Below are 57,671 nucleotides of genomic sequence, written 5' to 3'. Positions count from 1 at the left end.
CTTGCAAGCACCAGATACGACGTCCATGGCGGCGTTGCACGGTCTCGCCGTACTGGTCGTACTGTCTTCGACCGCGCGCCTTGCCCTGAACGCCGTCTCAGGCGCTTGTGTGGCCGGAAGGCGGGGGCGCCTTTGCGCCGGTATAATGCTTCGATGCAAAATATTACGACAGCAACGCCATTGAAGCGTATCGTCCTCGGCCTGCAGTACGACGGCACGGCCTGGCATGGATACCAGAAACAGGAAGACGGGCAAACGGTGCAGGACCAGCTGGAAAACGCGCTGGAACAGTTTGCCCGCGTGCGCCTGGCCACCACGTGCGCCGGCCGCACGGATACGGGCGTGCATGCGCTCGAGCAAGTCGTGCATTTCGATACGGAATTGAACCGCGACGTGCATTCGTGGGTGCGCGGCGTCAACGCCTTCCTGCCGAAATCCATCGCCGTGCGCTGGGCCAAGGAACTCGAAGGCGATCCGACGGTCAATGACTTCTTCCACGCCCGTTTCAGCGCGCGCGCGCGCACCTATCATTATGTGTTGTACAACAACGCCACCCGTTCGCCGCTGGTGGAAGGGCGCGCCGGTTTCTTTTTCCGTCCGCTGGACGTGGAACTGATGCGGCAAGCCGTGCAGCCGCTGCTGGGCTGGCACGATTTCACGGCCTTCCGTGCCGCGCAATGCCAGGCCAAGTCGCCCGTCAAGCTGATGCACGATATCCGCATCGAGCGGCGCGGCGATTGCGTGATTTTCACCATTACGGCCAATGCCTTCCTGCACCACATGGTGCGCAACCTTGTCGGTTCGCTCGTCTACATCGGCACGGGGCGCGAAAAGCCGGACTGGCTGGGGCATTTGCTTGAAAGTAAAGACCGCCACGCGGCGGCGCCCACCTTCATGCCGGACGGCCTGTACCTGGCGCAGATCGATTACGATCCGAAATGGGCCTTGCCGCAGGACAGTAGTAGCGCATTGCCCTGGTTTTGATCTGCATCAAATCAAGTAAAGGATTGCCATGTCTCGCACACGCATCAAGATCTGCGGCCTGACCCGCGCCGAAGACATCCAGGCCGTCGTGGCCGCGGGCGCCGACGCCATCGGCTTCGTGTTTTATCCGAAAAGCCCCCGTTACGTCACGCCGCAGCAGGCCGCCAGCCTGATCGCCGCCATGCCGCCCTACGTGACGACGGTGGGCCTGTTCGTCAATGCCACGCTGGACGAGGTGCGGGCCACCAGGGCCGTGGCGCCCTTGTCCCTGCTGCAATTTCATGGCGACGAGACGCCCGAACACAGCGCCGCGCTGGCTGGCGCCGTGAATACGCCCTTTACGCAAGTGTTCCGCGTCAAACCCGACACCTCCTTTGAAGATTTGCTAGAATACGAACAGCGCTATCGCGCCGCCAGTCCCTTGTTCTCCAGCCTCTTGCTCGATACCTATGTGGATGCCTACGGCGGTGCAGGAAAGGTATTTGATTGGTCCCTCATTCCAAAAGAACTCGCGCCTCGGGTCGTTTTAAGTGGTGGCTTGAGCGTACAAAACGCGACTGACGCAGTGGTGCGCGTGCGCCCTTACGCCGTCGACATCAGCAGTGGTGTCGAAGCGTCCAAGGGCATCAAGGACGCATCCCGAGTCCGCGCGTTTATCGCCGCGGTGCAGGATGCCGATGCCATCATTGCCAGAGGAAACCACCATGAATGACCACACCACCGCGCCCGGCGCAGCCGCCGCATTGTTTCACGCCACCGATTACCCTTTTCCTGACGTACGCGGCCACTTCGGCCCCTATGGCGGCTCGTTTGTTGCCGAAACGCTGACCCACGCGCTGGCCGAGCTGAAGGACGCTTACGCGCGCTACAGCGTCGACCCGGAATTCCTCGAAGAATTCCGCTATGAGCTGAAACATTTCGTCGGCCGTCCGTCGCCCATCTACCACGCCAAGCGCTGGTCCGAGATGGCTGGCGGCGCGCAAATCTATTTCAAGCGCGAAGACTTGAACCACACGGGCGCGCACAAGATCAATAACGTGATCGGCCAGGCCCTGCTGGCCAAGCGCATGGGCAAGCCGCGCATCATCGCCGAGACGGGCGCCGGCCAGCATGGCGTGGCCACGGCCACCATCTGCGCCCGCTTCGGCCTCGAATGCGTGGTCTACATGGGCAGCGAAGACGTCAAGCGCCAGGCGCAGAACGTCTACCGCATGAAATTGCTGGGCGCGACCGTCGTGCCCGTCGAATCCGGCTCCAAGACCCTCAAGGATGCGCTGAACGAAGCCATGCGCGACTGGGTCACGAATATCGAAAATACCTTTTATATCATCGGCACCGTGGCCGGGCCCCATCCGTATCCGATGATGGTGCGCGACTTCCAGTCCGTGATTGGCGAGGAATGCCTGGTGCAGATGCCGGAAATGACGGGCCGCCAGCCCGACTACGTGCTGGCCTGCATCGGCGGCGGCTCGAATGCCATGGGCATCTTTTACCCGTACATCGACCAGAAGGACGTGAAACTGATCGGCGTGGAAGCGGCCGGCGAAGGACTGGATACGGGCAAGCACTCGGCCTCGCTGACGGCGGGCTTTCCGGGCGTGCTGCACGGCAACCGTACCTACCTGCTGCAGGACGAAAATGGCCAGATCATCGAGACGCACTCCGTCTCGGCCGGCCTCGACTATCCGGGCGTGGGCCCGGAACATGCGTGGCTGAAAGATTCGGGCCGCGCGCAATACGTGTCGATCACGGATGACGAGGCGCTGCAAGCGTTTCACGATTGCTGCCATATCGAAGGCATCATCCCGGCCCTGGAATCGTCGCACGCGCTGGCCTACGCGGCCAAGCTGGCGGCCACCTTGCCGAAAGACCAGATCGTACTGGCCAACCTGTCGGGCCGTGGCGACAAGGACATGCATACCGTGGCGGAGCGCATGGGACTCAATTTCAACTAACAGCGTGTCAACGGGGTCAGACCCGCCGGGGGAGTGCGCGCCAGTGGTGCGCATTCCGATCCCGCAGGGACTGACCCCAGCCTTTGCTTTGGGTTGAAATCATTCCATCTATCCATCATTAAGAAAGCTCATCATGTCCCGTATCGCCACCACTTTTGCCAACTTAAAATCCAACAACAAGACCGCCCTGGTCACTTTCATTACCGCCGGCGACCCCGGCCCTGACGCCACCGTGCCCCTGATGCACGCGCTCGTCGAGGGCGGCGCCGACGTGCTGGAGCTGGGCGTGCCGTTTTCCGACCCCATGGCCGAAGGCCCCGTCATCCAGCGTGCCTGCGAACGGGCCTTGAAATTCAATGTGGGCATCCACGATGTGTTCGGCTATGTGCGCCAGTTCCGCGCAACGAACCAGACGACGCCCGTCGTGCTGATGGGCTATGCCAACCCCATCGAGCGCATCGGCAGCGCCGCGTTTATTGATGCGGCGCAAGCGGCCGGCGCCGATGGCGCCATCGTCGTCGACTATCCGCCGGAAGAGTGCGAGGAATTCGCCGCCGCCATGCGCGAGGCTGGGCTCGACCTGATCTTCCTGCTGGCGCCCACCTCGACCGAAGAGCGCATTGCGCAAGTGGCCAAGGTTGGCGGCGGCTTCAGCTATTATGTGTCGCTGAAAGGCGTCACGGGCGCCGGCAACATTGATACGGAACAGGTGGCAGAGCGCCTCGCGGCCATCCGCCAGCATGTAAAATTACCTATCGGCGTGGGCTTCGGCATCCGCGATGGCGCCACGGCCAAGGCCGTCGCCAAGGTGGCCGATGCCGTCGTGATCGGCAGCCGCATCATCCAGGAGATTGAAAATGCCCCGGAAGGCGGCGCCGTCGACGCCGTGCGCAGCTTTACGGCAGGCATCCGCGCCGCACTGGACGCCTGAGCAAGCTTGCCGTTTACGCAAGATGCGTTGGCGGCAAAGTTCGACAGCCCGGCGATAAACGGCTACACTTCGGCCACTGATTTGCCTGTTATTGTGCAATAGATAAAATTTTTGGTGGCGCCCTGCGGGGCGTCGCCGTTTACCGTCTGCCGGGGGCGTCCACCGACGCTACCCCTACAAGGGCCCAAGGAGAAAATATGAGTTGGTTGGAAAAACTGCTGCCACCGCGCATCCAGCGTTCTGATGCCGCCGCGCGCAAGACCATGCCGGAAGGCCTGTGGGTCAAGTGCCCGTCGTGCGAAGCCGTGCTGTACCGTACGGACCTGGAATCGAATTTGCACGTGTGCCCGAAATGCGATCACCACATGCGCATCCGCGCGCGTGAACGCCTCGACAGCCTGCTCGATGCGGGCGGCCGCTATGAAATCGGCCAGGAAATCCTGCCTGTCGATACCTTGAAGTTCAAGGACAGCAAGAAATACCCGGACCGCCTGAAGTCCGCCATGGAAGCGACGGGCGAGACGGATGCGATGGTCGTCATGGGCGGCGCCATCATGAGCCTGCCGGTTGTCGTGGCGTGCTTCGAATTCGAATTCATGGGCGGCTCCATGGGTTCCGTCGTGGGCGAGCGCTTCGTGCGCGGCGCGCAGATCGCGCTGGAACAGAAAGTGCCGTTCATTTGCATCACCGCCACCGGTGGCGCGCGCATGCAGGAAGGCTTGCTGTCGCTGATGCAGATGGCGAAGACCACGGCCATGCTGACCAAGCTGTCGGAAAAGAAATTGCCATTCATCAGCGTGCTGACCGATCCGACCATGGGCGGCGTGTCCGCTTCGTTCGCCTTCATGGGCGACGTGGTCATCGCTGAACCGAAAGCGCTGATCGGCTTTGCCGGCCCGCGCGTGATTGAAAACACCGTGCGTGAAAAACTGCCGGAAGGCTTCCAGCGCGCCGAGTTCCTCGTCACCAAGGGCGCCGTCGACATGATCGTCGACCGCCGCAAGATGCGCGAAGAAATCGCCCGCCTGCTGGCCTTGTTGCAAAACCAGGCTGTCGAAGTACTTGCGTAATTTGATTTACCCCAAAACCTGAACTGCCGGGGTCGGACCCTCAGGGTCCGACCCCAGTCTTCGGTTTGGGTCTCATGTCTTTTCCGCCTCGCGCACTCTTTTCAAGAAGTCTCCCATGCAAAACCTCCCCACCACCTTGCCGGACTGGCTAGCCCTGCTGGAAACCCGCCATTCGGAAACCCAGATCAACATGGGCCTGGACCGCGTGCAAGCCGTCAAGGCGCGCATGCAGCTGGCGTTTACTTGCCCCGTGATCATGGTGGCAGGCACGAATGGCAAGGGGTCCACCTGCGCCATGCTGGAATCCGTGTTGTTGCGTGCCGGCTACAAAGTGGGGCTCTACATCAAGCCGCACTTTCTTGATTTTAACGAGCGCGCCCGCGTGCTGGGCGAGATGGCCAGCGACGAACAGCTCGTTGCCAGCTTCAACTTTGTTGAAGCCGTGCGCGGCGACACGCCGCTGACGTATTTCGAATTCACCACCCTGGCCATCCTGCACCTGCTGTCGCAGGCCAAGCTGGACGTGGCCATCCTGGAAGTGGGCCTGGGCGGGCGCCTCGACGCCGTCAACGTGATCGACGCCGACGTGGCTATCGTCACCAGCGTCGATATCGACCACACGGATTACCTGGGCGACACGCGCGAAGCGATCGGTTTTGAAAAGGCGGGCATCTTCCGTCCGGGCAAGGCGGCCATTTGCAGCGACCCCGTGCCGCCGCAGTCGCTGATCGACCATGCGGAAGCCATCGGCGCCGACCTGTGGCTGATGGGCCGCGATTTCAATTATTCGGGCGACAAGCAGCAGTGGAACTATGGCGGGCGCGAGCAGCGCCGCAATTCGCTCGCTTACCCGAGCTTGCGCGGCGCCAACCAGATCCTCAATGCGACGGCCGTGCTGGCCGCGCTGGAAGTGCTGAAGCTGAAACTGCCCGTGGGCGCGCAGGAGGTGCGCACGGGCCTCGTGACGGTGGAATTGCCGGGCCGCTTCCAGGTCTTGCCTGGCCGCCCCAGCGTGATCCTCGACGTGGCGCACAACCCCCATGCAGCCTCGGCGCTGAACCAGAACCTGGGCAATATGGGTTTCCACCCGTACACGTATGCCGTGTTCGGCTCCATGCTGGACAAGGATATCGATGGCGTATTGGCCGCGATGAGCGAGCACGTCGACCACTGGTGCCTGACGGGCCTGCCTTCGCCGCGCGCGGCCACGGCCTCCGAACTGGCCGCCAAGGTGCAGATCATGCTCGAAGACAAGCCCGACAGCAGCGAACATACTGTGTCTATTTTCGATGATCCGGCACAAGCTTTTGCAAATGCAATGAGCCGGGCCGGTGAGAATGATAGAATTGTGGTCTTTGGTTCTTTCCTCACCGTTGCCGGCGTGATGAAGGCCCGAAAATCCTCACTTCACTGAAACGCACTCGACTGAAAATCACGCATGGGCTTGTTCTCGAAACTGTTTAAAAACAAGCAAGAATCCTCTGGCGAAGACAGCGGCTTTTATGTCCCTGGCGAAGCACAGTCGCCGACCCGCAAGCGCGCAGCCAACACCTCCGGTGGTGGCGGATCGCGCCGTGGCGGCAAGGAAGCGCCGGATCCGGTCTTGCCTGAAAAGAAGCGCGCACGCCGCCGCCTGGTCGGGGCGATTGCCCTGGCCCTGGGCGTAGCTGTCGGCTTGCCGATGCTGCTCGATTCCGAGCCGAAGGCGCCCTTCAACGATATCGCCATCGACATTCCGTCGAAGGAAAAGGCCGCCGCACCTGCACCGGCGCCCGTGCCGGCCGTTCCGGCCCAGGCCGCAGCGAATGGCCTGGACCAGTCCGAGGAAATCGTCGATGCGCCGCTGCCGCCTGCAGCCAAGCCTACGCCCACACCGGCACCCGTGCTGGCCGCCGTGCAGCCTGCAACGGTCAAGCCGACCTATGTGGAACCGAAACCTGAGCCCAAGCCTGAGCCCAAGCCGGTCAAGGTGGAGCCGAAACCGGAAGCGAAGCACGAACCCAAGCCTGAGCCGAAACACGAGCCCAAGCCCGAGCCCAAGCATGAGGTAAAACCGGAAGCGAAGCCCGAGACTAAGCCTGCCAAGCCGGCGCAATCGGCCGACGATGCCGCGCGCGCGCTGGCTATCCTGGAAGGCAAGCCGCAAGAGAAAGTACAAGACAAGGCGCACGACGCCGGCAGCGGCAAGTTCGTGGTGCAGGTGGCGGCCTTGGCGACGCAGGACAAGGTCGACGAATTGCAGGACAAGCTGCGCGAAGCGGGCATCAAGTCGTATACGCAAAAAGTCTCCAGCCCGGCGGGCGAGCGCATCCGCGTGCGCGTGGGCCCGTTCGGCAGCCGCGAAGACGCCGAAAAGACCCGCGCCAAGCTGCAAAAGTTGGGCCTGGGCGGCAGCCTGGTACCGGCGTGATGTTGCAAGGCTGAGCGCACGTGACGATTTTCGATTACCTGGTGCTGTTCGTGCTGGTGACGTCCGTGCTGATCAGCATGATGCGTGGCCTGGTCAAGGAAATACTGTCATTGGTCAGCTGGATCGTGGCTTTCGTCATTGCCAACGCCTATGGCGCCACGCTGGCGAAATTCCTGCCGGAAGCCGTGCCGGGCGAAGCTGTCCGTTTGTTGCTGGCTTTCGTGGTGCTGTTCATCGGCGTACGCATTTTGATGGGATTGCTGTCCATGACGGTTGACGCGCTCGTCAAGGTGACGGGCCTGAGCCTGGCCGACCGCACCCTGGGCAGCCTGTTCGGCGTGGCGCGGGGCCTTGTGATCGTGCTGACCGCCGTCATCTTGTGTGGCATGACTTCCATACCGCAGCAGCCATTCTGGAAAAACGCGCAGCTCAGCCCGCTCGCGGAGCAGGGCGCGCGCGCCATCAAGCCTTATCTGCCTGCCGCTTACGCGCAGCATGTGAAATTTTGAATTTTTTTAAAATCAGTAGCACAGTTTAGGAGCACACCATGTGTGGCATCGTCGGCGTCGTTTCCCATCAACCTGTCAATCAATTGCTCTATGATGCATTGTTGCTCCTGCAACATCGCGGTCAGGACGCGGCAGGGATTGCGACCAATCACAGCAGTATGTTTTCCATGCACAAAGCCAATGGCCTCGTGCGTGACGTCTTCCGTACGCGCAACATGCGTTCGCTGCAAGGCACGACGGGTATCGGCCATTGCCGCTACCCGACGGCCGGTTCGTCGAGCGAAGAGGAAGCACAACCGTTCTATGTGAATGCGCCGTTCGGCATCACCCTGGCGCACAATGGCAACCTGACCAACTGGGAACAGTTGAAACTGGAAATGTTCAAGAATGACCGCCGCCACATCAATACCGATTCCGATTCGGAAGTGTTGCTCAACGTGCTGGCGCATGAAATCCAGGAAGCGACGACGGGCCTGAACCTGGACCCGGAAGCCATCTTCAAGGCCGTTACCGTGCTGAACCGCCGCGTCAAGGGTGGTTACGCCGCCGTCGCGCAAATCGCCGGCGTGGGCTTGCTGGCCTTCCGCGACCCGCACGGCATCCGCCCGCTGTGCCTGGGCATCAATGAAACGGAGCAAGGTCCGGAATACCTGATCGCTTCCGAATCCGTGGCCCTGGAAGGCATGGGCTTCCGCTTCGTGCGCGACATCGGTCCCGGCGAAGCCGTCTTCATCGATGCTGACAAGCAATTGCACAGCGCCCAATGCGCCGACAATGCCAGCCTGAACCCGTGCGTGTTCGAATTCGTCTACCTGGCCCGTCCCGACTCCGTCATCGACGGTGCCTCCGTGTACGCCACGCGCCTGAAAATGGGCGAGTACCTGGCCGAGAAGATCCGCGCCGAATTGCCAGGCGTGCATATCGACGTGGTCATGCCGATTCCCGATTCCTCGCGTCCGGCCGCCATCCAGCTGGCCATGGCGCTGAACATCGAGTACCGCGAAGGCTTCATCAAGAACCGCTATATCGGCCGTACCTTCATCATGCCGGGCCAGGCGGCGCGCAAGAAATCCGTGCGCCAGAAGCTCAACGCGATCCCGTCCGAATTCAAGGACAAGGTCGTGCTGCTGGTCGACGATTCCATCGTGCGCGGCACCACCAGCCGTGAAATCGTGCAGATGGCGCGCGAAGCGGGCGCGACGAAAGTCATCTTCGCCTCGGCTGCGCCGCCGGTGATCTACCCGAACGTGTACGGCATCGACATGCCGACGCGCGACGAACTGATCGCCTATGGCCGCACGACGGAAGAAGTGTGCCGCGAAATCACGGCCGACTACCTGGTGTACCAGGATATCGGCGCGCTCAAGCAGGCCATCGCCGACGTCAACCCGGCCCTGACCAACTTCGAAGCGTCGTGCTTCGATGGCGTGTACGTGACGGGCGACGTGTCGCAGGAATACCTGGACCGCCTGGAATATGCGCGCCACCATCCGAAGGCGGCAGCGCCCGAAGATACGCCGCGTTCCCAGCTGAACCTGAACCTGGCGACAACAGAAGCGTAATTATCTTGCCCGGCTAGCGCCGGGCTTTTTTTGCTCCGCGATCATGAACGATAAAAAAAACTACGGCTTTACCACCACCATCCTGCATAACGACCGCCGCAAGGGCATCGAGCACGGTTCCCTGCACAAGCCCGTGCATACTTCCGTTGCCTTCGGCTACGGCGATGCGCGCCAGCTCGCTTCCGTATTCCAGGGCAAGGAGCCCGGCTTCCGCTACGGCCGCCAGGGCAATCCGACCGTCTCCGCGCTGGAAGACAAGGTCAACAAGATGGAAGATGGCGTCGCCACGCTGTGCTTCGCCACCGGCATGGGCGCCATCGGCGCCGTGGTGCAGGCGCTCTTGCGCGCTGGCGACCATGTCGTGTCGTCGGCCTTTTTGTTTGGCAACACCAACAGCCTGTGGCAAACGGTGACGGGGCAGGGCGTCGCCGTGTCGTTCGTCGACGCCACGGACGTGGCCAATGTGGCCGCCGCCATCACGCCGGCCACGCGCATCGTCTTTGTGGAAACCATCGCCAATCCGCGCACGCAGATCGCCGACCTGGCGAAGATCGGCGCATTGTGCAAGGAACGCGGCATTTTGTACATCGTCGACAACACCATGACGACGCCCTACCTGTTCCGCCCGAAAGCCGTGGGCGCGGGCCTGGTGGTCAATGCGCTGACAAAATCCATCGGCGGCCACGGCAATGCCCTGGGCGGCAGCTTGACGGACACGGGCGTGTTCGACTGGACGCAGTATCCGAACATTTTCGACAATTACAAGAAGGCGGCGCCGGCGCAGTGGGGCATCGCGCAAATCCGCGCCAAGGCCTTGCGCGATTTCGGCGCCTCCCTGGGTCCGGAGGCGGCGCACCATATCGCCGTCGGCGCGGAAACCATGGCCTTGCGCATGGACCGCACCTGCTCGAACGCCCTGGCGCTGGCCACCATGCTGGCTGCCGACCCGCGGGTAGCTGCCGTGCATTACCCGGGCTTGGCCGCGCATCCGCAGCACGCGCTGGCAACGGATTTGTTCCGCAGCTATGGCTCGCTGTTCAGCTTTGAGCTGAAGGATGGCATCGATTGCTTCGATTTCCTCAATCGTCTCAATCTTGCCATTCCAGCGAGCAATCTCGGCGACACGCGCACCCTGGTCATTCCCGTCGCCCATACGATCTTTTACGAGATGGGCGCCGAGCGCCGCGCCAGCATGGGCATCGCCGAATCCCTGATCCGCGTCTCCGTCGGTATCGAGGATGAGGCGGACTTGCTCGAGGATTTCCGTCAGGCACTCGATGTATAAGTCGCCGGATAAATGAAAAGGGCCGCAACAGTCATGCTGTTGCGGCCCTTTGTTTTTCGCCGTTCAATGGTAATGTCTTCGTGCCTTCAGAAACCGTAGCGAGCAAGCCCAATATCGGGTTGAGTAGCGGAGCTGTACATTGGTACAGCGAGCAACGGATGCCCGAGAGTGGGCTGCGCAGTAGGTTTATGAGGGCGCGCTCAATCAATGCCAGCTGCGCATCAAGCCTACCGCCAAACCTTCCAGGGCGAATTCATCTTCCGGCGATACGGTGATGACCTTGAAGTCGGGGTTTTCCGGTAGCAATTCGATGACGGAACCCGTTTTCTTGTAGCGCTTGACGGTGACTTCGTCGCCGATGCGGGCGACGACGATCTGGCCATTCTTGGCGCTATCGACCTTCTTGACGGCCAGTAAATCGCCATCCATGATGCCGGCGTCGCGCATGGACCAGCCGCGCACCTTCAGCAGGAAGTCGGGCTTGGCCGAGAACAGGGCGGGGTCCACGTTGTAGCTCGCTTCCAGGTTTTCCTGTGCCAGGATGGGCGAGCCTGCCGCTACCCGGCCGATCAGGGGCAGCGACATCAGCAGCGCTGCCGGCACTTTCGATGGCAGGGCTTCAGCGGCCGCGCCGATCAGGCGGATGCCGCGCGAGGTGCCGGGAGAAATCTCGATCGCGCCCTTGCGGGCCAGGGCCTGCAAATGCTCTTCGGCCGCGTTGGCCGATTTGAAACCCAGTTCATTGGCGATTTCGGCACGGGTGGGAGGAAAGCCCGTGTTTTCAATCGCGTCCTTGATCAGGTTCAGGATTTGTTCTTGTCGTGCTGTCAGCTTGATCATGAGCGGTGGGTGCATACTAAAATGCTGTCTATATGAACAGTCTGTATTTTTGTACAGTATCGCCCACTATGCAAGGGGATTTCCGTGTTTTAGGCGAATTTCGCAAGAAATACTTGTCCATGGGCGGAAAGCACGGTGGCGCGCGGGCTTTTCGGGCGCTTGTGGAAGGAATGATTGAAACGTTTGCAAAAGGCGGTTATAATCTTCGGCTGACCTTCCCACACCCGTCTTGACGCCGGGGTGGGCGATTATCAATCCGACCTGAAGGAGTTTGCATGCGTCATTATGAAATAGTCTTTATCGTCCATCCGGACCAAAGCGAGCAAGTGCCCGCGATGATCGAACGCTACAAAGCCAGCGTAACCACCCGCGGCGGTTCGGTTCACCGCGTGGAAGATTGGGGCCGCCGTCAAATGGCTTACTCGATCCAAAAGCTGCCTAAAGCACACTACATCTGCCTGAACATCGAATGCGACAACGAGACCCTGGTCGAGTTGGAAACAGCATTCAAATTCAATGATGCCGTGTTGCGTCACCTGACCGTTAAAATGAAGAAAGCTGAAACAGCTCCTTCGCCGATGATGAAATCGGTACAACGCGAAGACGCGGCCAAAAGCCACCGCACCGAAGCACCAGCAGCCGCTCCAGCCGCAGCAGCAGCTTAATTCTTGACCAGGATCGTGCGCTGAACCAGCTACAAGTAACCGCCATCATTGCCGAGCGCGAAATATTGCGCTATACCCCGGCAGGGCTGCCGATTGTGAATGCAGTATTGCAACACAGTTCGCAGCAGATGGAAGCAGGGATTGCCCGTTTGACCGAGTTTGATGTTGCCGCGCTAGCCGCTGGCGAAATTTCAGGCAGGTTCAGTCAGGCAAGCTTGGGCGGGGTGTATCAGTTCACGGGTTTCCTGGCCAGGAAGAGCCGCAACAGCAAGAGTTTGGTGTTTCACATCATTGATTTTAGTGCAGTCAATTCTGACTAGCGCATTTTAGATACAGGAGCCTGACATGGCATTCGGTAAAAAGTTCGACAAAAATAAGCTCAAGCTTAAAGAAAAACGCAAACAGCAAAACCCGTTGTTCAAACGCAAGAAGTTCTGCCGCTTCACCGCAGCTCACGTTGAGCAAGTCGACTACAAAGACGTCGACACGCTGAAAGACTTCGTCCAAGAAAACGGCAAGATCATGCCAGCACGCCTGACCGGTACCAAAGCGCACTACCAGCGCCAAGTTGACACCGCAATCAAGCGCGCTCGCTTCCTCGCGCTGCTGCCATACACCGATCTGCACCACGCTTAATCGGTCAGATATTCCTGGAGAAGAACTATGCAAATCATTCTGTTAGAAAAAGTTGTTAACGTCGGTAACCTCGGCGAAGTCGTCAAAGTCAAAGACGGTTACGCACGTAACTTCCTGATCCCGCAACGCCTGGCACGTCGTGCTACGGCAACCGCTGTGGCTGAATTCGAAGTCAAGCGCGCCGAACTGGAAAAAGCTGCTGCCGCCAAACTGGCCGCATCGCAAGCCCAAGGCGAAAAACTGAGCGGCCTGACCGTTCAAGTTGCTCAAAAAGCTGGTGTTGATGGCCGTCTGTTCGGTTCCGTCACCAACTTCGACATCGCTGAAGCGCTGACCAAGCAAGGTTTTGCTGTCGAAAAAGCACAAATCCGCATGCCTACCGGCCCGCTGAAGATCGTTGGCGAGCACAACGTTTCGGTTGCTCTGCACACCGACGTGGTCGTGGAAGTTGTTATCGCTGTCGTACCAGACGCGAACGCGTAATCGTCTGCGGGCCTGGCCCGCAAGCGCTGCCGCACTATGAAAAGCCGGGTTCGCCCGGCTTTTTTGTGGCCTTTTTTTCGCTCAATTTCAGCCCTTTATTTTTGCCAGCACGCCGAAGCGGGTATAATTCGCGCCATGAACGCCCCCTCTGATCCGCAACTGGATTCCCTCCGTATTCCGCCGCATTCGATCGAAGCAGAACAATCCGTCATTGGTGGTCTGCTGCGCGACAATGCCGCGTATGACCGCATCGCCGACTTCATGCATGCGGAGGATTTCTATCGCTATGACCATCGCATCATCTTCGAGCAAATCGTCAAGATGGTTAACGCTTCCAAGCCAGCCGATGTCATTACTGTTTTTGAAACCCTGACCCAGCTCGGCAAGGCCGATGATGTGGGCGGACTCGCTTACCTGAACGCCATGGCGCAAAACACGCCATCGGCCGCGAACATCCGGCGCTACGCCGAGATCGTGCGCGACCGCGGCGTGCTGCGCAAGCTCATCACCGTCGCCGACGATATCTCCGGCACGGCCTTCAGCCCGCAAGGCAAGGAAGTCAAGCAGATGCTTGACGAGGCCGAATCGAAGATTTTCGCCATCGCCGAAGAGGGCGCGCGCGGCGCTCAGGGCTGGACCGCCATCCAGCCCCTGCTGACGCAAGTGGTCGAGCGCATCGACGAACTGTACAGCCGCGACAACCAGAGTGAAATCACGGGCGTGCCCACCGGTTTCATCGACCTCGACCGCATGACCTCCGGTCTGCAGCCGGGCGACCTGGTGATCGTGGCGGGCCGTCCGTCGATGGGCAAGACGGCGTTTTCCGTCAACATCGGCGAAAACGTGGCCATCGACAGCGGCTTGCCCGTGGCCGTGTTCTCGATGGAGATGGGCGGCGCCCAGCTGGCCATGCGTATGCTCGGCTCCGTCGGACAGCTCGACCAGCACCGCCTGCGCACGGGCCGCCTGAACGACGAGGACTGGCCGCGCCTGACGAATGCGATCCAGAAGATGAACGACGCGCAGTTGTACATCGATGAAACGCCGGCGCTCAACTCGATCGAATTGCGCGCCCGCTCGCGCCGCCTGTCGCGTCAATGCGGCAAGCTGGGCCTGATCATCGTCGATTACTTGCAGCTGATGTCGGCCAATACGCCGGGCGACAACCGCGCCACGGAGATTTCCGAGATTTCACGGGGCTTGAAAGGCCTGGCGAAAGAACTCGGTTGCCCCGTGATCGCGCTGTCCCAGCTGAACCGCTCGCTGGAGCAACGCCCGAACAAACGTCCTGTCATGTCCGACTTGCGCGAATCGGGCGCTATTGAGCAGGATGCCGACGTGATCCTGTTCATTTACCGCGACGAGGTGTATAACCCCGACTCGCCAGACAAGGGAACGGCCGAAATCATCATCGGTAAACAACGTAACGGTCCAATCGGCAGCATCCGCCTCACCTTCATGGGGCAGTACACCAAATTTGGCAATTACAGTGGTGGCCTGGCGCTTTACCAAGGCGACTAACACAGCAGCACTGATATTCCATTGGCCGCCCCTTCATCAAAAGGGGCGGCTTTCTGTAGTAAATAACACGACTCAATGCTTAACGGAGAATGACATGTTTGGACGCTTGATGCCCACTGAGGGCAAGTTTTTTGAATTGTTTAACCAGCACGCGGAACTGTGCGTCAAGGGCGCCAAAGAGATGCTCGGCCTGATGACCAATTTCGACGACCTGGAAAACCGCGTGCATGCGATCGAAAGCATCGAGAAACAGGCGGACAAAGTCACCTACGCCACCGTGGAAATGCTGCACAAGACCTTCATCACGCCGATCGACCGCGACGACATCCATCAGCTGATCACGCGCCAGGACGACATCCTCGACCTGCTGGAAGATGCGGCGCAAACCGTTTCGCTGTACGACCTGAAAGCCGTCACGCCGGAAGCCAAGCGCCTGGCCGAACTGGTGCTGGCCTGTACCGAAAAAGTGCGCGACGCCGTCGCCATGCTGCACAACATGGACAACTCGCGCAAGATCGTCGCCATCTGCGAAGAGATCGACCGCCTGGAATCGGATGCCGACCACGTGATGCGCGCCGCCATGTCCAAGCTGTTCCGCGATGAGCCGGACGTGCGCAACCTGATCAAGCTGAAAGCGATCTACGAAATTCTGGAAACCGTGACCGACCGTTGCGAAGATGTGTCCAATATTATCGAAGGCATCATCGTCGAAAACGCGTAAGCGTTGGGCCTGTCCTGAACCAGAATCAGAAAAGAAACTACAATGACCATACAAATCAGCATCTACGTGCTAGGCCTGTTGATCGTCCTCGCGCTGCTGTTTGACTTCATGAACGGCTTCCATGATGCCGCCAACGCGATCGCCACGGTGGTCTCGACGGGCGTATTGAAACCGCAGACCGCGGTTGCCATGGCCGCCACGTTCAACTTCGTCGCCATCTTCGTGTTCCACCAGCTGACCGTGGCCGCCACGGTGGGCAAGGGCACCATCGACCCGGCGGTGATCGACCAGTACGTGATCTTCGGCGCGCTGATGGGCGCCATCTTCTGGAATTTGTTTACCTGGTACTACGGCATTCCCTCGTCGTCCTCGCACGCGCTGATCGGCGGCCTGGTGGGCGCCGCTGTCGCCAAATCGGGCACGGGCGCGCTGGTCGCGGCCGGCCTGTGGAAAACCGTGGCTTTCATCGTCATCGCACCCGTGCTGGGCTTTGTGTTCGGTTCGATCATGATGCTGCTCGTGTCGTGGATATTCGTGCGTTCGACGCCGCGCAAGGTCGACAAGTGGTTCCGCCGTTTGCAGCTGGTATCGGCGGCTGCCTACAGCCTGGGCCACGGCGGCAACGATGCGCAAAAAACCATCGGCATCATCTGGATGCTGCTGATCGCCGCCGGCTACTCGAGCGCGGCCGATGCCATGCCGCCGATGTGGGTCATCATCTCGTGCTACACGGCCATCAGCTTCGGTACGCTGTTCGGCGGCTGGCGCATCGTCAAGACCATGGGCCAGAAGATCACCAAGCTCAAACCGGTGGGCGGCTTCTGCGCCGAAACCGGTGGCGCGATCACCCTGTTCGTCTCGACGGCGCTGGGCATTCCCGTGTCGACCACGCACACGATCACGGGCGCCATCGTCGGCGTCGGCTCGTCGCAAAAAATGTCGGCCGTGCGCTGGGGCGTGGCGGGCAATATCGTCTGGGCCTGGATCTTCACGATTCCTGCTTCCGCCTTCGTTGCCGCGGTTGCCTGGTGGATTGGCCACCACATCATGTAAGGCGCCCCTGCAAACCTACTGCGCAGCCCCCTATCGAATCTCCGTTGCTCACTGTACTAAAGTACAGCTCCGCTACTCAATCCGATATCGGGCTTGCTCGCTACGGTTTTCAGAGGGCCTTGGGCCAATTGGGCACATTCAAAAAAAGGAACCGTGAGGTTCCTTTTTTTTATGCGCCGGCCAGTTCCACCGTCAGCCCCTCATAGGCGAGAAACACCTGCAAGCCGTCCAGGCGGCTCGCATAGCGGCCCATCACGTCGGCAAACACGGCTTCGAGCTGCTCGTCGCTGCGGGTCGGTTCGTGGTGGGTGCAGTACAGGCGCCGCGCGCCGCAGCGCAAGGCCAGGTCGAAGGCGGCGTCGAAGGTGCCGTGGCCCCAGCCCTGCTTGCCCGGGTATTCCTCGCGCGTGTACGAGCAATCCATGATCAGCGCATCGACGCCGGCGACCAGTGCGTCGATACCGGCCTGGCGCTGTGCATTGCGCGCCGCGCAGGCCGCATGCTCGGCATGGCCGGGCGGATGCAGGTTGTAGAACGGTTCATGGTCGCCGCTGAAAAACAGCGCGGCGCCGCCACAGTCGATGCGGTAGCCGAGGTTGACGACGGGGTGGTTCATTTCCGCGCCACGCACCTGCGCGCCGCCTACCTCGACGGCCTCGCCGGGCGCCAGCGTGCGGTACTCGATGCAGGCCGCCATGGCCGCTTCGCTGACGGGAAAATAGCTGTTTTGCAGTTGCACCGCCATCACGTGCTCGATGCCGCGTCCGGCGACGGCATCGTGGGCGCCGTACAGGCGCATGCGGTTGCCGGCCACGAACAGGGGCGAAAACATGGGCAGGCCGTGGATGTGGTCCCAGTGGCTGTGCGTGATGAAGACGTGCGCGTCGACAGGCTCGCCTGGCGGCAGTTGCTGCGCCAGCGAGAAGATGCCGCTGCCCGCATCGAGAATGATCAGGCTATCGCTGTCGGTGCGTACTTCGATGCACGTGGTGTTGCCGCCATAGCGCGCCGTGCGCGGGCCGGGAGAGGGGATGGAGCCGCGCACGCCCCTGAACGTGAATTTCATTCAGTACCTTGTTACGGTGTAATTATTGTTGATTCTATTCTAATTAATGAGATTGGCGGCAACATTTATGCGTGTTGCGATACGGAAAGTTATTTCATTTTGTTGTAACTAAGTAATGTACAGTGCGCAGGGTGGCCGTTACACTGGCGCTTGCCGACTTCCCCTTTTTTGCTTGCCCATTACCTGATTGCCGCCAACATGCCTCAGCTGCATCCTGAGAAAATCGCCCACAGACTGGAGCAATTGACCGAACTCAGTGTCGCGCTCGGCCATGGCCTGGGCGGCGAGGGGCACGATATCGGCGCGCTGTTGCAGCGCATCGTGCTGCTGGCAAAAAGCATGAGCGGCGCCGATGGCGCCACCCTGTACCGGCCCATGGCCGAGGGCCGCCAGCTGGCGTTCGACATCAGCGTCAACGACAGCCTGGGCATCGCGCAGGGGGCGGACATGGGCTTGCCTGGCGTGCCCCTGTTCGACGCTGCCGGCCAGCCGAATCTGGCATCGGTGGCCGCGTATGCGGCGAACCTGCGCCGCAGTGTGAATATCGCCGACGTCTACCGCGACGAGGGCTTCAATTTTTCCGGCATGCGCGAGTTCGACCGCCACCACGGCTACCACACGCAATCGATCCTGACGGTGCCCATGAGCGACCACGAGGGCGACTTGATCGGCGTGCTGCAGCTGGTCAATGCCAAGGATGGGGAAACGGGGCAGGTGCGCGCCTTTTCCTCCACCGACCAGCGCTTCATCGAGGCGCTGGCCGCGCAGGCTGGCGTGGCGCTGACGAATCAACTGCTCATCTCGCAGCTGGAAGAGTTGCTTGAATCGCTGGTTACCCTGATCAATATCGGCATCGATGAAAAGTCGCCGTACACGGGGCGCCACTGCCAGTTCGTGCCCGAGCTGACGATGCTGCTGGCGGACGCCGCGCATGCGACGGACACCGGGCCGCTGGCCGATTTCCGGCTCAGCGACAATGAGCGCAAGCAGCTGTGGCTGGCCGGCCTGCTGCACGATTGCGGCAAGATCACCACGCCCGTGCACGTGGTCGACAAGGCGACCAAGCTGGAAACCATTTTTGACCGCATCGCCCTGATCGATACGCGCTACGAAGTGCTGCTGCGCGACGCCGAGATCGCGGCCCTGCGCCAGCAGGCGGCGCAGCCGCAGCAGAAAGATGCCATTGCCCGCGCGCTGGCGCAGGAGCAGGCCGCGCTGCGCGAAGAGCGCGACTTCATCCGCAGGGTGAACGTCGGCGGCGAGAGCATGGCGCAGGCGGACCAGGAGCGCGTGCGGCAGATCGCCAGGCGCCGCTGGCGCGCGGCCGATGGCGAACTGCGCGATTTTCTGGACGCCGACGAGACGGAAAACCTGACCATCCGCGCCGGCACCCTGACGGCGGCCGAGCGGGCCATCGTCAACAACCATATCAGCGTGTCGATCCGCATGCTCGAAGCGCTGCCGTGGCCCAAGCACCTGCAAAAGGTGCCCGAGTATGCGGGCGGCCACCACGAGCGCATGGATGGCAAGGGTTATCCGCGCGGGCTGACGAAAGAGCAGATGTCGGTGCCGGCGCGGCTGATGGCCATCGCCGATATTTTCGAGGCTCTGACGGCGCGCGACCGGCCCTACAAGAAGGGCAAGGCGCTGTCCGAATCCCTGCGCATCCTCGGCAATTTCAGCCTGAACGGGCATATCGACCCGGAGCTGTTCGACGTCTTCATCCGCAGCAAAGTCTATCTGACCTTCGCTGAAAAGCACATGCATCCGAGCCAGATCGATGCCGTCGACGAGGCGGCCATTCCAGGCTATACCCCTTGAAGCCGTCGCTGGCCTTGCGCAAGCATGGGGCGCGCTGCTTGCTGGGCATACTGCTGACGCTGGCGGCGGCCGTGCTGTGCCTGGCCGGCAACGACAACATCGCGCGCCTGGACGCCATGCTGGGCGACTGGCGCATGCGCGCGGAAAAGCCGCAGCTCGACCGCCGCATCGTCATCGTCGACATCGACGAGCAAAGCCTGGCCCGGGTGGGCCGTTTTCCCTGGAGCCGCGATATCCAGGCGCGTCTGGTACGCCAGCTCACCGGCCATTACGGCGTGTCTGCGCTGGGCTTCGATATCGCGTTTCCCGAAGCGGACACCAGTTCCGGCTACACCGTGCTGCAAGGCCTGGCGCATGGCGAACTGGCGGGCGTGGCCGGCTTGCCGGCGCAGCTGGAAAAGCTGCGCCCCGCCATGGATTACGATGGCCTGTTTGCCGAGGCCATGCGCGGCCAGCCCGTGGTGCTCGGCTACAGCGTCTCGGAGCAGCAAAGGAAGGGCGTGCTGCCCAAGCCGGCCTTCACCGTGGCCGATTTGAACGGGCGCAGCGTCACGGCCTACGTGGCGCGCGGCTACGAAGCCAATATCGCGCCCCTGCAGGCGGCCGCGCAAGGCGCGGGCATCTTCACGGCCCTGACCGACGCCGATGGCGTGGTGCGTTCCTCGACCCTGTTGCAGCGCATCGGCGACGGCTATTATCCTTCGCTGTCGCTGGCCACCGTCGCCGTCTACCTGCAGGCGCGCGCCATCGCTCCCCGCTTCACGGGCACGGCCGACACCCTGTCGGCGCGCGAACTGGCCAACGGCGGACTCGAACACCTCATGCTGTTCACCCCGCGCGGCGCGATGGCGATTCCCGTGGGCGAAGCCTTGACCACCACGGTGCAGTACCGCGGCACGGGCGGCCCCGACGGCGGCGCCTTCCGCTACGTCTCGGCGTCCGACGTGCTGGCCGGCACGGTGCCGCCCGCGCTGCTGAAGGGCGCCATCGTGCTGGTGGGCACCACGGCGCCCGGCTTGAACGATATCCGCGCCACGCCCGTGAATGCCGAGTATCCGGGGGTGGAGGTGCACGCCAACCTGATCAAGTCCATGCTCGACGGGCGCTTCAAGGCGCGGCCCGACTATGCGCTGGCATTGGAACTGGTGCAGATCGTGCTGTGTGGCCTGCTGCTGGCGGGCGCCCTGGCAGTGCTGCCGCCGGCCGGCGTGATGCTGGCCACCGTGGGCGCGCTGGCGGTGGCCATCGGCATCAACCTATACCTGTACGCCGCGCACGATCTGGTGCTGGGCGGCGCCGTGCTGCTGCTGCTGATCCTTGCACTGTTCATCGCCAACCTGGCGTGGGGCTATTTTTTCGAGGTGCGCAAGGGACGCGCGCTGGTGGCGCGCTTCGGCGAATATGTGGCGCCCGAGCTGGTGGCCGAGATGGCTGACGATCCGCAGCGCTATACCATGGAGGGCGAGAACCGCGAACTGACGGTGCTGTTTGCCGACGTGCGCGGTTTCACGGCCATTTCCGAGCAGCTGGCGCCGGCCGCGCTGCGCGAATACATCAATGAGTACCTGACTGCCATGTCGGAAGATATCCGCGACAGCCATGGCGGCACCCTGGACAAATACATCGGCGACGCCGTGATGGCGTTCTGGGGCGCGCCCGTCGCCTTCGCCGACCACGCCCGCCGGGCCGTGGCCAGCGCCTTGCTGATGCAGGGCAGCGCGGCGCGGCTGAACCGGCAGTTTTGTGCGCGCGGCTGGCCGGCGCTGCACATCGGCATCGGCATCAATACGGGTTCCATGCATGTGGGCGACATGGGCTCGCGCATCCGCCGCGCCTATACCGTGATGGGCGACAGCGTCAACCTGGCCGCGCGCCTGGAAGGCGCCAGCAAGCTGTATGGCGTGGGCATCGTGGTGGGCGAGGCCACGCGCGCCGCCGCCCCGGATTTCCTGTACCGCGAGCTCGATCGCATACGCGTGCTGGGCAAGCAGGAAGCGGTGGCCATCTTCGAGCCGCGCGGCCTGCTGGCCGACGCCGGCAAAGCGGAGCTGGCGCAGCTGGAACGCTGGCATGCGGTGCTGGCCAGTCTGCGCGCGCGCGACTGGGAGCAGGCTGGTGCGCAGCTGGTCCGCTTGCAGGCGGACTTTCCCGATGACGGCCTGTACCGGCTGTACGCGGCGCGCCTGGAGCAGTACCGCAACGCGCCGCCGCCCGCCGACTGGGATGGCGTGACAGCATTGCATAGCAAATAGCCCGCCATCGCGCCCGAAAATGCAAGCGATGGCGGCATTTTTCATCCTCGCCGGCGCACGGTTTGTTGCGCTGCGATAAAAATCAGGGAGAAATGTTAGAAATTTCTGACTGGAAACTAAAAGCCGTCTAAAATTTGTCTTCAATCCATTGCCGGACATGCTGGCGCCTGCGGGCCGCGCGCTTGTCCTGTTACACAAGAAATCCTTCACATGACATATCGTTTGGTGCACCTGCTTGCGGGTTCCGCGCTGCTGTTCGCCGTCGGCGCCGCCGGCGCTGCCGTTCCCATGGATGAAGTTGCTCCTGCGATGCAGGAAGACGGCGTGCCGCGCTTCGAGATCCGCCGCTTCGATGTCCAGGGCAATACCCTGCTCACGTCCGCGCAGGTGCAAGCCTTGCTGGCACCTTACACGGGCGCGCAGCGCGATTTTTCCGACATCGCCCGCGCCGTCGAGGCGCTGGAAGCGGCCTACCGCGAGCGCGGTTACAGCGCCGTGCAGGTGCAATTGCCCGAGCAGGAACTGGAACGGGGCGTGGTGCGCCTGAGCGTGCTGCAAACGCCGCTGGGCAAGCTCGCCATCAGCGGCAACGCGCATGTCGACGAGGCCAACGTGCGGCGCGCCCTGCCTTCCCTGCGCGAAGGCGAGACGCCGAACGTGCCGGCCCTGTCGCAAAGCCTGAAGCTGGCCAATGAAAACCCGGCGCGCAAGATCGAAGTGCGCCTGCAAGCGGACGAGCCGGCGGGCGCCATCGACGCCATCGTCACGGTGGCCGATGAAAAGCCCTGGAAAGCCATGCTCAACGTCGACAATACGGGCAATGCGCAAACGGGCAAGACGCACGTGGGCGTGGTGCTGCAGCATGCCAACCTGTTCGGCCGCGACCATGTCGCCAGCCTGCAATACACGAGCAGCCTGGAAAAGCCGGACAAGGTGGGCGTGTATGGCGCCGGCTACCACCTGCCGCTGTATGCGCTGGGCGACTCGATGGATTTCTTCGCCAGCTATTCGAACGTCGATTCGGGCAGCGTCTCGGCCGGCATCTTCGACCTGGCCGTCAGCGGCCAGGGCAGCATGGCCGGCATCCGCTACAACCAGAACTTTGCCCGCAGCGGCGACTTCGAACCCAAGCTCGTGTACGGCGTCGATTACAAGGCTTACCGCAACAGCGTGCAGCTGTTCGGCATGGAGCTGGGCGCCGACGTCACCGTGCATCCGCTCAGCGTCAGCTACATCGGCAGCTGGACCTTGCCCACGGGCGAGACCAGCGTGGCGGTTACCTTCGCGCACAATATCCCTGGCGGCAAGCATGGCGCGCAAGCCGATTTCGACCGGGTGCGCGCGCATGCCAAGGCGGCCTACAACACCCTGCGCCTGAGCGCCAGTTCGGGGCGCGTGCTGGCCGGCGACTGGCAATGGCGCGCGCTCGTCAACGCGCAAGTCACGCCCGACGCCTTGGTGCCGGGCGAGCAGTTCGGCGCCGGTGGCGCCGCGTCCGTGCGCGGCTTTGCCGAGCGCGAGGTATCGAATGATTCGGGCGTCAACCTGAACCTGGAACTGTATACGCCGAACTGGTGCGGCCAGGCACTCGGCTACCAATGCCGCGCACTGGCGTTCTATGACACGGCATGGCTGCGCCGCAACCATGGGCTGCCCGGCGAAAGCGCGTCGCAAGGCATCAGCAGCGGCGGCCTCGGCCTGCGTTTACTGCTGAGCCGCTATGCCAATCTGCAACTCGATTACGCTCATGTCGTCAATGGCGGCGACACGGGACAGCGGGGCGCCAACCGCCTGCATTTCCGCCTCGCCTTGGCCTACTAGTATCAGGATGAACACCATGCACAACCATGTCCAGCACGCCTCCGTTTTCATCCTGACGCCATCCTTTTCGTCACCCTTTGCGCTGCCCCTGCGCCGCACGGCGCTGGCGCTGCTGCTGGCCGGCTGTTTCGGCGCGGCGCAGGCCAACCCCGCCTTGCCGCAGGTGGTCAACGGACAGGCGACGTTCAACCAGCAGGGCAACATCTTCTCGATCACGAACACGCCCAACACCATCATCAACTGGCAGAGCTTTTCCATCCATGCGGGCGAAATCACGCGTTTCATCCAGCAGAACGGCAATAGCACCGTACTCAACCGCATCACGGGACAAGACCCCAGCAAGATCCTGGGCGCGCTCGAATCGAACGGCAAGGTCTTCCTGATCAACCCGAACGGCATCGTCTTTGGCCAGGGAGCGAAAGTGGACGTGAACGGGCTGGTGGCGTCCAGCCTGGGCATGACGAACGAGGATTTCCTGGCCGGCAAGCGCCAGTTCACGGCCGGCGGCGTGGCCGGCGGTGTCAGCAATGCGGGCCTGATCCAGGCGGGCAAGGGCGGGCAAGTGCTGCTGATCGCGCCGAACGTGGAAAACACGGGCATCATCACGGCGCCAAATGGCGAAGTGATCCTGGCGGCCGGACGCAGCGTGCAGCTGGCCGAGCCCGGCAATCCGCAATTGCGCGTGCTGGTCTCGGCACCAGCGGATCAGGCCCTGAACCTGGGCCAGATCATCGCCCAGGGCGGCAGCATCGGCATGGCCGGCGCGCTGGTCAGCCAGCGCGGCGTGCTCAACGCCAACAGCGCCGTCGTCGGCGAGAATGGCAGGATCGTGCTCAAGGCCAGCGGCAAGGCGTTGCTCGAGGCGGGCAGCGTCACCAGCGCCACTGGCGCGGTGGGCAAGGGGGGAGACATCCAGGTGCTGGGCGAGCAGGTGGGTTTGCTGGGCAATGCGGCAATCGACGCCAGCGGCGCCACGGGCGGCGGCACGGTCTTGCTGGGCGGCGACTACCAGGGCAAGAACGCGGCCGTGCAGAATGCGCGGCAGGTGCTCGTCGGCAAGGACGCCAGCGTCAATGCCGATGCCGTCCATGGCGGCAACGGCGGCAAGGTCATCGCCTGGGGCAATGAATCTGCCCAGGTACACGGCAGCATTTCCGCGCGCGGCGGCGCGCAGGGCGGCGACGGGGGCTTCGTGGAAACATCCGGCCATTACCTGGCCGTCGATGGCATCCGCGTCAATACGAGCGCGGCGCATGGCAAGCGGGGCAACTGGCTGCTCGATCCTTACGATATCACCGTGGTCGCCGGTTCGGGCGGGCAGTTGAGTTCCTTCGATCAATTCGCCGACTCTCCGGCCACCGGCAACGCCAGCATCGGCGCCGACCTCATTTCCGGCGCCAGCAGCAACGTCACGCTGCAGGCCCTGCACCGCATCAATTTCAACAGCGCCATCAACATCGCGCAGCAAGGCGTGAGCTTGACGGCGCAGGCGGGCGAGATCATCAATGTCAATGCGCCCATCACCACCAATGGCGGCCATATCACGCTGTCGGCCAATGATGCGGCCGCTGGCATGGCCTATGGCGCCGGCTCGAATGTGAATCTGAACGCGGCGCTCGGCAGCGGCAATGGCGATGTACGGTTGTCCGGCGCCGGCGTCACTTTCGGCGTCGGCTCCGTGAATGTCGGCAACGGCAATTTGACCTTGCGCGCGAATGTCGCCGGTGGATCCATCGACCTGACGGGCAGCGGCGATCAGCTGCTGGGCAGTGGCGTCACCGGTCAGACGGTGCTGCTGGAGGCGGACAACATCAGCATCAACAGCGCCATCAATGTGGGCGGCGCCGCCGGCAATGCCGGGGTAACCCTGCAAGCGTTCAGCGCGGGACGGCAGATCGCGCTGGGTGACAAGCCCGGCAGCGGCCTGCGCCTGACAAACGCCGAACTGAACCGCATCGCCGCCGGCAGCGTGCATATCGGCAGCGCTGCAGGAGGCGACCTGACGGTGGAGCAGGCGATCGACCTGGCAACGGTCGCGGCGGGCGGCGGCGTGAAAAACCTGGTGCTCGAAAGCGGCGGCAATGTGCTCGTCTCGAACACGCTGGCGCTGCGCCAGGACGGCAGCAGTCTCACCGCCACGGCCGGCGGCTTGCTGTCGCTCGCCAGTGGCGGCGGCTTGTCCGCCGGCGCGGTCAATCTGGTTGCCGACAATATGAGCCTGGGCGGCGGCGCGCAATCGATAGCGGCCACGGCGGGTGGCACCGTCAGCCTGAACCGCCGTTCCAGCGTGGGCGCCATCACCCTGGGCACGGGCGCGGCGGACAATGCCGGCAGCCTGGGTTTGAGCGAAGCGGAATTGAAGACCATCAGCGCTGGCACCGTGCAGGTGGGCGGCGACAGTTTTGCCGGCGTCGTCAATCTCGTGGGCGCGATGGACCTGGCGTCGCAAGGCGAGTTGAACCAGCTTGTGCTGCGCACGGGCGGCAATATCAACCTGAACGGCCCCCTTAACGTGGCCAAGGGCTTGACCCTGGCTTCCGGCGGCAACATCAGCGCGAGCGGCGCCGTCAGCGTGGGCGGCAACTTCCTGCTCGATGGCGGCCAATGGGTGCAGAACAGCGCCAGCCTGCCCGCGTTTTCCGCGCGCGGTTTCAGCATTGCGCAGGGGAGCTTCCTGCGCGCGGCCGGCGGCGACGGCGGCTCGTCCTCGCCCTATCTGATCGCCGATATCCATGGCTTGCAAGGCATCGGCAGCCTTGGCCTTGGCAACAGCTATCGCCTGGCGGGCAATATCGACGCCAGCGGCACCGCGAACTGGAACGATGGCCAGGGTTTTGTGCCGATTGCCGGCAGCGGCAGCGGTTTTTCCGGCGTGTTCGATGGCGCCGGATTTACTCTCAGTAACTTGAAAATCGACCGCAGCCTGGCGTCCGGTTCGGCGGCAGGCCTGTTTGGCACCGTCCAGGGCGGCACCTTGCGCAACCTGACCCTGAGCGGCGGCAGCGTCACCGGTACGGCCAACGTGGGCGCGCTGGCGGGCGAGGTCGTCAGCGGCAATATCGATGGCGTGAACAGCAGCATGGCCGTCAGCGGCCAGCGCAATGTTGGCGGCCTGGTGGGCAGCAACGGGGGCGCCATCACGCTGTCCGCCAGCAGCGGCGCCGTCACCGGCATCAATGCCGATGGCGGCGGCGCCATCGGCGGCCTGGCGGGATTGAATGCGTCCGGCGCCAGCATCACGACCTCGTATGCCACCGGCGTGGTGACGGGCGCGCGTGAAATGATCGGCGGCCTGGTTGGCAATAACCAGGGCGCGCTGAGCCAGTCTTATGCCACCGGCAATGTTACTGGCGCGCGCAGCATCGGCGGCCTGGTGGGCCTGAACGGCGGCAGCATCGATGATGCGTATGCCAGCGGTGCCGTGGGCCGGGCCGGCGTTGCCGATCCCATCCTCGCCTGGGAAAACATGGGCGGGCTGGTCGGCGAAAGCACGGGCAGCGTCAGCCATGTCTTCAGCAGTGGCGCCGTGACTGGCAGCGGCTATGCGGCAGTGGGCGCGGTAGCCGGCCGCGTGTCTTCCGGTTCCAGTTTCAGCTATGGTTTTTTCAATTATGAAACATCGCTGGTGCTGATGGATGGCGGTGGTTCCAGCGGACGCAGCACGGCGCAGATGAAGCAGCAGGGCATGTTCAACGACTACAATTTCAGCAGCGTGTGGCGCATCTACGATGGCTACACGACGCCGATGCTGAAGGCTTTCCTGAAACCGCTGCAAGTGAACCTTTCTGGCAATGCTGCGGGCAAGGTCTACGATGGCCAGCTGGCTGCCTTCCTCGGTTCGATCGGCTATGTGGGATTGATCGACGGCGACACGGGCGTAAATGGCAGCCTCGGCTACGGCAGCAACGCGCGCAATGTGGGCAGCTATGCAGCGACAGGCCTGTGGTCGACCAAGTACGACATCAGCCTGGGCGGCACGACGACCTTCGCCATCACGCCGCGCGCGCTGACGGTGAGCATCGGCGGCAATGGCAAGATCTATGACGGCACCCTCGGTTACGACGGCGCCAATTTCGTGCTGGGCAATGTGGTGGCGGGCGACAACATCAGCATCAGTGGCAGCGCCGCCTTCCTCGACAAGAATGCGGGCAACGGCAAGGCCGTGCATGCCAGCGGTCTGGCCCTGGGCGGCAATGAACTGGGCAACTACAGCCTGGCCGCGACCACGGCGGACGGCACGGCGGACATCAGCGCGCGCGTGCTGAACTATGGCGTCACGGGCGCGCAAAGCCGCATCTATGACGGCACCTTGCAGGCTGGCCTGAATGGTTACTTCGAAGGCCTGCTGACGGGCGACCAGGTCAGCATGACTGGCTTGCAGGGCAGCTTCCGCGACAAGCACGTCGGCACCGGAAAAGTGGTCGATTATCAGGTGGCGACGGGCCAGTTGACGGGCGCCGATGCGGGCAACTACGTGCTGAATGGAAATGCGGGCAGCACGACGGCCGACATTACGGCACGCGTGCTGAATTATGGCGTCACGGGCGCGCAAAGCCGCGTCTATGACGGCACCTTGCAGGCGGCCCTGAACGGCTACTTTGAGGGCCTTGTGACGGGCGATCAGGTCAGCATGGCCGGCTTGCAGGGCAGTTTCCGCGACAAGCATGTCGGCACCGGAAAAGTGGTCGATTACCAGGTGGCGACGGGCCAGCTGACGGGCAGCGACGCGGGCAACTACGTGCTGAATGGAAATGCGGGCAGCACGACGGCCGACATTACGGCACGCGTGCTGAACTATGGCGTCACGGGTGCGCAAAGCCGCGTCTACGACGGTACCTTGCAGGCTGGCCTGAACGGCTACTTCGAAGGCCTTGTGACGGGCGATCAGGTCAGCATGGCCGGCTTGCAGGGCAGCTTCCGCGACAAGCATGTGGGTACTGGCAAGGTGGTCGATTACCAGGTGGCGACGGGCCAGCTGACGGGCGCCGATGCGGGCAACTACGTGCTGAATGGAAATGCGGGCAGCACCACGGCCGACATCACGGCGCGCACCCTGAACGTGAGCTTCAACGGCATCAACAAGACGTATGACGGCACGACGGGCGCGCAAGTGCACTTTGGCGACGACCGCATCCAGGGCGATGCCTTGACGGTGGCTGGCAATGCCGCGTTTGGCAACAGGAACGCGGGTACCGGCAAGGCCGTCAATGTCACGGATGTGGCGTTGAGCGGCGGTGACGCGGGCAACTATGTGCTGGGCAGCAATGCGGGTAGCACGACGGCCGACATCGCGGCGCGCACCCTGAACGTGAGCTTCAATGGCGTCAACAAGACGTATGACGGCACGACGGGTGCGCAAGTGAATTTCGGCGACGACCGCATCCAGGGCGATGCCTTGACGGTGGCTGGCAATGCCGCGTTTGGCAACAGGAACGCGGGTACCGGCAAGGCCGTCAATGTCACGGATGTGGCGTTGAGTGGCGGCGATGCTGGCAACTATGTGCTGGGCAGCAATGCAGGCAGCACGACGGCCGACATCGCGGCGCGCACCCTGAACGTGAGTTTTAATGGCGTCAACAAGACGTATGACGGCACGACGGGCGCGCAAGTGCACTTTGGCGACGACCGCATCCAGGGCGATGCCTTGACGGTGGCGGGCAATGCCGCGTTTGGCAACAAGAATGCGGGTGCCAGCAAGGCCGTCAATGTCACGGATGTGGCCTTGAGCGGCGGTGACGCGGGCAACTATGTGCTGGACAGCAATGCAGGCAGCACGACGGCCGACATCGCGGCGCGCACCCTGAACGTGAGCTTCAATGGCGTCAACAAGACGTATGACGGCACGACGGGCGCGCAAGTGCACTTTGGCGACGACCGCATCCAGGGCGACGCCTTGAGCGTGAGCGGCAGCGCCGCGTTCGGCAACAGGAATGCCGGTGCCGGCAAGGCCGTCAATGTCACGGATGTGGCGTTGAGTGGCGGCGATGCTGGCAACTACGTGCTAAGCAGCAATGCGGGCAGCACCACGGCCGATATCGCGGCGCGCGCGCTGAACCTGTCCGGCGTGGTGGGCAGCAAGGTCTACGATGGCACGACGGGTGCGCAGCTGAGTCTAGGCGATGACCGTGTCGCCGGTGACAGTTTGACGGCCTCGGCGGTAGCCAGCTTTGCGGACAAGAACGTGGGCGCGGCCAAGGCCGTGCAGCTCAGCGGCGCGGCGCTGACGGGCGCCGATGCAGGCAATTACTTTATCGTCTTGCCGACGGGCTTGCTGGCCAGCATTACACCGGCCAGCCTGACCCTGGCAAGCCTGAGCGCCGCCGGCAAGGTGTATGACGGAACCACTTCCGCGGCGGTCAGCGCATCGGCGAACGGCGTGCTGGGCCAGGATGTGGTCAGCGTGGTGGGCGGCAGCGGCAGCTTTGCCGACAAGAATGCGGGTACAGGCAAGCTGGTGACGGCCAGCGGTTTCCGCCTGGCGGGCGCCGATGCGGGCAACTACACCCTGGAAACGACGGGCGGCACGGCGCAGGCATCAATTGCTCAAAAACAATTGTCCACCTGGGTCGGCAGCGGCAGCGGCTTGTGGAGCGATGCCGCCAACTGGGACGGCGGCGTGGTGCCGGAAGGCGCGAACGTGCTGGCGGTCGACTTCAGCAACAGCAAGGGCATCGTCACCTACAGCGCGGCGGCCGGCAGCACCATCCTGAAAAACCTGAACTCGGCGACGGGTTTGTTGTTGACGGGCGGCAGCCTGACCTTGGGGGAAAGCGCGCTGGACCTCTCCGTGCTGAGCGGCCTGGCCGGCCTGGAAATCAACGGCGGCAGCCTGTTGCTGAACGGCAGCCTGTCGGCGGAGCGCTACGCGCAAGGCGGCGGTATGCTGAGCGGCAAGGGCAACTTACTCGTCGCAAACAGCTTCAGCCAGGCGGCCGGCGCCATCCGGCTGGCCGGCCAGCTGGCCATCACGCAAGCGGCTGGCAACTTGCGTTTCGCCAGCCTGGCGGCGAACGAAGTGAAATTGAGCGCCCTGAACGGCGCCATCGGCCAGGACGGCGCGCTGCTCGCCAGCAGTCTGGCTGCGCAGGCGCGCGATGGCATCGTGCTGGGCAATGCGGGCAACCAGGTGGGTAGTTTTACCGCCAGCAATAGTGCAGGGGGCGGTATTGCGCTGAACAATACCTCGGCGCCGGGTACCTTGACCCTGGGAACGCTCACCACAGGCGCGGGCAATATCGCCATCGACAACACGGGCGGTGTCGCGGCTGGCAATATCAATGCGCATGGCGGCAACGTCAGCGTGACGGCGCACAGCCCCGTCACTGTCAACGGCAAGATTGAGGGCAATGATATCGCCCTCAATGCCAGCACGGACGTGCTGCTGGGCGATGGCGCGCAGTTGGCAGCTGCGCGCAATGTCAGTTTGACGGCGGGTCGCGACATCCATGTCGGCGGCAATGCGCAGATTGTTAGCGGTGGCAATTTTGCCGCCAGCGCGGAAGGCCATGTGCGCTTTGCGGACACGGCAAGCGTCGCTTTGCCGGCAGCGTCCAGCATGAGCATGCTGGCGAAAACGGGCAGCATCACGGGCGACTCGGGCGTGCGCATCAACCGCCAGCGCAGCGGCGTGATTCTGCTGGCGCCGAATGGCACGGTGAGCATGGCGGACGCCATCTTCCTGCCAGCGACGACCATCGACAAGCCCGTGATCGATGCCGCCACGAGCGCGGCCATCGACGATGCCTTGCGTATCATCAAGCAGGCTGACCGTGCCAACGATACGCTCGCGTCCACGCCGCCAGCCAAGCTGGACGACAAGAAGCCGGACAGCAAGGATGTTGCCGATGCCACAGATAAACCCACAGGATACAAATTCGATGACCCTACTAAAAAAATGTACTGCAATTAAGGCCCTGCTGTGGCTGGCCCTGATGTGCATGGGCGCGCACGCCTGGGCCGGCCAGGTGGCCGGTACCGTCATGCAATTGAGTGGTCCGCTGATGGCCAAGAAGGCGGATGGCAAGGTGAAGATCCTGGCCATCAAGTCCGAAGTCGAGCAGGGGGACACCTTGCTGACGGAAAAGGAAACCTATGCCTTGATCAAGCTGATCGACAATAGCGAAATCACCCTGAAGCCGAATACCAGTTTCGTGATCGAACAATTCAGCTACACGGCCGAGCAGCCTGACGGCGACCATGCCATCTTCAGTTTGCTCAAGGGCGGCTTGCGTTCCGTCACGGGATTGCTGGGCAAGCGCAACAAGGAGCGCTTCGAGATGAAGACGCCGGCCGCCACCATCGGCATCCGCGGCACGACGTTTGTTGCCAGTTACGTAGCACCGTCGGCACCGGCGCTGCCAACGGTATCGCCGTCAGTCGGGGCGGCGAGGGCGCCGGGCCTGTATGTGCAGGTGCTCGATGGCTTGATTCATGTCACCAATCCTGCCGGGACGCAAAATTTTGCTGCCGGCCAGTTCGGTTTTACGCCCAGCTTCAAGCAGCCGCCCGTGATGCTGCCCGTCAATCCCGGCATCCCGTTCACGCCGCCACCGGCGTTTTCGACGCCACTGTCCAGCACGGGCGCCGGCGCCAACAGCGGCAAGCCTGCCGCCATCGACTGCGTGGTGCGTTAAGCATCCGCAAACAAGCCCGCACACTTTGCAAATAGGGCTTGACCTTCCCATCGTTGGATAGCAGATCCTGACCCTATTCGTTAATCTTTCGTACAGGATCTGCCATGAACCAGAGTGCACTCGTCCCCGCCGCTTTCCCTCCCGACGCCGCGCATGCGCAGGCGCTGGCCATTGAAGGGATGAGCTGCGCCTCGTGCGTGGGCCGCGTGGAAAAGGCCCTGGCCGCCGTGCCCGGCGTGAGCCAGGCCAGCGTCAACCTGGCCACCGAAGTGGCCAAAGTCACGTCCAGCACGCCGATTCCCCTGGCCACCTTGCAGGCGGCAGTGGAAAAGGCCGGCTACACGGTGGCGCAGCGCGAGATCGACCTGAACATCGCCGGCATGACGTGCGCCTCTTGCGTGGGCAGGGTGGAAAAGGCCTTGCTGAAAGTGCCAGGCGTGCTGGACGCCAGCGTCAACCTGGCCACGGAAAGCGCGCGCATCAAGGTGACGGGCGGCCTGGAAGCTGGCACCCTGATCGCCGCCATCGACAAGGCCGGCTATGCCGCCAAGGTGCCCGCCGCCAGCCAGGCCAGCGCGCCCGCTGCCGCACCGAACCGCGACGGCATGAAAGTGGCGTTCGCGGCCGTGCTGGCTTTCCCCTTGATGCTGCCCATGCTGCTCGAGTGGGCCGGCATCCATTTGATGTTGCCAGGCTGGCTGCAGTTCGCGCTGGCCACGCCCGTGCAGTTTTACTTTGGCGCGCGCTTCTACAAGGCGGGCTGGAAGGCGGCCCGCGCCGGTAGCGGCAACATGGACTTGCTGGTGGCGCTGGGTACGAGCGCCGCGTATGGCTTGTCCGTCTACCAATGGCTGACGGCGGGCGCGATGCTGCCGCACCTGTATTTCGAAGCGTCGGCCGTCGTCATCACCCTGGTGCTGTTGGGCAAATGGCTGGAAAGCCGCGCCAAGCGCCAGACGGCCTCCGCCATCCGCGCGCTGCAAGTCTTGCGTCCGGAATCGGCGCGCGTGCGCCGCGACGGTGTGGAGCTGGACTTGCCCGTGGACCAGGTGAAAGTGGGCGACCTGGTGGTCATCCGTCCCGGCGAGCGGGTAGCCGTCGATGGCGTGGTGGTGGAAGGCGCCAGCCAGATCAACGAATCGCTGATCACGGGCGAAAGCTTGCCGGTCGATAAGCACGTGGGCGACAAGGTCACGGGCGGCGCCATCAATGCGGACGGCTTGCTGCTGGTGCGCACGCAAGCCGTGGGCGGCGAGACGACCCTCTCGCGCATCATCCGCCTGGTGGAAGATGCGCAGGCGGCCAAGGCGCCGATCCAGCATCTGGTCGACAAGGTCAGCGCCATCTTTGTGCCCGTGGTGCTGGTGCTGGCGCTGCTGACCATGCTGGGCTGGTGGCTCGCTACCGGCGAGCTGGAGAACGCCATCATCAATGCCGTGGCCGTGCTGGTCATCGCCTGTCCATGCGCGCTGGGCCTGGCCACGCCGACGGCCATCATGGCCGGCACGGGCGTGGCTGCCCGCTACGGCATCCTGATCAAGGATGCGGAAGCGCTGGAAGTGGCGCACGCCGTCAATACCGTCGTGTTCGACAAGACGGGCACCTTGACGGTGGGAAAACCGGCGCTGGCGGCCCTGCATGCGCACGGCATCGAGGATGCGCGGCTGCTGCAGCTGGCGGCCAGCATCCAGCGCGGTAGCGAGCACAGCCTGGCGACGGCCGTGCTGGATGTGGCTGCCGCCCGCCACATCGCCCCCTTGCCAGCCACGAGCCTGTCGGCCTTGCCGGGCCGCGGCCTGGCGGCCCACGTCGATGGCCTGGAACTGAAGCTGGGCAGCACGCGGCTGATGCAGGAGTTGAACGTGGACATGACGCCGCTGGCCGCGCAGGCGCAGGAACTGGAAGCCACGGGCAACACGATCTCGTGGCTGGCGTCGGGATCGGAACTGCTGGGCCTGTTTGCCTTCAGCGACCAGGTCAAGCCGAACGCGCAGGCGGCCATTGCCCATCTGCACAGCCTGGGCATCCGCACGGTGATGTTGACGGGAGATAACCAGGGCAGCGCCGACGCCGTCGGCAAGCTGCTGGGCATCGACACGGTGGCGGCGAAAATGCTGCCGGCCGATAAAACCGCTAAAATTGTCGCGCTGAAAGGCGAGGGCGCGAAGGTGGCCATGGTGGGCGACGGCATCAACGATGCGCCGGCGCTGGCGGCGGCCGACGTGGGCATCGCCATGTCGACGGGGACCGATGTGGCCATGCATGCGGCCGGCATCACGCTGATGCGCGGCGATCCGGCCCTGGTGGCGGACGCCATCGATATCTCGCGCCGCACCTACAGCAAGATACGGCAGAATCTGTTCTGGGCCTTCATTTATAACCTGATCGGCATTCCGCTGGCCGCCTTCGGCTTGCTCAACCCCATGGTGGCGGGCGCGGCGATGGCCTTCAGTTCCGTCAGCGTGATCAGCAATGCCCTGTTGCTGCGGCGCTGGAAAGCCCGCAGTCATGCAGGTAGTGCGCATACCAAGGAGTCATAGGATGAATATCGGCCAGGCGGCAAGCGAAACGGGCGTATCGGCAAAAATGATACGCTACTACGAGAGTATTGCATTGTTAAAACCCAGCACGCGCAGCGACGCCGGTTACCGCATCTACACGCCGAACGACTTGCACGCCTTGCGCTTCATCAAGCGCGGGCGGGGTCTTGGCTTTTCGCTGGAACAGATCCGCGAGTTGCTGTCGCTGTGGCAAAACGACCAGCGCGCCAGCGCGGACGTGAAAGGCATCGCCCTGGCCCATGTCGCCGATTTAAATCAGCGCATCGCCGAACTGACGGAAATGCGCGATACCCTGGCCCACCTGGCGCAATCGTGCCACGGCGACGACAAGCCCGATTGCCCCATCCTGCAAAGCCTGGGGCTGGCTGGTGACACGGACGCGAAAGCATGTTGCCATTGATGTGAATCAACGGAGGGGCTATGGCGTATGAACTGCATTACTGGCCCACGATACAGGGGCGCGGCGAATTCATCCGGCTGGCGCTGGAAGAGGCGGGCGCCGACTACCGCGATATCGCCCGTTTGCCTGAACGCAAGGGGCAAGGCGTTCCCGCCATGCTGGCCTGCCTCGATGGCGACAGCATGCCACAGGCGGCCTACGCACCGCCCGTGCTGCGCGATGGCGACGTGCTGATCGGCCAGACCACGAATATCCTCTTGTACCTGGGCCGGCGCCTTGGGCTGGCGCCGCGTACGGAAAGCGGCCGTTTGTGGCTGAACCAGCTGCAGCTGACGATGGCCGACTGGCTGACGGAAGTGCACGACACGCATCATCCGCTGTCGATGAATCAATATTACGAAGAGCAACGGCAGGCGGCCATGCTGCGCAGCGCGGATTTCCGCGAAACACGTTTGTCCAAGTTTCTTTCCTATTTCACGCAAGTGTTGTTGAATAATCGCAGCCGTGGCCAGTACCTGGTGGGGGCCAGACTCACGTATGGCGACCTGTCGCTGTTCCAGATGCTGGCCGGCCTGCGCTATGCGTTTCCGCAAGCCATGGCGCGCCTGGCGCCGCAGTATCCAGCCCTGTTTGCGCTGCACGATGCGGTGGCGGCGCGGCCGAACATTGCCCGCTACTTGCAGTCGAAGCGCAGGATACCGTTCAATGAAGACGGCATCTTCCGTCATTACCCCGAGCTGGACGGATAAAAAAACAGCCGGCGCAAGGGCCGGCTGTCCTGGTGCTGCTCTACTGTTATTGTGCGCTGGTGACGGGGTAGCCCGCATCGACGATGGCGGCGCTGATGGCGCCCAGTTCGCTCGATGACTCCACCGTGACGCGCTTGCTGGCCAGGTCGATCTGCACCTGTGCGGCAGGATCGATGCCTTGCACCGCTTTCGTGACCGAGCCGACGCAATGGCCGCAGCTCATGTTTTCAACTTGTAACTGATACATGACAAGCACTCCTTGAATGATTAAGTGCTTCCACTGTAATCCTTGCCCCGGTGGGAAGGTCAAGCGGAAGCGTTGCGGCGTTTTAATGGAGCAGGAAGTCGACGGCTTGCATGGGCGGCGGCACGTTTTCGTCCTGCACGGATTCGCGCAAGCTGATGTCGATGGCGCGGCACATGGCCGATAGCGGCAGATCGTTGGCATCTTCGCCGAACGGCTCCTCGATCTCGTCGCCCAGCGCATCGAGGCCAAAGAAGGTGTAGGCGACGATGGCGACGACGAACGGCGTCATGAAACCGAGCGAATCGACCAGGCCGAAAGGCAGCAGGAAACAGTACAGATAGGCCGTGCGGTGCAGCAGCAGCGAGTACGAGAAGGGAATCGGCGTGCTGCGGATGCGTTCGCACGAGGCGCCTGCCGCTACCATGGCCGAGACCGTGTTATCGATCTGCGTGGCAAGGATGCTGTCGATGCGGCCTTGCCGGACGCAGTCGGCCAGGTCGTGGCCCATCTGCAGCATCAGGTAGTCGGACGGGTTCGCCGCCTTGCAGGCCGCTTCCCATTCGGCCGGGCGCAGCAGCGGCTGCAAGTCGTCCGGTCCGCGCGTGTCGCGCAGCTGGTGGCGCAGTGCATGGCAAAAGGCGATGGTACGGTAAATCATGCGCACGCGCACATCGTCCAGGCCCAGCCTCGCGTGGGCCGGCGTGTCGCTGCGTATCATGGTCTGGCACTGGCGCGAGAAATTCCGGCTGCGCAAGACCAGTTCGCCCCACAGCTTGCGCGCTTCCCAATAGCGGTCGTAGGCGGCCGTGTTGCGAAAGCCCAGGAAGATGGCCAGCGGCAAGCCGATCAGGGTAAACGGGATGGTGGTGAGGATGACCTTGTGGTCGAACAAGGTGCCGTGGCACCAGGTGACGAGGGTGGCGATCAGGGTATTGACAATGAGCGTGGTGCGGATGCGCGGCAGGACGGAACCGCGCACCACGAGGAACAGCCGTAGCGCCGAGGGACGCTCGCGCACGATCATGCTGTACTCCCGGTGTGGAGCTGGGCTGGCGGGGAAACGCGCACCTGGTGATCGGTAAGAGGGGAAAGACAGAGTGGCAATTGCCGGGAACAAAAAGCCCGCGATATATGCGGGCTGAGCAGGGTGTGCATGGGAAGCAAAGTAGGGGAGACGGCATGAGTATAGGCCGCAGGCCCGCTTCCAGCCAATTCACAGTGATAATGGGTATTATTCATTTCATGAATGAATATTTCATTTGTAAGTATTCGTGTGAATTTCAGTTGTCCGGGTTCTGCCCTTGCCTGATCTTCTTGCGATGTGCCGCCTGCTGCTGTTTCAATGCCTTGCTTGTCGTATAGCCATTGCGAAACCAGCTTGTCTGCTTATGCTGACCCGGCCAACTGCAGTTCAGTACATTTGCCACGTCGGCGCAGTCGCAGGCGCAGTCGACCAGGGGCACATCGCAGTCGCAATACCCCGCCTGTGCCTGCCTGCGCGCACTGTGCCGTGCCGGTGGCTGCAGCGCGCCGTGCTGGCGATGGCGTTCGCCGCAGGCGCGCAGGCGGCGTTGCAACAGCGCCAGTCCCGGACGCAAGCCGTGGCGCGCGATGACCTTGTAGCCATAGGCGGAACAGCTGTCGCGGCCTGTCAGCACGCGGTGGGCGCAGGAATAGCCTTTATAGGGCGACAGGTAGCGCTGGTAAGCGCGAATGGCCAACAGGACCAGGCGTTTGCCGCAAGTGTCGAATGAGAAAATGCCAGCTCCTTTTTTCTATGCCATCAAGTCACTGGTGCGAGCATACGTTAGGTATCCCGAAAATAATAGCGTCAGCAGGCACAAACTATCATGGTGATAAATGGAGAGAATTATGCGTGACGCGTCTGCTAGGCTGGGTGGGCAAATTTGAAATATTGTCTAAAAAAATTATCCCATCCCGATAGCCGCCGCCAGGGGCATGGCCAAGCTTGTTTATCCTTCCTGTGAAAGTGATCTGCATGTTTACAGTTTCCAGCATCTGCCTCGCCACGTTGATCCTGTTGCAAGCGCCAGCCGGCTGGGCTGGCCAGCCGGCGCCCCTGAGCCAGCAGCAGCAAGCGCTGGCCGCGCAAATCGACGCCAGTATCGCTCCCTATTACAAGGCCACGGAACCTGGCGCCGTCGTCATCGTCGTCAAGGATGGCCAGCCCCTGTTGCGCAAGGCGTATGGCCTGGCCAGCGTGAAGGATGGCCAGCCGCTGACGCCTGACATGTCGCTGCGCCTGGGTTCCATTTCCAAGCAATTCACGGCCGTCGCCATCCTGCTGCTGGCCGACCAGGGCAAGCTGGCCATCACCGATGACATCACGAAGTTCCTGCCCGACTATCCGACGCACGGCAAGAAAATCACGATCGAACAGCTGCTCGCGCATACGTCCGGCATCCACGACTACACAAGGAAGCCGGAATTTGTGCCCAACAGCACGAAAGAATTGAGCGTGGCGCAGATGATCGATTTCTTCAAGAACGATCCGCCCGACTTTGAACCGGGCACGCAGTGGAGTTACAGCAGTTCCGGCTATTTCCTGCTGGGCGCCATCATTGAAAAGGCATCGGGCCAGCCGTATGCCACGTTTGTGGAACAGCAGATCTTCGTGCCACTGGGCATGAACGATACGGCCTATGAAGGCCACGAGCGCCGGCCGGCCAAGCGCGCGGCCGGGCATATCCGTTCGGGCGAGACCTATGTGCCGAACTTGCCCCTGAGCATGACGCAGCCGTATGCTGCCGGCGCGCTCGTTTCCACGGTGGACGACCTGGCGCGCTGGGACGCGGCCATCTCCGACGGCAAGCTGCTCAAGGCTTCCACCTGGCAGCAGGCGTTCACGCAGGCCAAGCTGAACGATGGCAAGGCGACCCGTTCCGGCTTGGGCTGGAAGGTGGGCACCTGGCAAAACACGCCCGTCATCCACCATAGCGGCGGCATCAATGGTTTTGCCACGTATGCGATGCGTTTGCCGAAGGAAAAAGTCTATGTGGCCGTGCTGGAAAACTCGGACACGGGCCTGGTCAATCCCGACGTGGTGGCGCGCAAGGCGGCTGCTGTCGCCGTGGGCCGGCCATATCCCGAGATCAAGGTCATCACGCTCAAGCCCGCCATCCTCGATGCGTACGCGGGCGTGTACGCCATCAACGACAAGGCCGGCTATACGATCCGCAACTTCGAGGGCAACTTGCTGCTGCAGCGCACGGGGCGTCCCGCCCAGCGCATGCTGGCGTACTCGCCAAATGGTTTCCTGATCGAAAATACGCTCACCACCGCCGAATTCGAGCGGGGACCGAAGGGCGAGGCGCAGCTGATCCTCAATGACGGCGGCGAATCGAAGACGGTGCACGAACGCGCCAGCGCCGCCAAGCCGGCGCGTTCGGTGGTCGCCATGACGACGGCGCAATTCGATGGCTACGTGGGCAAGTATGCGCTGGCGCCCGAGGTCTACCTGGAAGTGACGCGCGAAGGCGATAAATTCTTCGCCCAGGTGACGGGTTTCCGCAAGCTGGCCATGCTGCCGATGAGCGAGACGGCTTTCTTCTCGAATGAAGTCGATGCGGAAGTGCGTTTCAGCAAGGATGCCGATGGCAAGACGCAACAACTGGTGCTGCGCCAGGAGGGGCAGGATATGCCGGCCAAACGCGTGAACTGATCGCCGCAGTACAGCGCATGCCTGCCGGCCAGTCGATACTGCCGGCAGGCATTATTTTTTCGTGTCCAGCCTGACCGATTCGCATTCTCAAGGCACCTGCTAAGTAAGGGAATCATTTCAGCAGTCCATTTGAGAGGCTTTACACCATGTCCGTTCGCCGCAAGCAGCGCTACTATATTTCTACACCGCAAATCCTTCCCATCGCCCGTGCCGTGTCGCTGGCCGTGTGCAGCCTGGCGCTGTACGCCGCCATGCCAGCCCTGGCGCAGGCGCAAGCGGCCAATGCCCAGCAGGCTGGCGCCATGCGCCTGGCCTACGACATCCCTGCCGGTCCGCTGGCGCCCGCGCTGCGCAGCCTGGCCAGCGCGGCGAATGTCTTGCTCAGCTACACGCCAGACCAGGCCAGCGGCAAGAGCACGGCCGGCCTGCAAGGCCAGTACACGCCGCAGGCTGCCCTGGCCGTCTTGCTGGCGGGTACGGGCTTGCAGGCGGTCGAACTGGAGGCGGGCAGCTACGTGCTGCGCGCCGCGCCTGCCGTGGCCAGCACGACGTCCGACGCCGTCATGCCATTGATTTCCGTCATGGCAGCGGCTGACGCGGGCGAGGGCACGGTGTCGCGCGGCTATGTGCCCATCAGCGTGGCCGCCACCAAGATGGGCACGCCATTGCTCGAGACGACGCGCGCCATTTCCGTTGTCACGCGTGAACAGATCAAGACGCAGGCCCCGAAAAGCATCGAACAGGCGCTGGCCTATACGGCGGGCGTGCTGACGGACGTGACGGGTGCCGACGTGCGCATGTCGGGCGCCACCATCCGCGGCTTCAGCGATGGCAGCTCGTACTACCAGGATGGCTTGAAGCTGCTGTCGGCGGGCAGTTATGGTTCGTGGAATAGCGAAATGGAAGACCTCGACAGCGTCGAAGTCATCAAGGGGCCCGCGTCCGTCTTCTACGGCCAGGGCCGCCCGGGCGGCATGATCAATGTCACTTCCAAGCTGCCGGGTGCAGACCACGTCAATAGCGTGGGGTTTTCCGCGGGACGCTATCACCGCTATCAGATCAATGCCGACCTGGGCGGCGCTGTCGCGGGCAATGATGGCCTGCTGTACCGCGTCACGCTGACGGGCCGCGATGCCGACGATCGTCCCATCGAATCGAAGAATAACCGCGTTTCCATCTCGCCCTCGCTGCGCTGGGACATTTCGGCGCGCACCAGCCTGACCGTACTGGGCACATATTCACAAGAGCGGGGCACGCCGAAGCCATGGTGGCCCAGCCTGTTTGTGCATCCGCACATCAAGGACTTGCCCGTCAGCCGCACGGCGGGCGACCCGTCCTTCGACTATTTCGACCGCGATACGCGCGCCCTTGGCTATATGTTCGAGCATGCAACAGGGAATGGATGGAAGCTGACGCAAAACTTGCGCTATGCGACCATCAAGGTTGATTACCAGCATATCTACGCCATGGATTTGCTGCCTGACGGGCGCACGGCCACGCGCGGCAGCCTGGCGGAAAAAGTGGACGGCAAGACCTGGACGGTCGACAGCCGCGCGCAGAAGGACTTTCGCTGGGGCGAGATCGGGCACCGCTTCGTGGCGGGCATCGATTACCTGAAATACAAGGAAAACGATGGCCTGGGCTTTGGCTGGGACGTGCCGAACCTGGATATCCATGCGCCGGTCTACCATCAATCGATCGCCGCACCGGGACTCGACTATACCGACACTGAACTCAAGCAGACGGGTATCTACACGTTGAACCAGTTCAAGCTGGGCGCATGGGTGGCGAACGCCAGCCTGCGCCACGACCGCGCGCGCAGCACGCAGCTCAATTCGGCGAGCACGCGCATCGACGACAATGCCACCACGGGCAGTGCCGGCCTGCTGTACCTGTTCGACAATGGCGTGGCGCCGTATGCCAGCTATGCCACCTCGTTCGACCCGGCCACGGGCCGCGACTTTGACGGCAAGGCTTTTCAGCCACGCAAGGGCAAGCAGGTGGAAATGGGTATCAAGTACCAGCCTGCCGGTACATCGACCATGTTGACGGCATCGCTGTTTGATCTGACGCAAACGAATGTCACCACGCCGGATCCGCTGCACCCGCGTTCGTCACTACAGACGGGCGAGGTACGTTCGACGGGCGTGGAACTGGAAGGTACGTTCAAACCCTTGCCCGAGTTGAGCGTGCTGGCCGGCTATACCTATCTGGACCCGCGCACGACAAAGAGCAACCGCGACTACGAAATCGGCCGCCAGACCCTGCAGACGACGCGCCATGCGGCCAGCGTCTGGCTCGACTACCGGCCCATGGCCGTGCCCGGCCTGATGCTCGCTGGCGGTCTGCGCTACCGTGGCAGTTCGCCCTACAATGGCGCGGCCAATGCGCTGTACATGAATGATCCGTACACCCTGGCCGATATCGCCGTGGCCTACGAAACGGCGCGTTACCGCCTGGCTCTGAATATCGGCAATGTATTTGACAAGAAATACTTTGGCGGCATCTTCCGTGGCGCCGAACGCGAAGCCCTGCTGAGTCTGAAGGTGAATTTCTAGCTGTAGCCAACTGGGGCTGTGCGATTACAGCCCCAGCGCGCGCCAGCAATACACGGCCAGTGCCGCCGCCCACGCCAGCAGGATCGCCAGCCCCGGCAGCAGCAGCCATTTTGCTGCCGTCTCTTCCCACGTCACATACGGCTTGCCGCCGCGCGCGATGGCCAGCAGCGCCTGTCCCCCGTTCAAGCCGGCAAACGGCAACAGGTTCAAGGCGCACAGTTTCAACGAGAACAGGGCGAACGCCAGCGCAAAGCCGTGTGTGCGGGCAAACGCCTCTCCACTGCCCAGCAATTCCTGCGCCGTCGACAACGGTGCCAGCGCGCCGTGGACGATTTGCACGAAGGCCGCGACAAAGCTGTCCCAGCCCGAGGCTCCCATGATGCCCAGCGACAATGCCAGCAGCAGCCCCACGCCGCTCAATGGCAGCAGCACCTGCTTCCACAGCGGCTGGAAGTTGTAGGCGTCAAGGCAGGGATCATCGTCATACAGTTCTTCTTCACGCGTATCTTTCAGCACCAGGCTGCCGGCCAGCGGCAGCAGCTTGACGTGGACTTTTTCCCAGGTCAGCACAGTCGGTCCCACGCCATAGCTGATGCTGCGGATCGTGATGCCGGACAGCCTGGCGCAGGCCGCCATGACGGAAATGTGGATGAACATGAAGAGGATGAAGCAGAGCAACAACTGAAAGGCGGGATGCATCGGGCTATGTGTCCAGAAGGAAAGGAGCGGTATTAGAACATGCCGCCATGAAAAGTCGCGCACATGAAAAAAGCCCCGCCTGCATCGCTGCAGCCGGGGCTTCGAATGACTGGGCAGCTCGCGCCGCCCGCTATCACTTACAGTACTTCGCTGGCGTGGTCGGCCAGGCGCGAGCGCTCGCCGCGGGCCAGGGTGACGTGGCCGCTGTGGGTCCAGCCCTTGAAGCGGTCGACCACGTAAGTCAGGCCGCTCGAGCCTTCCGTCAGGTACGGCGTGTCGATTTGCGCGATGTTGCCCAGGCACAGGATCTTCGTGCCGGGACCGGCGCGCGTGACGAGGGTCTTGACTTGTTTCGGCGTCAAGTTTTGCGCTTCATCGATGATGAGGAACTTGTTTACGAAGGTGCGGCCGCGCATGAAGTTGAGCGACTTGATCTTGATGCGCGAGCGGATCAGGTCTTGCGTTGCCGCACGGCCCCATTCGCCGCCATCGGAGTCGGACTTGTTCAGCACTTCCAGGTTGTCGTCGAAGGCGCCCATCCATGGCGACATCTTTTCTTCTTCCGTGCCTGGCAGGAAACCGATGTCTTCGCCCACCGGTACCGTGACGCGGGTAACGATGATTTCATTGTAGAGCTTGGTTTCCAGCACTTGCGCCAGGCCGGCGGCCAGGGCCAGCAGGGTCTTGCCGGTACCGGCCTGGCCCAGCAGGGTGACGAAGTCGCATTCCGGATTCATCAGCAAGTTCAGCGCGAAGTTTTGCTCGCGGTTGCGCGCCGTCACGCCCCACACATTGTTCTTCGTGTGGCTGAAGTCGCGCAGGGTTTGCAGCACGGCCGTCTTGCCGTTGATCTGTTTCACCTGGCCGTAGAACGGCGTTTCGCCGTTTTTCGGTTCCAGGTAGATGAACTGGTTGACCAGCAGCGACGGGATGAACGGGCCCGTCACGCGGTAGAACGTCGAGCTGTAGCCGTTCTTGCTTTCCTGCCACGATTCCATGTCCTTGCCGTGCTTGTTCCAGAAGTCGTCCGGCAATTGCACGATGCCCGAGTACAGCAAGTCCGTGTCTTCCAGCACATGGTCGTTGAAGTAATCTTCGGCCGGCAGGCCCAGGGCGCGCGCCTTGATGCGCATGTTGATGTCTTTCGACACCAGCACGACAGGGCGGCCTTCTTGTTCCGATTCCAGCGAGCGCACGACGGCGAGGATCTGGTTGTCGGCCTTGCCCACTGGCAAGCCAGCCGGCAAGTCGGCACTTTGCAGGCGCGTCTGGAAGAACAGGCGGCCCTTGGCATCCTTGTTGCCCAGCTTGGACAGCAGGATGCCGTGTTCGATGGCGTCGTCATCCGTGTTGCTGATCAGGGCGTCGAGCGTGCGCGAGACCTGGCGCGCATTGCGCGCCACTTCCGTCATGCCTTTTTTATGGTTGTCCAGCTCTTCCAGGGTCATCATCGGCAGGTACACATCGTGTTCCTCGAAGCGGAACAGCGACGATGGATCGTGCATCAGCACGTTCGTGTCGAGCACGAACAGCTTGCTGATGCCGCGCTGGTCGGCGGCGCGGCTGGCGGACGACTTGAGCTGCACTTCGACAGCCTTGTGTTTGGCAGGATGTGGCTGCTCGGCTTGCTTGACGGGCTTGATCGGCGTGACCTTGCCTTTTGCCGCCGGCTTGGCTTTCGCTGCAGGCGCAGCAACGGCGGCAGGCGCGGCCGCGACCGGCGCCGGTGCAGCAACGGCTGGCGCCGGCTTGGCGACCATCAGGGCCGCCACTTGCTTGATCTTCGTGGCCGCATTGCGGACCGGCTTGGCAACTTCGGCGATCGCCGCTTCAATAATCGGTGCAGCCACTTTCTTGGCTGCCGGGGTTTTGGTGGCCGGGCGCGCTGCGCCTGCGGTTGGGTAATCTTGGGTGGCCAGGATAGTGGCTGGCTTGCTCGGTAATTTTGGCAGTGGCATCAGGATCTCAATCAAAAAATTTCTGGAATGAATCGCCCATGGGCAGCCAGCTTCTGGCGGCACTTCTCATGGGGTGGATGCGGGGGAACAACAATGCTACAGGACGAGTAACTGCCGGAAGGCCGGCAGCATGGCCGGTCATGGACGCCATCGACGGGCTGCATGCCCGCCTGGCGGAGTGGATGGAGGCGCTTCGTTGACTCAAAATGGCGATAGGTACCGTGAACTGAACTGCGGTTGAACCAGGCTCGCTGGAAGCCGACAACGCGCATTGGATCAAAAATGGACGATCAATTCAGATGCGCTACGAATTCCAGCACTTCTTCCACGTGAGTTGCGACCTTCACGCCTCTCCATTCTTTCACCAATCGGCCCTGGGCGTCAATCACAAACGTACTGCGCTCGACGCCACGGACCGTCTTGCCGTACATCTGTTTCATCTTCATGACGTTAAACAGCAGACAAACGGCTTCGTCCGGGTCGGAAATGAGCTCGAACGGCAGTTCCAGCTTGGCTTTGAAACTTTCGTGCGAGCGCAGGGAATCGCGGCTGATGCCGTAGATTTCCACGCCGGCTGCGACGAATTGCGAATACGCATCGCGGAAGGCGATGTTTTCCGTGGTGCAGCCAGGGGTGTTGTCCTTCGGATAGAAAAACAGCACCGTGGCCTTGGCCGGACGGCCCAGCAACTGAAAAGTCTTGCCGCTGGTCATGGCGGCGCTAAAGTCGGGTATGCTAACGAGGGATTGGCTATCAGCCACAGGTTCTCTCCTGAACGGTGATCATCAGCGCTGTTTTTAATCTGGCAACGCATCCAGGTGCAACAATACAGCATTCAGGCCGCTTTGCCCTGCACAATCAGGCGTCCCGAACGGCCTGGCAACTCATCCCAGGTGACGGGACAAACGGGCAAGTCCGTATTTTTTATCTTTTCATAATAATCGCCCATCGCTGCAAACTGGTAGCCCTGGGCTTTCCAGCCAGCCAGCAGTTGTTCGAAAATGGGGGCGAGTTTCTGTCCTTCAAGTTCCGCATGCAAGGTATATACGTGATCGCGGGGATTGTCCGCCGTCAGCGACAATATATGCGCGGCAACATTGCTCGTTGTGATCAGTTTGCCGTCGATTTCGCAGCCCAGCAATTCATCCAGGGTGGGCAGGGTGGTAGGCAATTGCACGCATTGCAGGATGGTGTTGCCGTTGCGCACGCGGTGTGGGCCATTGCCAGGATGCACCATGGCACCGCGCGCGTCGAGCATGGCGCGGCCATCGGAGGCAAAACGGTAGCCGGCCGTGTCGTGTTCGACAAAGGCGCTGACATTCATTTGCCAGCCGGCCGCGCCGTGCGTGTGCGGCTTGGTGCCAAACACCTGTTCGTAGCGGTTGGCGGCCTTGCGCATCATGTTGATGGTCCAGGCGGCGTTGCGCTTGGCCACGTTGTCTTGCCACAGGGTGTGATCCCAGGTGTGGATGCCGCACTCGAAACCGGCATCGCGCACGGCGCGCAATTGCGCCGCGCACAGCTTGCCGATATCGGGTCCCGGCAGCAAGGTGCCGTACATCAATGTTTTCAAGCCGTAGTGTTCGACCACCGAGGTGCGCGACACCTTGCTGAAAAAGCCGGGCCGCAAGGCGCGCCGCAGGGCCCAGCCTGTGTGGTCGGGGCCCAGCGAGAACAGAAAGGTGGCCTTGGCCTGGTGCGCGGCCAGCATGCGCACCAGATTGCCCATGCCTTCACGGGTGCCGCGATAGGTATCGACGTCGATTTTCAGGGTCAGGAACGGCTTGCTCAACATTAATCCATCAGGGCTTTGGCTTGGGCTACCTGGCTGCGGTAGGCGTCGAAAATATTGCGCAGGGAATCGGCCATGGTGGTAGTCGGCGCCCAGCCCAGCTCTTCGCAGGTATTCGTGATTTTCGGCACGCGGTTTTGCACGTCCTGGTAGCCAGCGCCGTAGTAGGCGCCCGAGGTCGTTTCCACGATTTTCACGTGTTTCGCGCCTTCGGCGTATTCCGGGTATTCGGCGGCCAGGGTCAGCATCATGCCGGCCAGGTCGCGGATCGAATAGTTATTGATCGGATTGCCAATGTTGTAGATCTTGCCGCTGGCGATGCCGTTCTTGTTGGCAATGATGCGCATCAGCGCATCGATGCCGTCGTCGATGTAGGTGAACGCGCGTTTTTGCGCGCCGCCGTCGACCAGCGAGATGTTCTCGCCGCGCACGATATGGCCGAAGAATTGCGTCACCACGCGCGAAGAACCTTCTTTTGGCGTGTGGATCGAGTCCAGGCCGGCGCCGATCCAGTTGAATGGACGGAACAGGGTGAAGTTCAAGCCTTCCATGCCGTAGCCCCAGATCACGCGGTCCATCAGCTGCTTGGCGTTCGAATAGATCCAGCGCGGCTTGTTGATCGGGCCGCAGATCAGTTCCGAGTTTTCCGGATCAAATTCCTCGTCATGGCACATGCCATACACTTCCGAGGTCGACGGGAAGACCAGGTGCTTGCCGTACTTGGCGGCCGAGCGGACGATGGGCAGGTTGGCTTCGAAGTCCAGTTCGAAGACGCGCAGCGGCTGCTTGACGTAGGTCGACGGCGTGGCGATGGCCACCAGCGGCAGGATCACATCGCACTTCTTGACGTGGTACTCGACCCATTCCTTGTTGATCGTGATGTCGCCTTCGAAGAAGTGCATGCGCGACTTGTAGTTGTCATCTTCCAGCAATTCCGTGATGCGGTCCGTGTTCATGTCCATGCCGTAGACATGCCAGTCGGTGGTTTCCAGGATGCGCTTGGACAGGTGGTGGCCGATGAAGCCGTTGACGCCTAAGATGAGGACTTTTTTCATGTGAGATTCTCTTGAGTGATATCAGTGTGTGCTGACGCGGGTGGTCAGACTTGCTTGCAATTGCTGAGCCGAAATCGGCTCCCCGGCAGCCCTCAGCGCGGAAATGGCCAGCATGCGGCCGTCTCCGCAGACGCCAAAGATGCAATTATCCACTACCGCCAAGCCCGGTGGCAAACTTCCTGCGGAATGCTTGCTCAAGCGGGCTTTTTCGATGGTGTAAATGACATCGTTGACTTCGGTGAAGGCGCCGGGATAGGGCGGCGCGACGGCCCGGTGCAGGTTGTACACCTGCTGCGCGGGTAACTTCCAGTCGATGCGGCCGTCTTCCGGCTTGCGCCCGCCAAAGTAGCCGCCCTGGCGCAAATCGTTGAGCTGGCGTGGCGCCGTGCCGTCCAGCAAGGCCGGCAGCACGTTCCACAGGGTTTGTTCCGCCGCCACGGTGACTTTGCCGAAGACTTCGAAGGCCGTGTCATCGGGCAGGATGGGCACGGCCGTTTGCGCGACGATGGCGCCGGCATCGGGCTTGACCGTCATTTCATGCAGGGTGGCGCCCGTTTGCGGGGCGCCATGCAGCACGGCCCAGTTGACGGGTGCGCGGCCGCGGAACTGCGGCAGCAGCGAGCCGTGCATATTGTAGGCGGGCGCGACTTCCAGGATGCTGGCGGGCAGCATGTGGCGGTAGTAAAAGCTGAACAGCATGTCCGGCGCTGCCGCCTGCACTTGCGCCAGCAGCTCGGGCGCGCGCGGATCGCCGGGCGTGATGTACGGGATGCCTTCGGCCTGGCACAGGCTGGCGACGGACTCGAACCACAGGTTTTCCGTGGGGCTGTCTTCGTGCGTGACGACCAGGGCGATATCGACGCCACCGGCCAGCAGCACCTTGATGCAGCGCACGCCCACATTGTGGTAGCCGAAGACGACGGCGCGCGGGGCGCCCATCAGCGGCCCACCTGGCGCTTTTCCAGGCGCACGTACGATGGCGCCTCGGCTTCCGCCTGGGCCATGCCGTCCTGCAAGATGGTTTGCACCACGTAGCGGGGACGGGCGCGCACTTGCTGGAAGATGCGTCCCACGTATTCGCCCACGAGGCCGATGCCGAACAGGATCACGCCCATCAGGAAGAAGGCGATGGCGAACAGGGTGAACACGCCCTGCGCCTCGGCGCCGAACAGGAAGCGGCGCGCCAGCAGATAGATCACCAGCAGGGCCGAACTGAATGACAGCAGCATGCCCAGCATCGAAAAGATTTGCAGGGGAATCAGCGAAAAGCCCGTGACCAGGTCGAAATTGAGGCGGATCAGGCTGTACAGCGAGTATTTCGACTCGCCGGCCGAGCGTTCCTCGTGCTCGACGGTAATTTCCGTGGGCTTGCGGGCAAACGTGTAGGCCAGGGCGGGAACGAAGGTGTTGACTTCGGCGCACTGGTTGACCAGGTCGATCACGTTGCGGCCGTACGCGCGCAGCATGTTGCCCTGGTCCGTGATCTTGATGTTGGTGATGCGCTCGCGCAGCCGGTTCATCATCTTCGACGCCAGGGTGCGCCAGGCGGAATCTTGCCGCTTGCGCCGGATCGAGCCCACGTAATCGTAGCCTTCGCGCATCTTTGCCACCAGGTTGCCGATTTCTTCGGGCGGATTCTGCAGGTCGGCATCGAGCGTGACCATGATTTGCCCGCGCGAAGCTTCAAAGCCGGCCAGGATGGCCATGTGCTGGCCATAATTACCGTTGAACAAGACTACGCGCGTGACGTCGGGGCGCTGGCGGAACTGTTCCGCCAGGATGGCCACCGAATTGTCGCGGCTGCCATCATTGACAAAGATGATCTCGTAGCTCGTCTGCAGGGCATCGAGGGCCGGATACAGGCGGGCGAACAGGCTGGCCAGGCCATCCTGCTCGTTGTAGATTGGAATGATAATGGACAGTTCAGGTTTCATCGGCGCGCTGCTCATTTGATGAGAATGGATTTGACGGTGGCGACGGCGCGTTCCACGTCCTGTGTCGTCATGGCGTAGAACATCGGCAAGGTCACGGTCAGGCGGCCGATCTTTTCCGAGACGGGGAACATGCCTTCGGTAAAGCCGCGTTCGCGGTACATGGTAAACAGGTGGATCGGTGCGTAATGATAGCCCGTTCCCACGTTCTGCTGCGCCATTTGCTGCATGAAGGCGGCACGCGTGCCGGGGCCATTGTCGGGCAGGATGATCTGGAACAAATGCCAGTTGCTGTTTTCAAAGTCCTGCACGGGCAGCTGGGCGCCGCTCTGCGCTTCGAAGTCGCTGCCGAATTGCGCGAAATAGTGGCGTGCCAGCGCGCGGCGGTGGGCCGTGATCGCGTCGATATTGGCGAACTGGCCCAGGCCGATGGCGGCCATGATGTCGCTCATGTTGTATTTGCCGCCCAGTACATCGACGTCGATGCCGTCGACGCCGCTGCGCGTGACGCCCTGCAGCCGGTATTTCTCGGCCAGCTTCGCTTCTTCCAGATTGTTGAGGACGAGGCAGCCGCCTTCACCCGTGGTGATGTTCTTGTTGGCCTGGAAGCTGAACGAGACGAAGTCGCCAAACGCGCCGATGCGCTTGCCCTTCCAGGTGGAGCCGAATGCTTGCGCCGCGTCTTCCACGACCCTTAAATTGTACTTTTCAGCAATCGCATACAGGCGGTCCATGTCGACGGGCAAGCCGGACAGGTAGACGGGGATGATGGCCTTCGTACGCGGGGTGATGGCCGCTTCCAGCTTGTCGAGGTCGATATTCCGCGTGACGGGATCGATGTCGGCAAACACGGGCGTGGCGCCCACCTCGATGATGACGTTGGCTGTCGCTACCCACGACACGGGCGTGGTGATGACTTCGTCGCCGGGGCCGATGCCGGCGATGCGCAGCGCGATTTCCATGGTGCACGTGCCCGAATTGAAGGTGCGCACGGGACGCCCGCCGAAATACTCGGACAGCTGGGCTTCGAATGCCTGCACTTTCGGGCCGCTGGTGATCCAGCCCGAGCGCAGCACTTCGCCGACGGCGGCGATGGTCGCTTCATCGATGGTGGGTTTGGAAAATGGCAAAAAGGGCAGGGTAGAGGTCATGGGGCGCAGTTCTTGGATCTGTATTGTGTCAGGGTATCGGCGTTGCCGAGGCTGCCAGTGCGGTCAATGGCCGCTGGCAGGCATGGCTATTTTATATCGTCAGTACGGCGGCGCAGCCGGTTCAGCGGTGAAAAATCCTGCTGATGCGGGGGCGGGGCAAGCTGGCCGGGGGCGCGATCCATACTGCCTCGCGCCCCTTTAAACATTTATTTGTTGGCAATGACCATGCGGCGCGCATCCTTGGCAATGACACGCATGGGCACGCCACGCTCCTGCAATTCCTTGTAACGGTACAGGCTGATAATCGCCATGTCGCGCACGCCGGCGTTGGCATCGTTCGTCCATTGCGTGATGAAAGTCTCGATGCTCGGGATGGACAGCTCGGGCTGCTGTTTCAGGCCAAACGTGAACTCATCCCAGTAATCGACGAGGATCACGGGCCGCTGCAGGTAGTATGTCAGCGACTGTTCATAGATGCCGACCGAATAGAGCTTGGTATCGGCCGTCAGTTCGGCCTGGATCTGCGGCAGCATGTCGGTGCCCGCGCGGTTCTGGCCATACAGTTCGGAGCCGGCCAGGATGCAGTGCGTGGCCAGGAAGCCGGCGCCGGCGATGGTCAGCACCGTCATGTCGCGGCGCAGCTGGCGCGCATGCAGCAAGGCCAGGGCGCCACCGGCCAGGGCGAAGAAGCCGGCCGCCATCAACCATGGCTGGTATCCCTTGAGCGCGATCAAGGCTTCCGCGTCGCGCGCGCTGGCCTTGCCAAAGGCGATCGGTCCGCCGATCAGGACGGCCGCGCCCAGCACGCACAGCAGGCCGGCGGCCAGCATGCGCTGGCGGCGCGAGGCCGATTCCAGGTACAGCGCCACCAGCAGGGCCAGCGCCGGGAAGATGGGCACGATGTAGCCAGGCAGCTTCGAGGTCGAATAGCTGAAGAAGAAGAAAATGAAGACGGCCCAGACCAGCAGCATCAAGCGGGGCTGGAAGGCGCCTTCCTGGCGCTGGAAGGCGGCGGCCAGGCTTTGCGGCAGCACGCCTATCCACGGCAGGATGCCGGGAATGAGCAGCACCAGGAAGTAATACCAGGCCCCTTCGCGCTTGTGGCCCTTCATCAGGAAGCGCTGGAAATGCTCATGGATGAAGAAGAAATGCGGCTGTTCCGGATTGCGCAGGGCGACCAGCACGAACCACGGCGTGGCGATGGCAAAGAACACCAGCAAGCCCTTGACCAGATGCAAACGCGTCCAGATGCGCCAGTCGCGCGCACACAGCGAATACAGCACCAGCACGGCGCCCGGCAGCACGATGCCGATCAGGCCCTTGGCCAGCACGGCCAGCGCCATGGCGGCCCAGCAGGCCAGCATCCAGTTGCGCCGTTCAAGCGCCGTGGCGTCGTCGCGCTGGGCGATCAGCAGGCTGCCCATGGTGAGGGTCATCATGCCCGACAGGCCCATGTCCAGCGAATTGATCTGGCCGGAAGCGAGCCAGAACAGGCTCGACGCCAGCACCAGGCCCGCATACAGTCCCACGCGCGGGCCGAACACTTTCTTGCCCGCGTAGGCCGTCATGCACACGCCGATGATGCCGCACAGGCCGGTCCACAAACGGGCCTGCCATTCGCCCAGGCCGAAGGCGGCGAAGGTCAGCGCATTCATCCACGTTTGCAGCGGCGGTTTTTCAAAGTACTTGATGCCGTTCAGGCGCGTGGTGATCCAGTCGCCCGTGACGAACATTTCGCGCGCCATCTCCGCGTAGCGGCCTTCGTCGGGCGGCACCAGGGTGCGCACGCCCAGCGCATACAGGGTGACGACGATGAAGATGCCCAGCAGCGACCACATCAGCACCCGCGACGAGTGCAGCTCGTTGACATTGATTTTCATGCGGCCTTGCCTGCAGCCGGGGCCAGGATCAGTGCCAGGGTGACTTTGCGGCCTTCGCCCATGAGGATATTGTAGGTGCGGCAGGCAGCCTGGCTATCCATGCATTCGACGCCGATGCGGCGCATGGTCAGCGCGGCCGTCAGCTTCGGGTGCACGAAGCGCTGGCGCTCGCCCGTACCGAGGATGACCACGTCGGGCGCATCGGCCAGGATTTGCGCGAAATGCGCTTCGTTCAGCTGTTCGAAACTGTCCACCTCCCACGCCCGCGGGGGCATTTCCGGCATGACGATCAGACTGTAGTTATACGGCTGGGCATTGATCTCGACGCCGTTTTCGTCATAGCCGGTGACAGTCTGGTATTGTTGGGTGCTGCTGGCATGGAGTTTCATGGCGATATCGGGGGCTGGTCGTGTCGGTTGATCGGTGCGCGCGCGGCCAAATTGCGTGCCGCGGCCAAGGGCGTAAGCATGCCATAAATGACAGAAAAGAGCGACTGAAAAGCAACATCCTTTCCAAATTGCAATGTTCGGCGCCACAGTGGCGATGCCTGCTTTCGCCATGGTAATGCTGCAAGATTAAGGGAAGATGAAGATGGCGCCCGCCCGATTGTCGTCCGAAGGCGCCGGCGTGGCAGAATCGGCGTCAAATGCTGGGGTTGGCCATGTTTAATTTGATAAAATGGCCTGTTTTCGGCGAGAATGGTTGTTTTCGCCTTGCAGTCTTTCGCATTGCAGTTTCACGGGTTCATAGTTCTGGCGCGGCTATCATGCTGCAAGTTCTGGTCACCGCGCCGCATCACGACAGGGATTTATTTTGCGACCGATTCAGAAATCGAATAAATTGGCGGACGTCTGCTACGACATCCGCGGCCCGGTCCTGGAAAAATCCAGGCAAATGGAAGAAGAAGGCCACAAGATCACCAAGCTCAATATCGGCAACCTGGCCGTATTCGGCTTCGATCCGCCCGACGAGATCGTGCGCGACATGATGCTCAATCTGCAGAACGCGGCCGGCTATACGGATTCGAAAGGCATGTTCGCGCCGCGCAAGGCCGTCATGCACTACACCCAGGGCAAGAATATCGCCGGCGTGACCATCGATGACATTTATCTGGGCAATGGCGCTTCCGAACTGATCGTCATGTCGATGAACGCGCTGCTCAACAGTGGCGACGAAGTGCTGGTGCCGGCGCCCGACTACCCGCTGTGGACGGCCGCCGTCAGCCTGTCGGGCGGAAATCCCGTGCACTATGTGTGCGACGAGCAGAACGAATGGTATCCCGACATCGAGGACATGCGCCGCAAGATCACGCCGCAAACGAAAGCCATCGTCGTCATCAACCCGAACAATCCCACGGGCGCGCTGTACCCGGTTTCCGTGCTGCTGCAGATCGTCGAACTGGCGCGCCAGCACCAGCTGATCATTTTCGCCGACGAGATTTACGACAAGGTGCTGTACGACGAAGCCGAGCACGTGTCGATCGCCTCGCTGGCAGACGACGTGCTGTTCATCACCATGAACGGCCTGTCGAAGAATTACCGCTCCTGCGGCTACCGTTCCGGCTGGATGGTGGTCTCGGGCGAAAAGCGCCACGCAAAGGATTACATCGAAGGCCTCAACATGCTGGCCTCGATGCGGCTATGCGCCAACGCGCCGGGGCAATTTGCCATCCAGACGGCGCTTGGCGGCTACCAGAGCATACAAGACCTGGTGGGGCCCGGCGGGCGCCTGTTGAAACAGCGCGATCTGGCGCACAAGCTGCTGACCGATATTCCGGGCGTCACCTGTGTCAAGCCGAAGGCCGCGCTGTACATGTTCCCGCGCCTGGACCCGGAGATCTACCCGATCGCCGACGACCAGCAGTTTGCCTATGAATTACTGGCCGAAGCCAAGGTCCTGATCGTGCAGGGCACGGGGTTCAACTGGATCGCGCCCGACCATTTTCGTGTCGTCTTCCTGCCCAACTCCGATGACCTGACCGAGGCCATGGGGCGCATTGCGCGCTTCCTCGAAGGTTACCGCAAGCGTCACGGCCGGGGCTGAATCAGCCAGCAGCAATCTCGATCAACCTGGCGCCGCTCAAGGGGGCGCCACTTATGAGCAGTCAAGCACAACTATGAAATCCATCAAGATCGGCCTGCTGGGCCTGGGCAATGTCGGTTACGGCACGTTCAGCGTCCTGAAACGCAACCAGGAAGAAATCAAGCGCCGCGCGGGCCGCGGCATTGAAGTCGTCGCCGTCGCCGTGCGCGACGTGGCGCGCGCCGAAGCGCTGGTCGCCGGCGGCTGCAAGGTCGTCAATGACCCGATGCTGATCGTCAACGATCCCGAGATCGACATCGTCGTCGAACTGATCGGCGGCTACGACCTGTCGAAAACCCTGGTCATGCAGGCGATTGCCAACGGCAAGCATGTGGTCACGGCCAACAAGGCCCTGCTGGCCGTGCACGGCAACGAAATCTTCGCCGCCGCCCAGGACAAGGGCGTGATGGTGGCCTTCGAAGCGGCCGTCGCCGGCGGCATCCCCATCATCAAGGCGCTGCGCGAAGGCTTGACGGCCAACCGCATTGAATGGATCGCCGGCATCATCAACGGCACCACCAATTTCATCCTGTCCGAGATGCGCGACAAGGGCCTCGATTTCGCCACCGTGCTGAAACAGGCACAGGAACTGGGCTATGCGGAAGCCGATCCCACCTTCGACATCGAAGGCGTCGACGCCGCGCACAAGGCCACCATCATGTCGGCCATCGCCTTCGGCATCCCGGTGCAGTTCGACAAGGCTTACGTGGAAGGCATCAGCAACCTCAATGCCGTCGATATCCGCTACGCCGAGCAACTGGGCTACCGCATCAAGCTGCTGGGCATCACCAAGCGCGCCACCGTCAATGGCGTGGAAGGCATCGAGCTGCGCGTGCATCCGACCCTGATCCCGGCCAAGCGCCTGATCGCCAACGTGGAAGGCGCCATGAATGCGGTGCTGGTGCATGGCGACGCCGTCGGCGCCAGCCTGTACTCGGGCCGCGGCGCGGGCGCCGAGCCGACCGCCTCGTCGGTGATCGCCGACCTGGTCGACATCACCCGCCTGGCCACGGCCGACCCGGAACACCGCGTGCCGCACCTGGCGTTCCAGCCGAACGCGATGACCGATATCGCGATCTTGCCGATGTCGGAAATCACCACCAGCTACTACCTGCGCATGCACGTGGCCGACCAGCCGGGCGTGCTGGCCGACCTGACGCGCATCCTGGCCGAACGCGGCATCTCGATCGACGCCATGCTGCAAAAAGAGCCAGCCGAGGGCGAGACGCACACGGACATCATCATGCTGACGCACCAGACGCAGGAAAAGAACGTCACGGCCGCCATCGAGAAGATGGAAGCGTTGAACAGCGTGGTGGGCACGGTCACCAAGATCCGCCTGGAAAACCTGAGCTGAGCGTTTTCAGCGAGCCATGCAAAACGGCGCCCGCGGGCGCCGTTTTTTCATCCGATGGCGGTCTTAATGCTGCGGCACGTCGGGCGCGCCGACGGGGCCCACATCCATGCCGTCATAGCTGGCCAGCTGATTGTCCTGCGCAAACGCCATCAGCTCGCCATTGCGCGCGTGCAGACTGTCGACGCCATGCACTTCGGCCTTTTCCACGTGCAGCACCCACACGGGCGGTGCTGCCGGATCGTCGAGTTCCGGCTGGTACAGTTCCACCGGGCGGTAGCCCTGCAGCGCCAGCACGGTGGCGGCCTGCTCCAGCGGTTCGGACGTGGGGTTGGTGAAGTAATAGCCCCACAGCAGCGGCTGGGACAGGTCCCATGGCGCGTTCTCGGCGATATTGGCAAACAGTTCGCTTACATCTTCTTTGGTCATCATGGCGGTGCCTTCCTTAAAATCTCAGGGCGCGATCTTAGCATCCATGCCGCCTGCTTACCATTCACCCATAAAAAAACCGGCTGCGTGGCCGGTTTTTTTATCAGCCGCTAACAACGGCTTGATTCTGATTCGCGCGAGCGTGAATTAGAACTTGTAGCGCAGGCCGATCGACAGCAGGTCGGCTTTCAGTTTCATGCCATCCTGGCTCATCGTTTTGCCGAAGTTTTCATATTCAGCAACGGCCGACAGGTTTTTATTGAAGTTATAAGCAGCACCGATGCCAAACAGGGCAGCGGTTTTGTTTTTCGATTCGCTGGCGCTGAAACCGATCAGGTTCAATTTGGCTTTGGTGTGGTTTTGAGTAACGCCAACTTTTGCAAACAGCGAGAATTCAGCGTTCAATGGCAAGGTGCCGGTGGCGGCTGCGTAGATTGCGCTGGTTTCCATGCTCAGCGATTCCTTGCCTTCGCTTTCCTTCAGTTTGCCGAAATTGACATAACCGGCTTCCGCGCCGAAGTTAGGCGTGAAGTCGTAACCGGCATAAACTTTAAAACCGGTTTTGTTTTCTTTGCCCGAAGCGACATCGCCCGACAATTTCAATTCCGAACGGCCGGCATTCGCGCCGACATAAATGTTTTCAGCTTGTGCAAACAAAGGGAATGCCAGAGCGGCGCCGACGACTACTGCAAACAATTGCTTTTTCATATTAATCCTAGATAATTAATGCGGAGAGACTGTCTCGCCGCTTAATGGGAGCCGAATTGTATAGGGATGAATATGTTTATGTAAGGCAATTATTTTAAAAATATTAGAAATAAATCATTTGTTGTTTTTAAGCAACGTAACATGTGAACTGCCTGTCTGCGCAATCCGTCATGCGGCACCGCTGAAATGCACGCTGACCTTCAGTCCATGTCCATTC

General features: G+C 62.1%; 47 protein-coding genes (1 of these 47 cut by a window edge). 29 read left to right on the top strand and 18 right to left on the bottom strand.

Features of this window, described 5'->3' with window-relative positions; translation table 11 throughout:
* Positions 1-153: 153 nt before the first annotated feature.
* The 10 genes from truA to U0004_RS22690 all read left to right on the top strand — a co-directional run bounded on the left by truA (position 154) and on the right by U0004_RS22690 (position 10,706).
* Complete coding sequence (truA, locus tag U0004_RS22735) at positions 154-984, top strand: tRNA pseudouridine(38-40) synthase TruA (RefSeq protein WP_174718108.1); 831 nt, start codon at positions 154-156, stop codon at positions 982-984.
* Between the two features lie 28 nt (positions 985-1,012).
* Complete coding sequence (locus tag U0004_RS22730; protein WP_070260515.1) at positions 1,013-1,696, top strand: phosphoribosylanthranilate isomerase; 684 nt, start codon at positions 1,013-1,015, stop codon at positions 1,694-1,696.
* Complete coding sequence (gene trpB, locus U0004_RS22725; protein ID WP_115057559.1) at positions 1,689-2,939, top strand: tryptophan synthase subunit beta; 1,251 nt, start codon at positions 1,689-1,691, stop codon at positions 2,937-2,939. The genes U0004_RS22730 and trpB overlap by 8 nt, the downstream gene beginning before the upstream one ends.
* Positions 2,940-3,072: 133 nt before the next feature.
* Positions 3,073-3,870: a tryptophan synthase subunit alpha gene (trpA, locus tag U0004_RS22720; RefSeq protein ID WP_070260517.1), complete on the top strand. Its 798-nt coding sequence runs from the start codon at positions 3,073-3,075 to the stop codon at positions 3,868-3,870.
* A 197-nt stretch (positions 3,871-4,067) separates the two neighbouring features.
* Positions 4,068-4,940, top strand: a complete 873-nt coding sequence (accD, locus tag U0004_RS22715; RefSeq protein WP_010400390.1) for an acetyl-CoA carboxylase, carboxyltransferase subunit beta — start codon at positions 4,068-4,070, stop codon at positions 4,938-4,940.
* Positions 4,941-5,055: 115 nt separating this feature from the next.
* Entirely contained in the window at positions 5,056-6,354 is a 1,299-nt protein-coding gene (gene folC / locus U0004_RS22710) for a bifunctional tetrahydrofolate synthase/dihydrofolate synthase (protein WP_070260519.1), read from the top strand.
* Positions 6,355-6,378: 24 nt separating this feature from the next.
* On the top strand, positions 6,379-7,350 hold the full coding sequence (locus U0004_RS22705) for an SPOR domain-containing protein (protein ID WP_070260521.1): 972 nt from the start codon (positions 6,379-6,381) through the stop codon (positions 7,348-7,350).
* A 20-nt stretch (positions 7,351-7,370) separates the two neighbouring features.
* Complete coding sequence (locus U0004_RS22700; protein ID WP_034783449.1) at positions 7,371-7,859, top strand: CvpA family protein; 489 nt, start codon at positions 7,371-7,373, stop codon at positions 7,857-7,859.
* Between the two features lie 38 nt (positions 7,860-7,897).
* Entirely contained in the window at positions 7,898-9,421 is a 1,524-nt protein-coding gene (gene purF, locus U0004_RS22695; protein ID WP_034783451.1) for an amidophosphoribosyltransferase, read from the top strand.
* A 43-nt stretch (positions 9,422-9,464) separates the two neighbouring features.
* Complete coding sequence (locus U0004_RS22690) at positions 9,465-10,706, top strand: cystathionine gamma-synthase family protein (RefSeq protein WP_070260523.1); 1,242 nt, start codon at positions 9,465-9,467, stop codon at positions 10,704-10,706.
* 204 nt (positions 10,707-10,910) lie between these two features.
* Here the strand turns inward: U0004_RS22690 and lexA are convergent, their stop codons facing one another.
* Positions 10,911-11,546, bottom strand: a complete 636-nt coding sequence (gene lexA, locus U0004_RS22685; RefSeq protein ID WP_034783454.1) for a transcriptional repressor LexA — start codon at positions 11,544-11,546, stop codon at positions 10,911-10,913.
* Positions 11,547-11,821: 275 nt separating this feature from the next.
* Here lexA and rpsF point away from each other — a divergent pair, with 275 nt between their 5' ends.
* The 7 genes from rpsF (at position 11,822) to U0004_RS22650 (ending at position 16,625) form a co-directional block, all read left to right on the top strand.
* Positions 11,822-12,211 carry a 30S ribosomal protein S6 gene (rpsF, locus tag U0004_RS22680; protein WP_034750499.1) on the top strand — a complete coding sequence of 130 codons (390 nt, stop codon included), beginning with the start codon at positions 11,822-11,824 and terminating at the stop codon, positions 12,209-12,211.
* Between the two features lie 20 nt (positions 12,212-12,231).
* A complete protein-coding gene (gene priB, locus U0004_RS22675; protein ID WP_034783455.1) occupies positions 12,232-12,531 on the top strand; it encodes a primosomal replication protein N in 300 nt (99 codons plus the stop codon).
* Positions 12,532-12,556: 25 nt separating this feature from the next.
* Complete coding sequence (gene rpsR / locus U0004_RS22670; protein ID WP_010400024.1) at positions 12,557-12,847, top strand: 30S ribosomal protein S18; 291 nt, start codon at positions 12,557-12,559, stop codon at positions 12,845-12,847.
* 27 nt (positions 12,848-12,874) lie between these two features.
* Positions 12,875-13,330, top strand: a complete 456-nt coding sequence (gene rplI, locus U0004_RS22665; RefSeq protein WP_034783456.1) for a 50S ribosomal protein L9 — start codon at positions 12,875-12,877, stop codon at positions 13,328-13,330.
* Between the two features lie 135 nt (positions 13,331-13,465).
* Positions 13,466-14,851, top strand: coding sequence for a replicative DNA helicase (locus U0004_RS22660; RefSeq protein WP_034750488.1), 1,386 nt, complete (start codon positions 13,466-13,468; stop codon positions 14,849-14,851).
* 94 nt (positions 14,852-14,945) lie between these two features.
* Positions 14,946-15,572 carry a DUF47 domain-containing protein gene (locus U0004_RS22655; protein WP_010400015.1) on the top strand — a complete coding sequence of 209 codons (627 nt, stop codon included), beginning with the start codon at positions 14,946-14,948 and terminating at the stop codon, positions 15,570-15,572.
* Positions 15,573-15,614: 42 nt separating this feature from the next.
* On the top strand, positions 15,615-16,625 hold the full coding sequence (locus tag U0004_RS22650) for an inorganic phosphate transporter (protein ID WP_034783457.1): 1,011 nt from the start codon (positions 15,615-15,617) through the stop codon (positions 16,623-16,625).
* Positions 16,626-16,794: 169 nt separating this feature from the next.
* Here U0004_RS22650 and U0004_RS22645 read toward each other — a convergent pair whose 3' ends face one another.
* Complete coding sequence (locus U0004_RS22645) at positions 16,795-17,691, bottom strand: MBL fold metallo-hydrolase (protein ID WP_070260525.1); 897 nt, start codon at positions 17,689-17,691, stop codon at positions 16,795-16,797.
* Positions 17,692-17,889: 198 nt separating this feature from the next.
* Between U0004_RS22645 and U0004_RS22640 the strand changes: the two genes are divergently transcribed.
* The 8 genes from U0004_RS22640 (at position 17,890) to U0004_RS22605 (ending at position 35,928) form a co-directional block, all read left to right on the top strand.
* Entirely contained in the window at positions 17,890-19,512 is a 1,623-nt protein-coding gene (locus tag U0004_RS22640) for a GAF and HD-GYP domain-containing protein (protein WP_070260630.1), read from the top strand.
* The gene (locus tag U0004_RS22635; RefSeq protein WP_070260527.1) at positions 19,509-21,764 is read left to right on the top strand and encodes a CHASE2 domain-containing protein; all 2,256 of its coding nucleotides are present in this window, start codon (positions 19,509-19,511) and stop codon (positions 21,762-21,764) included. Before U0004_RS22640 ends, U0004_RS22635 begins: the two co-directional genes overlap by 4 nt.
* 210 nt (positions 21,765-21,974) lie before the next feature.
* Positions 21,975-23,585: a ShlB/FhaC/HecB family hemolysin secretion/activation protein gene (locus U0004_RS22630; protein ID WP_070260529.1), complete on the top strand. Its 1,611-nt coding sequence runs from the start codon at positions 21,975-21,977 to the stop codon at positions 23,583-23,585.
* Between the two features lie 16 nt (positions 23,586-23,601).
* Positions 23,602-31,494, top strand: a complete 7,893-nt coding sequence (locus U0004_RS22625; protein WP_115057643.1) for a YDG domain-containing protein — start codon at positions 23,602-23,604, stop codon at positions 31,492-31,494.
* Positions 31,463-32,218, top strand: a complete 756-nt coding sequence (locus U0004_RS22620) for a FecR family protein (RefSeq protein ID WP_070260533.1) — start codon at positions 31,463-31,465, stop codon at positions 32,216-32,218. The genes U0004_RS22625 and U0004_RS22620 overlap by 32 nt, the downstream gene beginning before the upstream one ends.
* 104 nt (positions 32,219-32,322) lie before the next feature.
* On the top strand, positions 32,323-34,758 hold the full coding sequence (locus U0004_RS22615) for a heavy metal translocating P-type ATPase (protein ID WP_070260535.1): 2,436 nt from the start codon (positions 32,323-32,325) through the stop codon (positions 34,756-34,758).
* 1 nt (position 34,759) lies between these two features.
* Positions 34,760-35,179, top strand: a complete 420-nt coding sequence (gene cueR, locus U0004_RS22610) for a Cu(I)-responsive transcriptional regulator (RefSeq protein ID WP_070260537.1) — start codon at positions 34,760-34,762, stop codon at positions 35,177-35,179.
* Between the two features lie 20 nt (positions 35,180-35,199).
* On the top strand, positions 35,200-35,928 hold the full coding sequence (locus U0004_RS22605) for a glutathione S-transferase (protein WP_070260539.1): 729 nt from the start codon (positions 35,200-35,202) through the stop codon (positions 35,926-35,928).
* Between the two features lie 46 nt (positions 35,929-35,974).
* On the opposite strand, the gene U0004_RS22600 is transcribed toward U0004_RS22605, so the two are convergent.
* From U0004_RS22600 to yidD, 3 genes are all read right to left on the bottom strand, one after another.
* On the bottom strand, positions 35,975-36,175 hold the full coding sequence (locus U0004_RS22600; protein WP_070260542.1) for a heavy-metal-associated domain-containing protein: 201 nt from the start codon (positions 36,173-36,175) through the stop codon (positions 35,975-35,977).
* Between the two features lie 82 nt (positions 36,176-36,257).
* The gene (locus U0004_RS22595; protein WP_070260544.1) at positions 36,258-37,199 is read right to left on the bottom strand and encodes a bestrophin family protein; all 942 of its coding nucleotides are present in this window, start codon (positions 37,197-37,199) and stop codon (positions 36,258-36,260) included.
* 256 nt (positions 37,200-37,455) lie between these two features.
* A complete protein-coding gene (yidD, locus tag U0004_RS22590; protein ID WP_081345924.1) occupies positions 37,456-37,935 on the bottom strand; it encodes a membrane protein insertion efficiency factor YidD in 480 nt (159 codons plus the stop codon).
* A gap of 239 nt (positions 37,936-38,174) precedes the next feature.
* Between yidD and U0004_RS22585 the strand changes: the two genes are divergently transcribed.
* Together U0004_RS22585 and U0004_RS22580 are read left to right on the top strand one after the other, a co-directional pair.
* Positions 38,175-39,857 carry a serine hydrolase gene (locus U0004_RS22585; RefSeq protein WP_070260632.1) on the top strand — a complete coding sequence of 561 codons (1,683 nt, stop codon included), beginning with the start codon at positions 38,175-38,177 and terminating at the stop codon, positions 39,855-39,857.
* A 146-nt stretch (positions 39,858-40,003) separates the two neighbouring features.
* The gene (locus U0004_RS22580; protein WP_070260546.1) at positions 40,004-42,415 is read left to right on the top strand and encodes a TonB-dependent siderophore receptor; all 2,412 of its coding nucleotides are present in this window, start codon (positions 40,004-40,006) and stop codon (positions 42,413-42,415) included.
* A 24-nt stretch (positions 42,416-42,439) separates the two neighbouring features.
* Here the strand turns inward: U0004_RS22580 and U0004_RS22575 are convergent, their stop codons facing one another.
* The 10 genes from U0004_RS22575 to U0004_RS22530 all read right to left on the bottom strand — a co-directional run bounded on the left by U0004_RS22575 (position 42,440) and on the right by U0004_RS22530 (position 53,270).
* Complete coding sequence (locus tag U0004_RS22575) at positions 42,440-43,114, bottom strand: site-2 protease family protein (protein WP_070260548.1); 675 nt, start codon at positions 43,112-43,114, stop codon at positions 42,440-42,442.
* A gap of 137 nt (positions 43,115-43,251) precedes the next feature.
* Positions 43,252-45,072 (bottom strand): PhoH family protein, encoded by a 1,821-nt coding sequence (locus tag U0004_RS22570; protein ID WP_034785467.1) that lies wholly within the window; start codon positions 45,070-45,072, stop codon positions 43,252-43,254.
* A gap of 290 nt (positions 45,073-45,362) precedes the next feature.
* Positions 45,363-45,833 (bottom strand): peroxiredoxin, encoded by a 471-nt coding sequence (locus U0004_RS22565; protein ID WP_034785468.1) that lies wholly within the window; start codon positions 45,831-45,833, stop codon positions 45,363-45,365.
* Between the two features lie 74 nt (positions 45,834-45,907).
* On the bottom strand, positions 45,908-46,867 hold the full coding sequence (locus U0004_RS22560; RefSeq protein ID WP_070260550.1) for a polysaccharide deacetylase family protein: 960 nt from the start codon (positions 46,865-46,867) through the stop codon (positions 45,908-45,910).
* The gene (locus tag U0004_RS22555; RefSeq protein ID WP_034785470.1) at positions 46,867-47,919 is read right to left on the bottom strand and encodes a bifunctional UDP-4-keto-pentose/UDP-xylose synthase; all 1,053 of its coding nucleotides are present in this window, start codon (positions 47,917-47,919) and stop codon (positions 46,867-46,869) included. The genes U0004_RS22560 and U0004_RS22555 overlap by 1 nt, the downstream gene beginning before the upstream one ends.
* A gap of 21 nt (positions 47,920-47,940) precedes the next feature.
* The gene (locus tag U0004_RS22550; protein ID WP_034785471.1) at positions 47,941-48,858 is read right to left on the bottom strand and encodes a formyltransferase; all 918 of its coding nucleotides are present in this window, start codon (positions 48,856-48,858) and stop codon (positions 47,941-47,943) included.
* The gene (locus U0004_RS22545; protein ID WP_070260634.1) at positions 48,858-49,853 is read right to left on the bottom strand and encodes a glycosyltransferase; all 996 of its coding nucleotides are present in this window, start codon (positions 49,851-49,853) and stop codon (positions 48,858-48,860) included. Before U0004_RS22545 ends, U0004_RS22550 begins: the two co-directional genes overlap by 1 nt.
* 11 nt (positions 49,854-49,864) lie before the next feature.
* Positions 49,865-51,001 (bottom strand): DegT/DnrJ/EryC1/StrS family aminotransferase, encoded by a 1,137-nt coding sequence (locus tag U0004_RS22540; protein WP_070260552.1) that lies wholly within the window; start codon positions 50,999-51,001, stop codon positions 49,865-49,867.
* Positions 51,002-51,207: 206 nt separating this feature from the next.
* Positions 51,208-52,881 (bottom strand): glycosyltransferase family 39 protein, encoded by a 1,674-nt coding sequence (locus U0004_RS22535; RefSeq protein ID WP_034785473.1) that lies wholly within the window; start codon positions 52,879-52,881, stop codon positions 51,208-51,210.
* Positions 52,878-53,270 (bottom strand): Mth938-like domain-containing protein, encoded by a 393-nt coding sequence (locus tag U0004_RS22530; protein WP_070260554.1) that lies wholly within the window; start codon positions 53,268-53,270, stop codon positions 52,878-52,880. Before U0004_RS22530 ends, U0004_RS22535 begins: the two co-directional genes overlap by 4 nt.
* Positions 53,271-53,694: 424 nt before the next feature.
* Here U0004_RS22530 and U0004_RS22525 point away from each other — a divergent pair, with 424 nt between their 5' ends.
* Positions 53,695-54,924 carry a pyridoxal phosphate-dependent aminotransferase gene (locus tag U0004_RS22525; protein WP_034750427.1) on the top strand — a complete coding sequence of 410 codons (1,230 nt, stop codon included), beginning with the start codon at positions 53,695-53,697 and terminating at the stop codon, positions 54,922-54,924.
* Positions 54,925-54,997: 73 nt separating this feature from the next.
* Complete coding sequence (locus tag U0004_RS22520) at positions 54,998-56,320, top strand: homoserine dehydrogenase (protein ID WP_034785478.1); 1,323 nt, start codon at positions 54,998-55,000, stop codon at positions 56,318-56,320.
* 63 nt (positions 56,321-56,383) lie between these two features.
* Here U0004_RS22520 and U0004_RS22515 read toward each other — a convergent pair whose 3' ends face one another.
* The 3 genes from U0004_RS22515 to U0004_RS22505 form a co-directional block, all read right to left on the bottom strand.
* Positions 56,384-56,749 (bottom strand): ribonuclease E inhibitor RraB, encoded by a 366-nt coding sequence (locus tag U0004_RS22515; RefSeq protein WP_052140398.1) that lies wholly within the window; start codon positions 56,747-56,749, stop codon positions 56,384-56,386.
* Positions 56,750-56,893: 144 nt separating this feature from the next.
* The gene (locus tag U0004_RS22510; protein WP_034785479.1) at positions 56,894-57,454 is read right to left on the bottom strand and encodes an outer membrane beta-barrel protein; all 561 of its coding nucleotides are present in this window, start codon (positions 57,452-57,454) and stop codon (positions 56,894-56,896) included.
* 168 nt (positions 57,455-57,622) lie between these two features.
* On the bottom strand, positions 57,623-57,671 hold the 3' portion of the coding sequence (locus tag U0004_RS22505) for a sensor histidine kinase (protein WP_115057558.1). 1,457 nt of this gene lie beyond the right edge of the window; the window shows 49 of its 1,506 coding nt (coding positions 1,458-1,506); its start codon lies beyond the right edge, outside the window; it ends in the stop codon at positions 57,623-57,625.

The sequence above is a fragment of the Janthinobacterium lividum genome, from assembly GCF_034424625.1.
In the GTDB taxonomy this organism is placed as follows: Bacteria; Pseudomonadota; Gammaproteobacteria; order Burkholderiales; family Burkholderiaceae_D; genus Janthinobacterium; species Janthinobacterium lividum.
Note: the sequence above shows the minus strand (reverse complement) of the source record. Positions and strands in the feature narration are given on the sequence as shown.

Bases quoted from the DNA above. Each gene is read 5' to 3' on its own strand.
- U0004_RS22580 (WP_070260546.1), top strand. From the start codon at position 40,004: ATGTCCGTTCGCCGCAAGCAGCGCTACTATATTTCTACACCGCAAATC.
- folC (WP_070260519.1), top strand. From the start codon at position 5,056: ATGCAAAACCTCCCCACCACCTTGCCGGACTGGCTAGCCCTGCTGGAA.
- U0004_RS22660 (WP_034750488.1), top strand. From the start codon at position 13,466: ATGAACGCCCCCTCTGATCCGCAACTGGATTCCCTCCGTATTCCGCCG.
- trpA (WP_070260517.1), top strand. From the start codon at position 3,073: ATGTCCCGTATCGCCACCACTTTTGCCAACTTAAAATCCAACAACAAG.
- U0004_RS22545 (WP_070260634.1), bottom strand. From the start codon at position 49,853: ATGAAACCTGAACTGTCCATTATCATTCCAATCTACAACGAGCAGGAT.
- rpsF (WP_034750499.1), top strand. From the start codon at position 11,822: ATGCGTCATTATGAAATAGTCTTTATCGTCCATCCGGACCAAAGCGAG.
- U0004_RS22730 (WP_070260515.1), top strand. From the start codon at position 1,013: ATGTCTCGCACACGCATCAAGATCTGCGGCCTGACCCGCGCCGAAGAC.
- U0004_RS22690 (WP_070260523.1), top strand. From the start codon at position 9,465: ATGAACGATAAAAAAAACTACGGCTTTACCACCACCATCCTGCATAAC.
- U0004_RS22585 (WP_070260632.1), top strand. From the start codon at position 38,175: ATGTTTACAGTTTCCAGCATCTGCCTCGCCACGTTGATCCTGTTGCAA.
- U0004_RS22575 (WP_070260548.1), bottom strand. From the start codon at position 43,114: ATGCATCCCGCCTTTCAGTTGTTGCTCTGCTTCATCCTCTTCATGTTC.
- U0004_RS22515 (WP_052140398.1), bottom strand. From the start codon at position 56,749: ATGATGACCAAAGAAGATGTAAGCGAACTGTTTGCCAATATCGCCGAG.
- lexA (WP_034783454.1), bottom strand. From the start codon at position 11,546: ATGATCAAGCTGACAGCACGACAAGAACAAATCCTGAACCTGATCAAG.
- U0004_RS22555 (WP_034785470.1), bottom strand. From the start codon at position 47,919: ATGAAAAAAGTCCTCATCTTAGGCGTCAACGGCTTCATCGGCCACCAC.
- U0004_RS22600 (WP_070260542.1), bottom strand. From the start codon at position 36,175: ATGTATCAGTTACAAGTTGAAAACATGAGCTGCGGCCATTGCGTCGGC.
- U0004_RS22570 (WP_034785467.1), bottom strand. From the start codon at position 45,072: ATGCCACTGCCAAAATTACCGAGCAAGCCAGCCACTATCCTGGCCACC.
- U0004_RS22540 (WP_070260552.1), bottom strand. From the start codon at position 51,001: ATGACCTCTACCCTGCCCTTTTTGCCATTTTCCAAACCCACCATCGAT.
- purF (WP_034783451.1), top strand. From the start codon at position 7,898: ATGTGTGGCATCGTCGGCGTCGTTTCCCATCAACCTGTCAATCAATTG.
- U0004_RS22520 (WP_034785478.1), top strand. From the start codon at position 54,998: ATGAAATCCATCAAGATCGGCCTGCTGGGCCTGGGCAATGTCGGTTAC.
- truA (WP_174718108.1), top strand. From the start codon at position 154: ATGCAAAATATTACGACAGCAACGCCATTGAAGCGTATCGTCCTCGGC.
- U0004_RS22595 (WP_070260544.1), bottom strand. From the start codon at position 37,199: ATGATCGTGCGCGAGCGTCCCTCGGCGCTACGGCTGTTCCTCGTGGTG.
- U0004_RS22705 (WP_070260521.1), top strand. From the start codon at position 6,379: ATGGGCTTGTTCTCGAAACTGTTTAAAAACAAGCAAGAATCCTCTGGC.
- rpsR (WP_010400024.1), top strand. From the start codon at position 12,557: ATGGCATTCGGTAAAAAGTTCGACAAAAATAAGCTCAAGCTTAAAGAA.
- U0004_RS22605 (WP_070260539.1), top strand. From the start codon at position 35,200: ATGGCGTATGAACTGCATTACTGGCCCACGATACAGGGGCGCGGCGAA.
- U0004_RS22550 (WP_034785471.1), bottom strand. From the start codon at position 48,858: ATGGGCGCCCCGCGCGCCGTCGTCTTCGGCTACCACAATGTGGGCGTG.
- U0004_RS22530 (WP_070260554.1), bottom strand. From the start codon at position 53,270: ATGAAACTCCATGCCAGCAGCACCCAACAATACCAGACTGTCACCGGC.
- rplI (WP_034783456.1), top strand. From the start codon at position 12,875: ATGCAAATCATTCTGTTAGAAAAAGTTGTTAACGTCGGTAACCTCGGC.
- U0004_RS22630 (WP_070260529.1), top strand. From the start codon at position 21,975: ATGACATATCGTTTGGTGCACCTGCTTGCGGGTTCCGCGCTGCTGTTC.
- U0004_RS22625 (WP_115057643.1), top strand. From the start codon at position 23,602: ATGCACAACCATGTCCAGCACGCCTCCGTTTTCATCCTGACGCCATCC.
- U0004_RS22535 (WP_034785473.1), bottom strand. From the start codon at position 52,881: ATGAAAATCAATGTCAACGAGCTGCACTCGTCGCGGGTGCTGATGTGG.
- U0004_RS22510 (WP_034785479.1), bottom strand. From the start codon at position 57,454: ATGAAAAAGCAATTGTTTGCAGTAGTCGTCGGCGCCGCTCTGGCATTC.
- U0004_RS22655 (WP_010400015.1), top strand. From the start codon at position 14,946: ATGTTTGGACGCTTGATGCCCACTGAGGGCAAGTTTTTTGAATTGTTT.
- U0004_RS22620 (WP_070260533.1), top strand. From the start codon at position 31,463: ATGACCCTACTAAAAAAATGTACTGCAATTAAGGCCCTGCTGTGGCTG.
- U0004_RS22640 (WP_070260630.1), top strand. From the start codon at position 17,890: ATGCCTCAGCTGCATCCTGAGAAAATCGCCCACAGACTGGAGCAATTG.
- U0004_RS22560 (WP_070260550.1), bottom strand. From the start codon at position 46,867: ATGTTGAGCAAGCCGTTCCTGACCCTGAAAATCGACGTCGATACCTAT.
- trpB (WP_115057559.1), top strand. From the start codon at position 1,689: ATGAATGACCACACCACCGCGCCCGGCGCAGCCGCCGCATTGTTTCAC.
- U0004_RS22615 (WP_070260535.1), top strand. From the start codon at position 32,323: ATGAACCAGAGTGCACTCGTCCCCGCCGCTTTCCCTCCCGACGCCGCG.
- cueR (WP_070260537.1), top strand. From the start codon at position 34,760: ATGAATATCGGCCAGGCGGCAAGCGAAACGGGCGTATCGGCAAAAATG.
- U0004_RS22650 (WP_034783457.1), top strand. From the start codon at position 15,615: ATGACCATACAAATCAGCATCTACGTGCTAGGCCTGTTGATCGTCCTC.
- U0004_RS22645 (WP_070260525.1), bottom strand. From the start codon at position 17,691: ATGAAATTCACGTTCAGGGGCGTGCGCGGCTCCATCCCCTCTCCCGGC.
- accD (WP_010400390.1), top strand. From the start codon at position 4,068: ATGAGTTGGTTGGAAAAACTGCTGCCACCGCGCATCCAGCGTTCTGAT.